The 57,671-nt window shown below is 40.9% G+C and carries 46 protein-coding genes, 1 pseudogene and 1 other annotated feature (1 of these 48 running past the window's edge); of the genes and pseudogenes, 30 read left to right on the forward strand and 17 right to left on the reverse strand.

All coding sequences use genetic code 11. The features are described 5' to 3' along the window. On the forward strand, nucleotides 1-382 hold a 382-nt coding region (locus tag KSO91_RS05060), incomplete at its 5' end, for a class I SAM-dependent methyltransferase (protein ID WP_238741863.1). 420 nt (nucleotides 383-802) lie between these two features. Here KSO91_RS05060 and KSO91_RS05065 read toward each other — a convergent pair. After that, entirely contained in the window at nucleotides 803-1,792 is a 990-nt protein-coding gene (locus tag KSO91_RS05065; RefSeq protein WP_238741864.1) for a LysR family transcriptional regulator, read from the reverse strand. Nucleotides 1,793-1,955: 163 nt separating this feature from the next. On the opposite strand from KSO91_RS05065, the gene purE reads away from it, so the two are divergent. The 3 genes from purE to KSO91_RS05080 all read left to right on the forward strand — a co-directional run bounded on the left by purE (nucleotide 1,956) and on the right by KSO91_RS05080 (nucleotide 5,313). After that, nucleotides 1,956-2,435, forward strand: coding sequence for a 5-(carboxyamino)imidazole ribonucleotide mutase (gene purE / locus KSO91_RS05070; RefSeq protein ID WP_238741865.1), 480 nt, complete (start codon nucleotides 1,956-1,958; stop codon nucleotides 2,433-2,435). Further along, nucleotides 2,435-3,571 (forward strand): 5-(carboxyamino)imidazole ribonucleotide synthase, encoded by a 1,137-nt coding sequence (locus KSO91_RS05075; protein ID WP_238741866.1) that lies wholly within the window; start codon nucleotides 2,435-2,437, stop codon nucleotides 3,569-3,571. Before purE ends, KSO91_RS05075 begins: the two co-directional genes overlap by 1 nt. A gap of 113 nt (nucleotides 3,572-3,684) precedes the next feature. Beyond that, the gene (locus tag KSO91_RS05080) at nucleotides 3,685-5,313 is read left to right on the forward strand and encodes a SulP family inorganic anion transporter (protein ID WP_238741915.1); all 1,629 of its coding nucleotides are present in this window, start codon (nucleotides 3,685-3,687) and stop codon (nucleotides 5,311-5,313) included. Nucleotides 5,314-5,504: 191 nt separating this feature from the next. On the opposite strand, the gene malE is transcribed toward KSO91_RS05080, so the two are convergent. The 3 genes from malE to KSO91_RS05095 all read right to left on the reverse strand — a co-directional run bounded on the left by malE (nucleotide 5,505) and on the right by KSO91_RS05095 (nucleotide 9,119). After that, a complete protein-coding gene (gene malE, locus KSO91_RS05085; protein ID WP_238741867.1) occupies nucleotides 5,505-6,677 on the reverse strand; it encodes a maltose/maltodextrin ABC transporter substrate-binding protein MalE in 1,173 nt (390 codons plus the stop codon). 37 nt (nucleotides 6,678-6,714) lie between these two features. Beyond that, nucleotides 6,715-7,980: an alpha-amylase family glycosyl hydrolase gene (locus tag KSO91_RS05090; RefSeq protein WP_238741868.1), complete on the reverse strand. Its 1,266-nt coding sequence runs from the start codon at nucleotides 7,978-7,980 to the stop codon at nucleotides 6,715-6,717. A 92-nt stretch (nucleotides 7,981-8,072) separates the two neighbouring features. Next, nucleotides 8,073-9,119 (reverse strand): substrate-binding domain-containing protein, encoded by a 1,047-nt coding sequence (locus tag KSO91_RS05095; RefSeq protein WP_238741869.1) that lies wholly within the window; start codon nucleotides 9,117-9,119, stop codon nucleotides 8,073-8,075. Nucleotides 9,120-9,445: 326 nt separating this feature from the next. On the opposite strand from KSO91_RS05095, the pseudogene KSO91_RS05100 reads away from it, so the two are divergent. Then, a pseudogene (locus KSO91_RS05100) lies at nucleotides 9,446-9,616 on the forward strand (ion transporter); the annotation flags it as partial. 149 nt (nucleotides 9,617-9,765) lie between these two features. On the opposite strand, the gene KSO91_RS05105 reads toward KSO91_RS05100, so the two are convergent. Next, nucleotides 9,766-10,305 carry a TetR/AcrR family transcriptional regulator gene (locus KSO91_RS05105; RefSeq protein ID WP_238741870.1) on the reverse strand — a complete coding sequence of 180 codons (540 nt, stop codon included), beginning with the start codon at nucleotides 10,303-10,305 and terminating at the stop codon, nucleotides 9,766-9,768. A 457-nt stretch (nucleotides 10,306-10,762) separates the two neighbouring features. Between KSO91_RS05105 and KSO91_RS05110 the strand changes: the two genes are divergently transcribed. The 3 genes from KSO91_RS05110 (at nucleotide 10,763) to KSO91_RS05120 (ending at nucleotide 13,581) form a co-directional block, all read left to right on the forward strand. Beyond that, nucleotides 10,763-11,530 (forward strand): SDR family NAD(P)-dependent oxidoreductase, encoded by a 768-nt coding sequence (locus KSO91_RS05110; protein ID WP_238741871.1) that lies wholly within the window; start codon nucleotides 10,763-10,765, stop codon nucleotides 11,528-11,530. Nucleotides 11,531-11,702: 172 nt separating this feature from the next. Beyond that, a complete protein-coding gene (locus KSO91_RS05115) occupies nucleotides 11,703-12,437 on the forward strand; it encodes a cupin domain-containing protein (protein WP_238741872.1) in 735 nt (244 codons plus the stop codon). Between the two features lie 49 nt (nucleotides 12,438-12,486). Beyond that, entirely contained in the window at nucleotides 12,487-13,581 is a 1,095-nt protein-coding gene (locus tag KSO91_RS05120; RefSeq protein ID WP_238741873.1) for a flavin monoamine oxidase family protein, read from the forward strand. 49 nt (nucleotides 13,582-13,630) lie between these two features. On the opposite strand, the gene KSO91_RS05125 is transcribed toward KSO91_RS05120, so the two are convergent. Both KSO91_RS05125 and KSO91_RS05130 read right to left on the reverse strand, forming a co-directional pair. After that, nucleotides 13,631-13,978 (reverse strand): hypothetical protein, encoded by a 348-nt coding sequence (locus KSO91_RS05125; protein WP_238741874.1) that lies wholly within the window; start codon nucleotides 13,976-13,978, stop codon nucleotides 13,631-13,633. A gap of 5 nt (nucleotides 13,979-13,983) precedes the next feature. Continuing rightward, a complete protein-coding gene (locus KSO91_RS05130) occupies nucleotides 13,984-14,184 on the reverse strand; it encodes a hypothetical protein (protein ID WP_238741875.1) in 201 nt (66 codons plus the stop codon). 315 nt (nucleotides 14,185-14,499) lie between these two features. Here KSO91_RS05130 and KSO91_RS05135 point away from each other — a divergent pair, with 315 nt between their 5' ends. Together KSO91_RS05135 and KSO91_RS05140 are read left to right on the forward strand one after the other, a co-directional pair. Further along, nucleotides 14,500-15,936 (forward strand): DUF2867 domain-containing protein, encoded by a 1,437-nt coding sequence (locus KSO91_RS05135; protein ID WP_238741876.1) that lies wholly within the window; start codon nucleotides 14,500-14,502, stop codon nucleotides 15,934-15,936. Nucleotides 15,937-16,863: 927 nt separating this feature from the next. Then, the gene (locus KSO91_RS05140) at nucleotides 16,864-17,976 is read left to right on the forward strand and encodes an ABC transporter substrate-binding protein (protein WP_238741877.1); all 1,113 of its coding nucleotides are present in this window, start codon (nucleotides 16,864-16,866) and stop codon (nucleotides 17,974-17,976) included. 200 nt (nucleotides 17,977-18,176) lie between these two features. On the opposite strand, the gene gnd is transcribed toward KSO91_RS05140, so the two are convergent. Both gnd and zwf read right to left on the reverse strand, forming a co-directional pair. After that, a complete protein-coding gene (gene gnd, locus KSO91_RS05145) occupies nucleotides 18,177-19,625 on the reverse strand; it encodes a decarboxylating NADP(+)-dependent phosphogluconate dehydrogenase (RefSeq protein ID WP_238741878.1) in 1,449 nt (482 codons plus the stop codon). A gap of 137 nt (nucleotides 19,626-19,762) precedes the next feature. Beyond that, nucleotides 19,763-21,280, reverse strand: coding sequence for a glucose-6-phosphate dehydrogenase (gene zwf, locus KSO91_RS05150; protein WP_238741879.1), 1,518 nt, complete (start codon nucleotides 21,278-21,280; stop codon nucleotides 19,763-19,765). A 446-nt stretch (nucleotides 21,281-21,726) separates the two neighbouring features. Here zwf and KSO91_RS05155 point away from each other — a divergent pair, with 446 nt between their 5' ends. Genes KSO91_RS05155 through KSO91_RS05165 form a run of 3 tightly spaced genes read left to right on the forward strand, consistent with a single transcriptional unit; the run spans nucleotide 21,727 to nucleotide 24,577 of the window. Then, nucleotides 21,727-23,061, forward strand: a complete 1,335-nt coding sequence (locus KSO91_RS05155) for an aldehyde dehydrogenase family protein (protein WP_238741880.1) — start codon at nucleotides 21,727-21,729, stop codon at nucleotides 23,059-23,061. A gap of 25 nt (nucleotides 23,062-23,086) precedes the next feature. After that, nucleotides 23,087-23,866, forward strand: coding sequence for a prolyl hydroxylase family protein (locus tag KSO91_RS05160; protein WP_238741881.1), 780 nt, complete (start codon nucleotides 23,087-23,089; stop codon nucleotides 23,864-23,866). A 54-nt stretch (nucleotides 23,867-23,920) separates the two neighbouring features. Beyond that, the gene (locus KSO91_RS05165) at nucleotides 23,921-24,577 is read left to right on the forward strand and encodes an NAD(P)H-dependent oxidoreductase (protein WP_238741882.1); all 657 of its coding nucleotides are present in this window, start codon (nucleotides 23,921-23,923) and stop codon (nucleotides 24,575-24,577) included. A gap of 163 nt (nucleotides 24,578-24,740) precedes the next feature. On the opposite strand, the gene KSO91_RS05170 is transcribed toward KSO91_RS05165, so the two are convergent. Then, entirely contained in the window at nucleotides 24,741-26,111 is a 1,371-nt protein-coding gene (locus KSO91_RS05170) for an MFS transporter (RefSeq protein ID WP_238741883.1), read from the reverse strand. A 400-nt stretch (nucleotides 26,112-26,511) separates the two neighbouring features. After that, nucleotides 26,512-27,393, reverse strand: coding sequence for a dienelactone hydrolase family protein (locus tag KSO91_RS05175; protein ID WP_238741916.1), 882 nt, complete (start codon nucleotides 27,391-27,393; stop codon nucleotides 26,512-26,514). A gap of 403 nt (nucleotides 27,394-27,796) precedes the next feature. On the opposite strand from KSO91_RS05175, the gene KSO91_RS05180 reads away from it, so the two are divergent. Beyond that, nucleotides 27,797-28,435 carry a LysE family translocator gene (locus tag KSO91_RS05180; protein WP_238741884.1) on the forward strand — a complete coding sequence of 213 codons (639 nt, stop codon included), beginning with the start codon at nucleotides 27,797-27,799 and terminating at the stop codon, nucleotides 28,433-28,435. A gap of 218 nt (nucleotides 28,436-28,653) precedes the next feature. Further along, nucleotides 28,654-30,120, forward strand: coding sequence for an MATE family efflux transporter (locus KSO91_RS05185; RefSeq protein ID WP_238741885.1), 1,467 nt, complete (start codon nucleotides 28,654-28,656; stop codon nucleotides 30,118-30,120). 233 nt (nucleotides 30,121-30,353) lie between these two features. On the opposite strand, the gene KSO91_RS05190 is transcribed toward KSO91_RS05185, so the two are convergent. Next, entirely contained in the window at nucleotides 30,354-30,812 is a 459-nt protein-coding gene (locus tag KSO91_RS05190) for an AAA family ATPase (protein WP_238741886.1), read from the reverse strand. Nucleotides 30,813-30,926: 114 nt separating this feature from the next. Continuing rightward, the gene (locus tag KSO91_RS05195) at nucleotides 30,927-31,436 is read right to left on the reverse strand and encodes a GNAT family N-acetyltransferase (RefSeq protein ID WP_338049737.1); all 510 of its coding nucleotides are present in this window, start codon (nucleotides 31,434-31,436) and stop codon (nucleotides 30,927-30,929) included. 235 nt (nucleotides 31,437-31,671) lie between these two features. On the opposite strand from KSO91_RS05195, the gene KSO91_RS05200 reads away from it, so the two are divergent. After that, on the forward strand, nucleotides 31,672-34,185 hold the full coding sequence (locus tag KSO91_RS05200) for a TIM-barrel domain-containing protein (RefSeq protein WP_238741887.1): 2,514 nt from the start codon (nucleotides 31,672-31,674) through the stop codon (nucleotides 34,183-34,185). A gap of 429 nt (nucleotides 34,186-34,614) precedes the next feature. Further along, entirely contained in the window at nucleotides 34,615-35,595 is a 981-nt protein-coding gene (gene acuI, locus KSO91_RS05205) for an acrylyl-CoA reductase (NADPH) (RefSeq protein WP_238741888.1), read from the forward strand. A 111-nt stretch (nucleotides 35,596-35,706) separates the two neighbouring features. Here acuI and KSO91_RS05210 read toward each other — a convergent pair whose 3' ends face one another. Both KSO91_RS05210 and KSO91_RS05215 read right to left on the reverse strand, forming a co-directional pair. Continuing rightward, nucleotides 35,707-37,278 carry a methyl-accepting chemotaxis protein gene (locus tag KSO91_RS05210; protein WP_238741889.1) on the reverse strand — a complete coding sequence of 524 codons (1,572 nt, stop codon included), beginning with the start codon at nucleotides 37,276-37,278 and terminating at the stop codon, nucleotides 35,707-35,709. Nucleotides 37,279-37,528: 250 nt separating this feature from the next. After that, nucleotides 37,529-37,990 carry a VF530 family DNA-binding protein gene (locus tag KSO91_RS05215; RefSeq protein WP_238741890.1) on the reverse strand — a complete coding sequence of 154 codons (462 nt, stop codon included), beginning with the start codon at nucleotides 37,988-37,990 and terminating at the stop codon, nucleotides 37,529-37,531. Nucleotides 37,991-38,493: 503 nt separating this feature from the next. Between KSO91_RS05215 and KSO91_RS05220 the strand changes: the two genes are divergently transcribed. The 9 genes from KSO91_RS05220 (at nucleotide 38,494) to KSO91_RS05255 (ending at nucleotide 51,325) form a co-directional block, all read left to right on the forward strand. Continuing rightward, the gene (locus tag KSO91_RS05220; RefSeq protein ID WP_238741891.1) at nucleotides 38,494-39,849 is read left to right on the forward strand and encodes an NCS2 family permease; all 1,356 of its coding nucleotides are present in this window, start codon (nucleotides 38,494-38,496) and stop codon (nucleotides 39,847-39,849) included. A gap of 354 nt (nucleotides 39,850-40,203) precedes the next feature. Next, nucleotides 40,204-41,796, forward strand: coding sequence for an ABC-F family ATPase (locus tag KSO91_RS05225; RefSeq protein WP_238741892.1), 1,593 nt, complete (start codon nucleotides 40,204-40,206; stop codon nucleotides 41,794-41,796). Between the two features lie 243 nt (nucleotides 41,797-42,039). Further along, entirely contained in the window at nucleotides 42,040-42,714 is a 675-nt protein-coding gene (locus KSO91_RS05230) for a TetR/AcrR family transcriptional regulator (protein ID WP_238741893.1), read from the forward strand. Then, nucleotides 42,701-44,032 (forward strand): efflux RND transporter periplasmic adaptor subunit, encoded by a 1,332-nt coding sequence (locus tag KSO91_RS05235; protein ID WP_238741894.1) that lies wholly within the window; start codon nucleotides 42,701-42,703, stop codon nucleotides 44,030-44,032. Before KSO91_RS05230 ends, KSO91_RS05235 begins: the two co-directional genes overlap by 14 nt. Beyond that, the gene (locus KSO91_RS05240) at nucleotides 44,029-47,133 is read left to right on the forward strand and encodes an efflux RND transporter permease subunit (protein ID WP_238741895.1); all 3,105 of its coding nucleotides are present in this window, start codon (nucleotides 44,029-44,031) and stop codon (nucleotides 47,131-47,133) included. The genes KSO91_RS05235 and KSO91_RS05240 overlap by 4 nt, the downstream gene beginning before the upstream one ends. 253 nt (nucleotides 47,134-47,386) lie before the next feature. Next, nucleotides 47,387-49,267: a methyl-accepting chemotaxis protein gene (locus KSO91_RS05245; protein WP_238741896.1), complete on the forward strand. Its 1,881-nt coding sequence runs from the start codon at nucleotides 47,387-47,389 to the stop codon at nucleotides 49,265-49,267. Between the two features lie 251 nt (nucleotides 49,268-49,518). Continuing rightward, on the forward strand, nucleotides 49,519-49,806 hold the full coding sequence (locus KSO91_RS05250) for a DUF2960 domain-containing protein (protein ID WP_238741897.1): 288 nt from the start codon (nucleotides 49,519-49,521) through the stop codon (nucleotides 49,804-49,806). Between the two features lie 175 nt (nucleotides 49,807-49,981). Continuing rightward, on the forward strand, nucleotides 49,982-50,125 hold the full coding sequence (locus tag KSO91_RS17750) for a hypothetical protein (RefSeq protein WP_338049739.1): 144 nt from the start codon (nucleotides 49,982-49,984) through the stop codon (nucleotides 50,123-50,125). 12 nt (nucleotides 50,126-50,137) lie between these two features. Then, nucleotides 50,138-51,325 carry an MATE family efflux transporter gene (locus KSO91_RS05255; RefSeq protein WP_338049741.1) on the forward strand — a complete coding sequence of 396 codons (1,188 nt, stop codon included), beginning with the start codon at nucleotides 50,138-50,140 and terminating at the stop codon, nucleotides 51,323-51,325. A 25-nt stretch (nucleotides 51,326-51,350) separates the two neighbouring features. Here the strand turns inward: KSO91_RS05255 and radD are convergent, their stop codons facing one another. Together radD and KSO91_RS05265 are read right to left on the reverse strand one after the other, a co-directional pair. Further along, a complete protein-coding gene (gene radD, locus KSO91_RS05260; protein WP_238741898.1) occupies nucleotides 51,351-53,102 on the reverse strand; it encodes a DNA repair helicase RadD in 1,752 nt (583 codons plus the stop codon). 99 nt (nucleotides 53,103-53,201) lie between these two features. Further along, entirely contained in the window at nucleotides 53,202-53,801 is a 600-nt protein-coding gene (locus KSO91_RS05265) for a thioredoxin domain-containing protein (protein ID WP_238741899.1), read from the reverse strand. A gap of 463 nt (nucleotides 53,802-54,264) precedes the next feature. Here KSO91_RS05265 and KSO91_RS05270 point away from each other — a divergent pair, with 463 nt between their 5' ends. The 4 genes from KSO91_RS05270 to hisC all read left to right on the forward strand — a co-directional run. Further along, the gene (locus KSO91_RS05270; RefSeq protein WP_238741900.1) at nucleotides 54,265-54,435 is read left to right on the forward strand and encodes a DUF2986 domain-containing protein; all 171 of its coding nucleotides are present in this window, start codon (nucleotides 54,265-54,267) and stop codon (nucleotides 54,433-54,435) included. Nucleotides 54,436-54,574: 139 nt separating this feature from the next. Beyond that, nucleotides 54,575-54,697: a sequence feature (His leader region), on the forward strand. 21 nt (nucleotides 54,698-54,718) lie between these two features. Further along, entirely contained in the window at nucleotides 54,719-55,615 is an 897-nt protein-coding gene (hisG, locus tag KSO91_RS05275; protein ID WP_238741901.1) for an ATP phosphoribosyltransferase, read from the forward strand. 2 nt (nucleotides 55,616-55,617) lie between these two features. After that, the gene (gene hisD, locus KSO91_RS05280; RefSeq protein WP_238741902.1) at nucleotides 55,618-56,907 is read left to right on the forward strand and encodes a histidinol dehydrogenase; all 1,290 of its coding nucleotides are present in this window, start codon (nucleotides 55,618-55,620) and stop codon (nucleotides 56,905-56,907) included. Between the two features lie 79 nt (nucleotides 56,908-56,986). Continuing rightward, nucleotides 56,987-57,671, forward strand: the 5' portion of a protein-coding gene (gene hisC / locus KSO91_RS05285; RefSeq protein WP_238741903.1) for a histidinol-phosphate transaminase. Its footprint extends 386 nt past the window's final position; the window shows 685 of its 1,071 coding nt (coding positions 1-685); it begins with the start codon at nucleotides 56,987-56,989; the stop codon falls past the right edge of the window.

Raw genomic sequence — 57,671 nt, forward strand, 5'->3', positions numbered from 1 at the left:
GAATATATCTAATGGGAAAGTTTATTCTATTGATTGTGAATCTAATATGGTGACATATCTGAAGAATCGATTTAGTCACGATAGCTTTCACAATGTCAATATTATTCAATCGAGAATGGAAGATCCCTGTATTCCAGCGGATGTAGATATGGTTTTTGTTGCAAATACATACAGATTTATCAACAATCGCGCTGTATTTCTACGTAATCTATATCAACAAGTTAAACAACATACGCAATTGATTTTTGTTGATTTTAAAGGCTGTCATGCTCGCGTATCGCCAGACATGGCAATAAATGAAGTCCAACAAGCAGGGTTTAAGGTTGGTAATTTGGATATTAGCGGATGCCCTGATCATTACATTCTTACATTTAAAAAATAGACGAGTAAATATTTTTGATTGCTTAACTTTATAAAATAGAGCATCCCCCCCATCTTTGAGGGGGATGATACCCATATATGTGTTCTTCGACCTCGCGGGCGAAAATGCGCACAGAGTAATACTTTGGTGTTTTCATTACATGCTAATAGATTTACAAGAAAGACTCTAAGTTACAGTGTATGCCTAGACGCCACCAACTATTGCAAGCATCCCTTTTAAAGCTGGCATTCCTAAGCATGAAATGATTCCTTGTGTTATTTGTTGATTAAAAAAAATTAACATAAAAGCTATGTTTCAATCTTAGATAACCTCACTTGTAAATAAACGGTCGCGATGTTATTGCTTTATTGATGCAAAGGTCTGAGTTTTGAGCGTAAATAAAAAAACTGCATCCTCCAGATAGAGAGCCGTGGCTTTTGTCTATGTCTCGGCCTGTCCACCTTGGTGTGACGGATTAACTTGGCTATGCGCTATACCATTTCTACTCATCTCTTTTTGCAATAGTGCTCGGCCATTGCTTTCAATATGATTAAGAAATTTTGCAGCGATCAAGGTTTGACGTTTTGATTTAGACCAAACAAAAAACCAATGTGAATTGATTGGTAATTCTTTTATCGGTAAACGAACCAGTCCGCTTTGCCCACCATAAGTTAATGTATGCGCTGATAAAATTGAGATGCCAAGTTTGGACATCACAGAGTGTTTAATCGCCTCATTACTCTCAATGGTCATTTTTACATTAATTTTCGCCTTATGCTGTTTTAAAAATTCTTCAATGGCATGGCGTGTACCGGAGCCTTTTTCGCGCATCAGAAAAGGTTCATTACATATATCCTTTAAGGTTAAGTCTTTCTTCCGAGCGATTGGATGATCTTCATGTGCTATTGCCACTAGAGGATTTGTTAAAAACTCGATACTCTCAGTTTCAATATCAGAAGGTGGATGGCTAAACACATAAAAATCGTCAACGCCTTGTTTAAGACGCTCAATGGTTTGCTCTCTATTGCCTATTTTTAATTGAATGTCTATATCGGGGTATTGTTCTAAAAAAGGCCCTAACAAATGCGGGATAAAATATTTTGAAGTCGTCACCACTGCCAAGCGCAAGGTCCCTGATTTAAAATCTTTTATATTCCCCAATGACATATCAAGCCGGGCAAAACTATCGAGCACCTCCACTGCCGTTTTCACTAACGCCAAACCAATATCGGTAAACAATAATTGCCTATTGGCATAGTTAAATAAACTTGATCCCATCGCCTGAGCAAGCTTTTTCATTTGTATTGATACGGTCGGCTGTGTCAAAAAGAGTGTTTTAGCCGCTTCTTTAATACTGCCTTTGTCATGAACTGCTAACAATATTTCGAGTTGTCTGATTGTCCCCACATGGGCATGAAGCCTGGATTTCATATCTCCCCCAAAGCAAATTAGACATTTATCTATATAGGGTATAGGTAATATCTATTTATATCTATTCATTATTTTTGCCATAATAGTTAAGCAATAGACTAGGGTATTGAAGGGCATGCCATTTTACGCAGCAATTACTCAGCGGATAACAGGATAATAATCAATGAAAAATATGAAAGTTGCCATTATTATGGGTTCACAGTCGGATTGGCCGGTGATGAAAAATGCCACCACTGTGCTTGAGGCCTTAGACCTTGAATACGATGCGATGGTCGTTTCAGCACATAGGACACCAGAGAGGCTATATAAATTTGCAGAAAATGCACCGCAACAGTACAGCGTTATTATTGCAGGTGCTGGTGGTGCAGCACATTTACCCGGCATGACGGCCGCATTAACATGGTTACCTGTTATTGGTGTACCGGTGATGAGTAAAGCGTTAAAGGGAATGGACAGTTTATTATCCATTGTGCAAATGCCCAAAGGCGTTGCGGTTGCCACACAAGGTATTGGTGAAGCTGGCGCTTTTAATGCTGGCTTGTTGGCTGCACAAATCCTGGCGATCAACGACCGCGAACTTCAAGGTAAATTAAAGGCATGGCGAGCAAAACAAAGTGACAGCGTTTCTTGGGAGGTAGAGTGATGCGCATAGCAATTGTAGGCTGCGGACAACTATCTCGCATGTTGGCGCTAGCGGGCCTCCCTTTAGGTATAAAATTTAGCTTTATTAAAGAGACTGAACAGCAACTAAGTGATTGTGTGGATGGTTTAGGCACGGTTGTTTCTCTTCCTCGAAATTGGCATCAAATTGCGGATATTAATGCACTGTATATTGCTTTGGGGAAACCGGATTGTATCACCGTTGAAAAAGAGCAAGTGGATGTAAAACTGCTGCAAGCGTTTCAACCCTATTGTCATGTTTTTCCAAATCCTGAAGCGATTATTGCTTGCCAAAATAGACATTATGAAAAACAATTGCTAGAAAAGTTAGCCATTCCCACCTCCCCTTTTGTTTATTCACTCTCCGCCAACAAAACGCTGAGAACGTTGCCATTACCTTTGGTCGTTAAATCCTGCCGTGATGGCTACGATGGTAAACATCAGTGGGTTTTAAAAACAGCTGAAGATGTGCAACATTTTGACAGCTTAAACATTCAAGATTATATTATTGAAAAATGGATAAAGTTTGAGCGAGAAATATCACTTGTCTCTGTACGCGCTAAAAATGGCGATGTTGCACATTATCCTTTGACAGATAATACCCATGAAAAAGGCATATTAAAACAATCAACGGCCCCCGCGCTTGAACTCAATCATACCCTAACGTTGCAAGCGCATGCTTATATGGAAAGCTTGTTAACAGAGTTGGATTATGTCGGCGTCATGGCGATGGAATGTTTTGTTATTAATGATCAGTTAATGATCAATGAATTAGCTCCGCGCGTTCATAATAGCGGCCATTGGACACAAGTAGGCAGTGTTACTTGCCAATTTGAAAATCATATCAGAGCCCTGACTGGTTTAGTCTTAGGTAGTACAAAACTGCTTGGCCATGTTGGCATGATTAATCTTATCGGTACTGAAAAACCGCCATTTGAATCACTTTCCGCTTCATCTAAATTATATTGGTACAACAAGTCAGTCCAAGCGCAACGAAAATTAGGCCATGTCAATTTTCTAGCGAGCGACAAGGAAGAACTGAGCCGACAAATGAATGATTTTAAACGCTCGATTTGCTTTGAGGATGGTAAATATTTTCCGCAAGTGGAGAGTAATTAAATAATAATCTATGCAAATAAACTGTTTTTTATAAAGGTTTATTTTCCCTCTCTGTCAGTTGATTTGCTTTTTTAGTAGGAGTTTGGACTTTGCCTGATAATCGTTTTAAAGAGATGAATATCAAAGGAGATCTGTTTGGCGGTGTAACCACTGCCATCATCTCTTTACCATTAGCGCTGGCATTTGGTGTTGCATCTGGGGCGGGGGCTGAAGCAGGACTTTGGGGAGCGATTTTGGTGGGCTTGTTTGCCGCTTTGTTCGGTGGTTCATCTAGTCTTATTTCTGAGCCCACTGGCCCTATGACTGTCATTATGACGGCCATATTAACCAGTATGATGGCTAAGTATCCAGAAACAGGTATAGCGATGTCATTTACAGTGGTAATGATGGCGGGCGCTTTTCAAATTCTCATTGGCACACTTAAGCTCGGGAAATACATCACTTTAATGCCCTATAGCGTGATTTCTGGTTTTATGTCAGGCATTGGTGTTATTTTGATTATATTACAGCTGTCTCCTCTGCTAGGACACGCTTCCCCCTCTGGTGGAGTAATGGGAACTTTGTCAGCACTGCCTGAGACCTTCTTGAATATGAAGTTCAGTGAGTTGTTTTTAGGCTTACTCACATTGGCTATTTTGTTTTTATTCCCTAACGCGTATCGAAAATATATTCCCGCTCAACTGGTTGCTTTGATTGCAGTTACCTTGCTGTCTGTGATTTTTCTTAGTAACGAAGATATTCGTAGAATTGGTGAAATACCAGCAGGTTTACCTTCCTTTGTTATTCCTCAATTTGATACTGAAATATTTACCACCATGCTACTCGATGCTTTAGTACTTGGCACACTCGGCTGTATCGACACCTTATTAACAGCGGTTATTGGTGATTCATTAACCCGTAAAGAACATGACTCCGACAAAGAACTGCGCGGTCAAGGTATTGCCAATATGATATCCGGTTTGTTTGGTGCGCTGCCCGGCGCGGGCGCGACAATGGGGACGGTAACCAATATTCAAGTTGGTGCTCGTTCACCCGCATCGGGAATAATTCGCGCTTTAGTGCTTGCCCTAGTGGTACTCGTCGCTGGCGGGCTAACCGAACCGATTCCAATGGCAGTGTTGGCAGCTATCGCAGTCTATGTCGGTTTTAACATTCTCGATTGGAGTTTTATTCAACGCGCACACAAAGTCAGCGTGCAAGGCATGGTTATCATGTATGGCGTTATGCTGTTAACTGTTTTTGTCGATTTAATTGTCGCCGTTGGACTTGGAGTATTTATTTCTAACATTATTATTATAGAGCGACTCAGTAGAGAGCAAGTGCGTCAAGTCAAAGCGATAAGTGATGCCGATGATGACGATGTGCCACTGACCGACAGCGAACGAGCTTTGCTGGAGAGAGCAAATGGCAAAGTGCTGTTTTTCTACCTATCTGGGCCGATGATCTTTAGTGTATCGAAAGCAATCTCTCGTCAACACAGTCGAATTGCTGACTATGACGCCATGATTATTGATTTAACTGATGTCCCCATGATTGATGTAACGGTCGGACTAGCCCTTGAAAATGCGATCAAAGATGCACAAGATAGCAACTGTGAAGTTTTCTTATTATGTCCAAATGAACACACTCGTCAGCAATTGCAGAAATTTAACGTCTTAAGTCTGGTCATGAATAACAACACTTATTTGCTTCGTTACGATGCATTACAGGCGGCATTAACGTATGTAGAAAATGAACGATAAATTGAAAGCTTTATTTATCAGACGTTACTTTTTACTAAAGCATCATTAACTCAATTGATTTTATTTTTATAGATATCGACCAATATTGCACTTGTAATAAATCGAGCGAAGAGATTACATTGTTCTCTGCTCGATTTGATTTTTATTAATAACAGAATTTATTTAGAACAGTTTTTGCTATTTTGTATTGATTATTGCAACATTCGTTTTTCAACTGTCGCCAGTGCTTCTTCGATAGATTGACGGCCAGTAATGACATTACCAATGGCTGCTTTTTGTCCAAACCAAAATGGCATCATTTGCGGTATGTTTGGCATAACGTCTCCTATTTTCGCATTTTGAATAGTGACCATCACGCGAGGATCCTTGCTTAACTCCTTCTGAAAACTTTTTAGAGCGGGTGCACCAATAGGGGCGTATTGATTCATATATCTCAGCCCATCATCCGTAAGGAGGTAATTCTCAATAAACTCTTTAGCTAAATCACTATTAGGGGATGCTGTACTAATTCCAGCAGTTAAAATACCAACGAAAGGACGAGAAGGTTTACCGTTTAATTTAGGGAGAACAGCTAAACCATAATTAATGCCAGATTTATCTAAATTTTTCCATGACCATGGGCCATTAACTGTCATTGCAACCTCACCTTTATTAAAGGCAGATTCAGCATTTGCATAATCAGCGTCTGAAGAAATAATTTTTTGGTCAACTAATTTTTTAACAAATGCCATTGACTGGTTCGCACCTTTATTGTTCACCCCTACGTCCTTAGCATCAAATCCGTTGGCTGTTATTTTAAAGGCATATCCACCATTCGCAGAAAGAATAGGCCAAGTGAAGAAAGGTGATTGTATATCCCATATTATGGCTTTCTTATCACCTGACATGGACTTATCTATGGCAAAAACATCTTCCCAATTTTCCATTGGTTTGGACATTAAATCTTTGTTGTATATAAGCGATAATGTTTCAGCTGAGATGGGGTAACCGAAATACTTTCCTTTATATTTTAAGGCGCTCCATGTGTAGCTATCGAATTTAGATTTAAAATCATTACTTGGAGAAACTTCCCGGACTAATCCGGCTTCCGCATAACCACCAAAACGATCATGTGCAAAAATCATGATGTCAGGACCACTACCTGTCGAGGCGACTTGCGGGAATTTATTTTCTAATTCGGATGGGTGCTCTACGTTAACCTTTACCCCCGTATCTTGTTCAAATTTTTTGCCTATTTCCATAATGCCATTATAGCCTTTATCAGCAGGAGCCCACACTGTAATCACATTATCACTAAATGCATTGACGGGGAGGGAACCAATAGCCAAAAGACCAGAGATAGCAACTATCGATAGTTTTCTCATTGTAAATTTCCTTTTAAATTGTAAATAGAATGTAACATTAAATGTCACTTTGGTTGGAAGTGGTGATTTTATATTCGAACGGCTTAAGCTTTATCTCTTGTAAAAGCTTCTTTGAGTAAAACTGTTGATTTCTGTCAGAAAGGTTAATCATGACGACAATACTATTTTTATCTTTTTCACGACTAAAACAAAAAACAGTATCACTAGTTTCTTCTAATACCTGTGTTTTTGCTCCGTATTGCCCATTCCATAATGCCGGGTTATTTTTCTTTAGCATGAGTAATTGCTTGTAGAAATCATCGTATTGAAATGCTTTCCAATTAATATCCTCTTTTGCAAAAAAAGATAGCTGTTTATCAAGGCCTGATTCTTGCCCACTATAAATTAGTGGCATCCCTAACAAAGTCATAGCCAACACTGAATATGCTTTGAATGCATGCCCATACAATTTCGTATCGCACTCATCCCAACTATTTTTATCGTGATTGGTGGTAAAAGCCATTCGGTAGGCATCTTCAGGATATTCCATGGCAGATAATTCGACATGTTCTCGAATCGCTAATGCTGTACTTTTCCCCTTAACAATGTTACTCATTACATCATACAATCCCCAGTCGTAGGTCATATCGAAGGCCTTGTTATGTAGCTCTGGAGATGACCATTCAGCAAGCATAAAAATAGGTTTAATACTGTCTAACTCTGCTCTTGCCTTTTCCCAAAATTTAACTGGTACTAATCCAGCCACATCACAACGGTAACCATCTATGCCAACAAACTTCACCCAATAACTTAGCGCATTTATCATGGCATCCCACAATTTTGGGTGTTTGTAATCGAGGCCGACTACATCATCCCAGTACTCAAGTTCTTTGCCGTTATCATAAATGTAAGAATGAATTTCACCTTTTTCATTTTTTTTATACCACTCTGGATGCTCCGTTACCCAGCAATTATCCCAGGCCGTGTGATTAGCAACCCAATCAATCAAAACATACATCCCCATGGAATGTATCTCTTGCACAAGGGCTTTGAAATCGTCAAGTGAACCAAATTCAGGATTTACTTGGTAGTAATCTTTAACAGAGTAACCGCTGCCTAAAGTACCTTTGCGATTTTTTATTCCCACGGGATGAATAGGCATAAACCACAAAATATCAACACCCATTTTTTTCAATCTTGGCAAATGACTTCTAAATGCGTTAAACGTTCCCTCTGGCGTAAATTGACGAATATTCACTTCATAAATATTGGCGGCTTTAGACCATTCCACATGCTCAAATTGATATTCTTTGGTTCTACTCATTTCTTATTTCCTAGTATTAATAATATGTCTAAGCAACTCTTAAAGGATTGTTATGTTCTTTTATTGATGGTGCTAACTAACTGATCGTGTGTCTAAATATCTTCTTGATGGGCGACGCCAATGGATTTCCTAACCACTAATTCAACAGGTGCTATTGTTTGTAAGTTTTTCGGTTCAACACCGGAAAGAATGGCGACAATAGTATCCGCGAGTGGTTTGCACGAATCAGTAAATGGGGAACGAGTGACGGCAAGAGGAGGAGTAAAATTCTCTGTTTTCAAATGTGCGATAACATCATCATGCGCGATAACGGATAGATCTTTACCTATGATAATACCGAGCTCTTTTGCGGCAAGATAAAGCCCATATGCTTGGCTAACACTCGAACAAACTACCGCTGTTGGAATTAAATCTGAGCAGCTGTTTTTATCTTTAAACCATTCGATAGCCGCTTTATACCCCTCCTCTTCTGCCATTGGTCGATTAACAATGAATGAATCTGCAATATCTATTCCTCGTTCTTTCATTGTGTTTTTAAAGCCTTCCTCTCTTTGAGCAGAGAAAGCGAAATGAGAAGGTGCATTAAGCATGGCAATTCGTTTATGGCCGAGATCGGCGAGTAAGTTAACAGACTGAGAAGCTGCACCTTCGTTATCAATATCAAAATAGGCATAATCAACTTCTTTATCAGTGCGACCATGCACTACAAAAGGAAAGTCTTGTTCTAACAAATATTTTATTCGTTCATCATTCACATCAGGTGCTTTAATGATCACACCATCGATAGCTCGGCTGGATACAAATCGTTTAAATGACTCAAGGGCCTTGCCTTTACGTGCGGAGTTGATCAGTAAATCATAATCAGAATCGCCTAAGTGATGACTGATATTCGCAAGCTCCTCTACATACGTAGGAGCATTAATTAATTCGTCTGGTGAATGCAACACAATGCCAATCATACGAGAGCGTCCCGTAGCTAACTTGCGAGCATTTGCATTTGCCTGATACCCCAATTCACTGGCAGCATTTAATACGCGCAGCCTCGTTTTATCACCCACTTCAGGGAAACCGTTAAGGGCCCTGCTAACAGTTGCCTGAGATAGATTGAGATATTGAGCAAGAGATTTTAGTGTTGTCATGATGATTCCTTTTATTTTTAAAGCGCTTTAAATTTAACAAAGAAAATATTTAATTCAATAAGCGAAGTCTTAGTATGTGACCTTGATCTTAAAGGGATTGATTGATTTGAAATTATTTGAAGCGCTTTAAATAAATTCCTGATTATTAAACTGTACTATAAATTCGATGCGGGACGTATAAACAAAGCTTCTTCGCAATTGCGTTTTCTTTCAAATTTTTAATATAAGAATTCCGCTTTTAATAGCGAATAGAGGATAAAATACAAAAACGCAGCGTCATAATTCGATGAAGTCATATCCTTTGAATAGCTAAAGCATATATCCGAGGAAAGATTACCATCAGGCTGTTAACGTTATTTAGGGTGATGTCTTTCGAAGATTATACGGATTTGATGTAAGAGACCATGGTCGTATATCCATTATCATGGTGTTGTTATCTGACATCTATTTTTTACTGCGTTTGTATTTCTTAGTATGGTAGCGGTATTGTTGTTAATTTTTAGATGAAGAGCGCTAAATTGAATAAATTTTCATCAACAAAGAGGCTAAGCAAGCAACGACATATGGGTTAAAACAACAGTTAGATCAGATAAAGCATGATTAAAAACGCACAGTAACAACAAATTGATGCCGACTCCACGTTATGCTAATCAGTCAACCCAATCACAGCCTGCTCAAATATTTGATTATCCCCAAGCGTTTTGCTGACCAGCATGGCCCCTTCCAGCAATGAAATAGTTTTGATTGCATTAGCTTTGGCGCTGTTTTTATTGTCAACGGCAACAACCTGATAGGCCATTTCCAACCAGGCTATATTACGTTCAAAAAAACGCTTCGTTTCATATTGAACTTTATCGGGTAAGCCGTCGGATTCAGCCCCAAGCAAACCACACAGACACATTTTTTTATCCATAATCAATGCATTCCTAAACTGGTTGACGTAAATATCAATAGGATTTTTACCGTCACTAACTAGCTCAAGGGGATCGCCTAAATTAGACAAAAAACGATCGGTATATTGGCGGGCCAGTTCAGCTCCCAAGTCGCTTTTTGTTGGGAAGTGATAATGCACACTAGCGCTCTTAATACCCACTTCAGTCGCTAACTCGCGAAAACTGAAATTACTATAACCTCCGGATCTCACTTTTGATTGTGCCGCTGCTAGTAATTCTTCTCTTTTCGACATCGATGTCACTCCCGGGCTCAAATAATCAGCCAGATTAGCACTGCTGAAGATAATATTGTCCATTTTAGACAAAGTGCCTATCAATAGGTAGATATTTTTTTATGTCGCAATAAGAAGTGTTTTTACAACCGCCCTAGCAAGCTCAATATTTAACCTCAGTTCTGGATAATGGAAGCGAAATCAGATTAAATATCAACAAGCTAAAAAACATATTATACAGTGCTGTTAGTTTTGCGTAGTTCAAGGCGAATCATCGCAGCAATAACTGGTTATTGGCAGATGATTTAACGCAGAAATACGCGTAAATAACGGTACTGTATCGTTTAGCTTATCCAGAATTGAGGTTATTTATATATGCATGGATATATAAATATTGACGAGGCTCCTAAGACAAGCGTAAGATAATTACCTATCTACTGATAGGTAATTAAATTAAACTTCTTTTGGAGAAATACATATGTTAAATAATTCTATCGCGTTAATCGTTGGTGGTTCCAACGGAATAGGCAAAGAAACGGCGAGACGACTACTTGCTCAAGGAAAAACAGTGATCATTATGTCTAGTAATGAAACCAACTTGGCGGCAGCTAAAGCTGACTTAGAACACTCCACGGCTGGAGTAGTTGAAACAGTTAAAGTAGATTTATATGACGCCAACCAAGTAGATGAATTTATCAAACAGATTCAAGCTGAATCTCGTCATATCGAGTACTTGGTTAACGCTGCCGGTTTTTTTAAACCCGTTGCTTTTGTTGACCATAGCAAACAGGATTACGATGCCCAAATGGACATCAACAAAGCCTTTTTCTTTATTACCCAAGCAGTGGTTAAGAATATGCAATCCCATCAGGGAGGGTCTATTGTAAATATTGGCTCAATGTGGGCACACCAAGCAGTTAAAGCGCCCCCCTCTTCTGCTTATTCAATGCAAAAAGCAGCCTTACATGCGTTGACAAAAAATCTGGCAATGGAACTTGGAGATTCTTCTATCCGAGTTAATGCCGTTGCTCCTGCAGTGGTATTGTCAACTATCTACAAATCGTTTATCGAAGCAGATAAAATCGAAGAATCGTTACAAGGTTTTAACGATTTCCATCCCATTGGCCGTATAGGGAGTGTTGAAGATGTGGCAGATTCAATCGAATTTTTGCTCTCTGAAAAGGCTCGCTGGATCACTGGCGCAGTGCTCGATGTAGATGGAGGCGTAATGGCAGGCCGTAATTAGCATTGCCAACATTTTTGACTCTCGAATAGACAATTTCTGTGCAGGCATTATTATTTGCTAGGTAGGCATATCCTATTTACCGAAGCTTTTTAGCGCTTTTTGTGGGCTCATTTTAAAGCGCTAATTTACCTTATTTATTCTGAGCAGCAACCCAACAAATCGGCGGTGTACGATGAAAGAGATGAACAGTTTTTGGCAACAACTCTATGCACAAAGCCAGCAGGTTGACCTCGACAATATGCCGGTAGAGCATATGCAGCTAAACCATGACTTGGCTGTAGATGCCGCAATTAGCTTACGCCAATCGCCATGGTTACCCTCGCCCGCAAAAGGCATCAAACGTCTTCTTTTAGAAAGAGAAGGTGGAGAAAAAACCCTGCGTGCAACGAGTATTGTTGCGTATCAACCTAATAGTCAATTTGCATCTCATACACACCCCATGGGTGAGGAGTTTTTCGTATTAGCGGGGACGTTCTCTGATCAATATGGCGATTATCCCACAGGCAGTTATGTGAGGAATCCGCCCGGCTCTTCTCATAAACCGTTCAGTCGTGACGGTTGTTTGATTTGGGTTAAATTACAACAGTTTGCTCCTAATGATAGTCAGCATGTGGTGCTTAGTAGTGGGCAACAAGCCGCGAATATCGATGATCGCCTCTGTAATAGAAGGATATTGTTTAATGACTATGAAAAAGTCGAGTTGCTGAAAGCAAATCAAGACTTTGTTATTGATCCTGCATGGAGCAAACAAGGTATTGAAATACTAGTCTTGCAAGGACAGATAAGCAGCCATAAGTCGCAATTTAACGATGGCCACTGGCTGCGTTTAGCAGCCTCAAATAGTCGAGTCTTAACTGTTAAAAAAAGCAGTCAGTTACTGATTAAATACCAACATTTGGAGTTGTAAAAATGAAGCACAAAAAATCTCTCTGGCAAGCATCAGTGAGAAACGCTCAATGAGCACTGTTAATACGATTATTGTTGGAGGCGGCATAGCAGGCTTGTACTGCGCATGGCGTCTTAGGCAACTTAATATTGCATTTATCTTACTCGAGGCAAAACCGACCTTAGGAGGCCGAATTCAGAGTAAAGTTGTGGCCAATAATGCAACGCTATCCGTTGACCTAGGTCCAACATGGTTTTGGCCGCATCAGAAGAAAATGCAAAAACTGCTAAAAGAATTAGATGTTGACTGGTTTGAGCAATACACCCGTGGCGACGTGTTATATCAGCTAAGGGAGAATCAAGCCGTGACCCGGACGTCTGGCTCAGACGTCATGCTATCTTACCGAATCACGGGTGGCACGCAAAAATTAATCACCGCCTTGAGCAAAAAAGCTGGATCAGAAAATATAAAAACGACTCACCCAGTTACTGACATCGAACATGATCAAGGCCAATGGACGTTATCAATTGATAGCAGTGGATCGTCACCAGTTTTTAAGTCTCAACGTTTGATCATGGCCGTGCCGCCAAGAATCGCTTCTCATTTGTTAACAAGTAAAAACATTGTTTGCACACAACTCACTACCCTTCTGGATAAGCAGCAAACTTGGATGTCTGGCCAAGCTAAATTTGTGGCTGTGTACGAACAACCCTTTTGGCGACAGCAAGGACTGGCTGGACAAGCTTTCAGTCAGATAGGCCCGATGGTAGAGATACATGATGCGTCTGCTACAAGGGATCAAGGGTTTGCATTATTTGGCTTTATTGGATTGCCCTACTCAGTGCGCCTGCAACTAACAAAGCAACAACTTGAATTGGCATGTGTTGAGCAACTAGCGGCACTATTTGGAGAGCAAGCCGCAAAACCGACACGTGTTTACCTTACTGATTGGGCCAAGGATAAATGGGTGGCAACAGCGCAGGATATTGCCGAGCCGCCAAAACATGCAGAGCTGAATCTGAGTCGTTATCAACAACAACTAAAACAACTCAAACTGTATTTTGTCGCGTCAGAATATGCGCAAGTTGAAGCTGGTTATCTTGAAGGCGCTTTAACAGCTGTTGAGGCTGCGCTTAATGACATCAGTAGGGATACGATGCCTTGAAAGTAAAATATGGGATTGATTTTTGAACCCACTCTATTTAATGTTGGGCTTATCTTTTCAACAGAGATTGTAGGATCGCAATTATTTTCAGCTCCACCGGGCCAAACCCCGCCATGCGTGAAAACACGCCCGAAGTGGTGTGTGGACCAATCCGTGCAATAATACGATGAGCGATTTGAAACTCGAAAATCAAATCCGCGTGATTCAAACCGCGATGGAAGTTGGCAATTATCCAAGCTCGCTGCTGGCAATTACTGAGTTGCTTTAACAGCGTTCGCGCAACCTTCAGACTAGGTAACATGACTGATATAATTTCGTTGTCCGCATTCACCAATATCTGATTACCACTTTCGTCGGTTAACGATAACCGAGTGAACACATCCAGTGCAGCGTTCATTGCAGCTAACTCGCCTTTGAAGTATCTCGGCTACTAATTTTCAACGTGCCGTTGACTTTCCATTTTGCATGAGTGGCGTCATCACCAGTGCCACTGGGGATCCATATCTCCATGTTTTCTAAGGTGTAGGAGATTTCGGCGCCACGCCCAGTCAACTTATCGTATATATCAATCGCCATATCAGGCCATGATTTTGTATCTGCCATGAGAGTCCCCTTAAAGGTTTTGAATTGCAATGGTTGCGTAATCGACCCAATCCATTTACTGAATTAAAATATAGTCAAATTAACTATAGACCGAATACAGCAAGTGTCAATCGTCATTTTTTTAAAGTACTCATTATATTACAATAGGTTATGTCGTTTTTTTTGTACATTAGGAGTTAACCGACTAATAATATCAAGTGATGGGGATCAGTTTTTCATCTATTCGTTAGACGTTTTTATATTGCTAAGTCAGCAGTGCAATATATGCTTAATAAGCAGCCTTATGACAAGCTGTATAAAAAAAGGTGATAATTGATGGTAAAAAACATTTTGGTCGTCGGGGCATCCGGTTATGTGGGCAGTCAATTAGTGCCTGTACTTGCACAAAAAGGTTATTACGTAACAGCGACAGGACGGGATCTAAACTCACTTCAGAAACGTCACTGGAGCAGCCTAGAAAATGTCAATATTGTCCAGTTAGACTTAGCCATAAGCAGTGATTTATCGCTTCTTTTAAAAAACATTGATATCGTATTTTTTCTTGTACATGGCATGAGTCATGGTGATGATTTTGTTGATGTTGAACTCTTCAGTGCCAAAAATTTTAGTGAGCAATTAAAAGCCAGCCAAGTTAAACAGGTTATTTATTTAGGCTCTCTACAACCTATTTCGGCTCTTTCAAAACATTTCATTGCACGTAAAAAAACCGGTGAAATTTTAAGAGAAAGCAGTGTTGTAGTCACTGAGTTAAGGGCGGGCATAATTGTCGGTCCGGGTTCGGCGGCTTTTGAGGTGATGCGTGATTTCGTTTATCATCTCCCCATTATCATCACGCCTAAATGGATGGCTTCTCACAATTCGCCCATTGCCTTAGAAAATCTACTTTATTATCTTGTTGAATTACTCAAATTCACTCCCACTACACATAAAATTTTTGATATTGCCGGTCCCGAATTACTGACATATAAAAAACAGATGCAGATAATAGGTAAATTAGCAGGTGAAAAGGTGCATATTATCCCCTTAGCATTTCTTACCCCGAAGATGGCCGCTTACTGGCTGAAGATCATGACCTCTGTGCCGACTAACATTGCCAAGGCATTAGTCGGCGGTTTGCGTTATGACTTAACTGCCAACGGTGAAGAGATCCAAGCACTCATTCCACAACCATTACTTTCATTTGAACAGGCCGTTGCGAGTACCTTTGCCCATGAAAGAGATATTATAGACAGTGTGATTTGGGGATTTGATGCAGATGCGCTGTCTCGTTGGCAACCCGGTTATAGTTATTATCCGAAGCAAGCAGGCTACCGATTAAAGACCACTGTAAGTGCCGAATCTCTATGGCAACAGATTCAATTAATTGGTACCCAAGAAGGATACTTTTTCGCCAACATTTTATGGCGAACCAGAGAATGGATGGATTACCTTGCTGGCGGTAATTCATTAAAACGTTATCGCCGAGATCCGAGGAAATTAGCATTAGGTGATAGAATTGATTCATGGAAAGTGATATCTATTAAAAAAAATGCCTTTTTGTCTTTATTATTTGGCATGAAAGCCCCGGGACTGGGCCGATTAGAATTTAACATTGTCGATAAAGGCACTTATAGAGAATTAGATATACGTGCTTGGTGGCATCCAGCCGGATTTTGGGGACTGTTATATTGGTTTGTAATGATGCCCGCACATCTTTTTATTTTTAAGGGCATGACAAAAGCAATAGTCAAAAAATGCAAATCTATAAGTTAAACTTATTGGGTATCTACTGAGCAGCAGTTGAAACGGGTGCTTTATTATAAAAACAGCCAATTTGTGCTACGAGATAAGCTATTTTTGCTTAGTTCAATGCTTTAAATGCGCCTTTTTCAACGATTAAAAGTAGTTACAAAAACAACAGCTCAAATTGCAGATTTTATGCAGCCCATAATTTGGTAGGCAACTATCCATTACCCCCCCCAAAAAAATCTTCGCTTCATTTATGCTTGTTAAAATGAAGGCTAAGTAAATACAAATAACATTTCCCTCTTTCCTTAATTTTATGATTAAGACAGATAGTTACTATCATCGATAGCATGCAGTTATTGTTGCACTGAGTTACCTTTACACCAGTCTACAATAATGACTTTGTGCGATTGCCGTCGAATATATTGATTACATTTAAAGTAATATAGCCGTTGTCATTGAAGATGCAAAAACTAACAACTCCTGTAGTGAAAGGTCTCTAGCGTGAAGGTAAAGATCTAACAGGTTAAATCAAGACAGCACCACCCAAAAAAAAATTTCAGCATCGGTCGCTCGCTTAAAAACCAATCGGATCTTGTAACATTCGCTAGGGGCTCGTCTTAAAAGGATTAAAATCTTTATTTGAATGCTTTTAAGACGAGGAATTGCGAAGTTAATCTCTCCAAAGGTCCTCATATTGCGCCTTGTTTTGCTGCCCGAGCTAAAGACTGATAAATGCATTTTGATTCAGATATATTGCCTGATTGATTTAAATGCGATAGATTCGGCTGCTTTCGGACACACTAAAACTTAGCATTGCTATGTAAAAAGCAACGCAGTGTATTTTTTAAAGCCTTGTTGAGGTTTTTCTATGTAATGAGTGATTCGACAAGACTTCCATTTACGGCGTATTTTTTAGATTAAATATATAAAATTCAAATAATAAGGACGATAATGAGGCATTTTTTTGTAAAGCTATGCTTACTCTTAAATTTATTTATTTCCATCGCAGTTAGCGCACAACCGTTACACTTCGCACTCTTTTCACCTCGATACTCTGAAGACGCTTTCTGGGAACCTGTTGAAGGCTTTGCTAAGCAGGCTGCCCAGCAGCTAAATATAAAGCTTTCAATTTGGCACACAAACAACTCTAAAAGAGAGATGTTTAAGATGCTAAAAAAAGCGAAACAGCTAAATGTTGATGCGGTTATCTTTCCCAACGTTGGCTTGGTCGCACTACAAATGATGAAAGAAGCCGAGCAATTGCGACTTCCATTCTTATTATTCAATTCCGACTTAATAGGCGACGACATACAACTAGCTGGTAAACCGCAACAAAAATATAAATATTGGCTCGCGACCCTGATGCCTGACGATATTCAAGCCGGATACCTGTTAGGAAAACACTTAATAGGGCAAGCTCGGCAGAAAAATTTAACCGACAAAAATGGCGTTGTACAGATTATTGCGATTAACGGTTCAATTGCAGATACCCCAGCACAACAACGTTTAGCAGGCTTGCAGAGGGCAATCGAAGAAGATGGTAATAGCAATTTGTTACGCAACGTTTATGCTTACTGGTTACAACAAAAGGCATACTATAAAGCGCTTCATTTATCACTACGCTATCCCGATACAAATGTTTACTGGGCAGCGAGCGATCTAATGGCCATAGGTGTAGAGCAAGCCTTAACTGAGCATGCTTTAATACAGGGGAAGGACTATCTGACCGGCGGTGTTGATTGGTCTAAAGAGGGGCTCGAAGCCGTTAAAAAAGGCCAGATTAGCGCCTCTGTCGGTGGCCATTTTATGGATGCGGCATGGGCGGTGATCATGTTATATGATCACTTTAACGGATTTCCTCTCAACGCAGAAACTTTTTATCAATTTAGGTCCTCAATGTCATTAATTTCTGCTGCCGACATTGATCTCTTGCTTCCCCATCTAAAATTAAATGACTGGAAAAGCACCAATTTCCGCTTGCGCTCAAAGGTCTATCATAGAGATTTAAAAAAGTATGATTTTTTCCCAGCGTCGGTGCTAAAAGAGCTTCGAAAAACACAATAACCACAACGCTAGCTTAGCAAAAAGCAGATGAGCTCTAGTTGTCACCAATCCAATAAGGCTCTGCATTTTCAGCTTGATTATTTGACCTATCTGGGCGATCCATATTAGCCGCATTTTTTTCCTTACGGCCTATTTACTGATGGTTTGGGTACAGATCTAAAAAGAGAGCCACTTAGCTCTCTTGGAACCACATCGAATTATTAAGCATCATAAGTCGTTGACGCCGTATCACCGCCTGTTCCAGTCCAGTTGGTATGGAAGAAATCGCCTTGAGGTTGGTCAATACGCTGATAAGTGTGGGCGCCGAAATAATCACGCTGAGCCTGAATCATATTCGCAGGCAATCTAGCAGTTGTATAACCATCAAGGAATGTTAACGCCGAAGTCATGGTTGGCATTGGCAGACCTATTTCGATAGCCTTGGCAACGATTTTACGCCACGCAGGCATGCTCTCTACGAGGATATCTTTGAAGTAGGGATCTGAACCCAAGAACTTAATCTCTGGATTATTTGCGTAGGCATCGCGAATATTGCTAAGAAAAGCACTGCGGATAATACAACCACCACGCCACATCAAGGCTACGCTGCCATAGTTTAGTGCCCAGTCATTGTCTTCGGAGGCTTCTCGGATAAGCATAAAGCCTTGTGCATAAGAGATTATCTTTGATGCAAGTAACGCGTATTTCAACGCTTCAAGCCACTCTTTTTTTTCTCCCTGTACAGGCGCAATGGTTTTCTCAAACAATTTTTCAGCTGCGACTCGCTGCTCTTTCAAAGATGAGAGGCACCGCGCAAATACAGACTCAGTAATAAGCGTCAAAGGAATACCGAGATCCAGTGCGTTAATACCAGTCCACTTACCCGTGCCTTTTTGTCCTGCTGTGTCGAGAATTTTCTCCACCAAAGGCTCGCCATCGTCATCCTTATAACCGAGGATATCAGTTGTAATATCAATCAAATAGCTATCTAGTTGGGTAGATTTCCACTCTTCAAAGGTGGCCTGCATTTCGTCGTGTGATAATCCAAGCCCTTCTTTCATGAAATGATAAGCCTCACTTATTAGTTGCATATCACCGTATTCGATACCATTATGAACCATTTTAACAAAGTGCCCGGAACCGTCTTTGCCTACCCAATCACAGCATGCCTCGCCTGACTCAGTTTTGGCAGAAATAGCTTGGAATATAGGCTTAACATGAGGCCAAGCTTGTGGTGCACCACCGGGCATGATAGAGGGACCAAAACGAGCGCCCTCTTCACCGCCAGAAACACCTGTACCCACATAATAAATCCCTTTCTCTTGTAGAGAGGCGACACGACGGTTTGTATCAGGATAATTCGAGTTACCACCATCAATGATGATATCGCCCTTGTCCAACAACGGGAGCAATTGTTCGATAAATGCGTCAACAACATCACCTGCACGTACCATCAACATAACTTTACGAGGCATTTTTAGTTTAGATACCAAATCAGCAAGGGAGCTAGCGCCAATAATATTGGTTCCCTTCGCAACCCCTTCTAGGAAATCGTCCACTTTTGACACGGTACGATTAAAAGCAACCACATTGAATCCGTGATCGTTCATATTCAAGATTAGATTTTGCCCCATAACTGCTAAGCCAATAACGCCGATATCACCTTTCATTCTATTCTCCTTTGGTTATATATTTCGCTGCCGGTAGATCAAGGTAGCACTCGATTTGAGCGGCAATCGACTTCACTCAAATCCTTCATTGTCATTACTAAAATTTTGCGCTCTTGCCAATACAAAGTGATTGATCATTAAAGTTCGCAATAATCCGTGTCGGTAAGGTTCTTACAAGGGAATCGCCATTTGCGTCCATCGTTGACCAAAATACTATCAGCTTCTTTTGGCCCCCATGTGCCTGCGGCATAGCCAAACAGATGCTCGGGATTTTCCTTATAGTCCAACATGGGTTGCACAAACTTCCAGCAGGCCTCGACTGCATCGGTTCTGGCAAACAGGGTTGCATCACTTTTCATACTGTCGTGAATTAATCGCTCGTAGGCGGTTAGCATATTGCTTTCTTCAAGGTCTTGGTAATGGAAATCCATCGAAACCTCTTTTGCCTCGAAACCTGAACCTGGTTTTTTAAGACCAAAACTGAGCAGAATGCCCTCGTCAGGCTGAATGCGAATAATCAATTTGTTTTCCGGTGCATTAATCCCAAAAACTGGATGAGGCGTAGTCTTAAAGTGGATAACCACCTCCGTGACACGGGTAGGTAAACGTTTTCCGGTACGTACGTAGAAAGGCACACCAGCCCATCGCCAATTATCGATGAACATCTTCAGCCCGACATAAGTTTCGGTACGCGAATCATCCGCCACCCCCGCTTCTTCTCTATACCCAGGTAGGGATTGGCCGCGGACCATTGATGCCGTGTACTGTCCCAGCACCAGATTATTTTTCAGGCAGTCCTCACTAAGCGGTCTGAAGCACTGCATAACCTTGACAACTTCGTCGCGCATTGAGTCGGCGTTGATAACCGAGGGTGGCTCCATACCCACCATTGCCAATACCTGTAATAAATGGTTCTGGAACATATCTCTTACAGCACCCGCGTCATCATAGTAACCGCCTCGCTCTTCTACACCGAGAAACTCTGCAGAGGTTATTTCAACATGGTCGATATAGTTGTGATTCCATAAAGGTTCGAACATAGCGTTAGAGAAGCGTAAAACCAATAAGTTTTGAACTGTTTCTTTGCCAAGGTAGTGGTCGATTCGATAGATTTGATGTTCTTGAAAAGAGGCGTGTATTTGTTTGTCTAACGACTTCGCCGAATCAAGATCATATCCAAATGGCTTTTCAATGATAAGATTTTTCCAGCCATCACTCTCATCATTAAGTCCATGAGCTGCAAGACATTCAGGAATAACGCCATACAAACTAGGTGGTGTAGACAAGTAATAAACCGTGTTTCCACCCGTTTGGTGTTTTTTGTTCAACTCAGATAAACGCGCTTTAAGGCTAGCATATACGCTTACGTCAGAGGTATTAAGCGACTCGAAATAGAGATGCTCAGAAAAGCTTTTTAACGCATCACACTGGTGTTTTTCATTTTTTACTAAGGACGCTTGCATTTTTTCTCGAAAGGTCTGATCACTAAACTCGGTGCGGCTGACACCTAAAATGGCAAAATCCTTAGGTAACATGCCATTTTCATAAAGGTGGTAAAGCGCAGGGATAAGTTTTCGGTGGGTTAGATCTCCAGAAGCACCAAAGATGACGATGGTGCTGTTTTCGAGTGTTACTACATTCTCTAGCTCTTCCATAAACGCCTCATACAATTTAGACAATAGACATGCGTAGCTATCACTAGCTATCACTAGCTATCACTAGCTACACACGAAGGTTACGCGTAACACTGATGAAATCCTACGCCCAGTAAAGTATTAATGCAACGAAGATAATAATACTACACCCGATAAAATGCTATTGCACCGCACCGATCATGGTGATTGATTGCCCCCCTTTTATCAGGTGGCTGAGAATAGAAGCTTTCCATCTCCCCCTCAAAAAATGGATGCCACATTCAACAGAGCCAGGTTAAGTGCAACGGTTATAATTTATTTTTGCACATTAGTTATTGTTTTTAATGATATATTTGCTTTCACATACAGGTTACTAAAAGTATACTAGTTGCTTTTATTTTCCAGTGTATCAGAATACTCCAGATAGACAGCACTTTAAATAAAAATTACCGCGAGGAAGCCCCCACATGTCGACGTTAACATCTTATGACCCAAGCACCCATGAAGAGATCGGTACGGTTACAATTACAACGACTGAGCAAATTCCGGCATTAGTTAGTTCCTCACAACATGCACATAAAAGTTGGGCAACGTTATCATTAGCCCAACGTCAAAAAATTGTAGCCAATGCCTATCAGCACTTAGCGCCGATACAAGATCAATTGGCTAAACTGATTAGCCAAGAAATGGGTAAAGACTACCAACGTGCAACTTATGAAGCGGGAGGCACTATCCAAAATGGCGCTTATTTTGCGCAGGAAATAGCGCAGGCATTGAGCAGTGAAAATATCGATAGAAGTACTCAATTACAATATAGGCCACTTGGTGTCGTCGCTGTTATTTCTCCTTGGAATTACCCTTTAGCAATGGCAAATAATTTAATCATGCCGGCATTAATTGCGGGCAATAGCGTTATTTTAAAGCCTTCTGAAGAAACACCGCTGGTTGCTGAACTTTTTGTAAATAGGTTAAACGAAATTTTACCAAAGAATGTATTACAACTTGCTCAAGGCGATAAAAAAACAGGGCAAGCTCTGGTTGTGAGTGATATTCATATGGTTGCATTTACAGGCTCGCTGGCAGCAGGTAAAGACATTATGGCAAATGCTGCGTCAGGTTTAAAACGACTAGTTATGGAACTGGGTGGCAATGATCCAATGATTGTCATGGCCAACGCCAATATTGATGCAGCAGTACAATTTGCAGTTGCCAGCTCGTTTGAAAATGCGGGGCAGATGTGTACCGCTACCGAACGCATTTATGTTGATGCGCGTATTGGCGATGAATTTGAACGAAAAGTCGTTGCCTTGGCGCGTCGCTATAAAGTTGGCCCATGGGATCAAACTGAAGTTAACATTGGTCCGATAGTTAACCAAAAACAGCATCAAAAAATATTGACGCAATTGCAAGATGCAACAGCAAAAGGTGCGCAACTATTACTAGGCCTCGATCATTATCCATTACCCTTTATACAACCAACGGTCATTACCGGTATTACCCCCGATATGCTTTTAGAACAACATGAAACCTTTGGTCCCGTTGTCGCTATCAGTCATTTCCAGTCAATTGACGAGGCAATCTCTAGAGCGAATGATAGCCCTTATGGACTAGGTGCTGTCGTCTTCGGTGGTCAGGGAGCTAATGCTGTCGCAGAACAACTTGAAGCAGGTATGGTCGCAGTCAATCAGGGAGTTGGTGGCGGCAATGCTCCTTGGGTAGGCGCGAAACAAAGTGGATTTGGTTTTCATGGCTCCGCAGCTGGGCACCGCCAATTTGCACAAGTGCGCGTAATCAGTAAATAACTCTCTTTAAATAAGGCCAAACACGATGAATAAATCATTCAATAACAAAGATTACTTTGTAGCAGCTTATGAGCCGGGGGCTGAACACCCAGCATTACCAACTTGGGCAAGCAATAAAGCCAACATAGCTAAACTATCCACAACGCCGGAGCGAGTCATTACTAAAAAAATACTCACGCAACTACCTGGCGCTTTTCAATTACTGAATGTCCTCTCCATTGAAGAATGTGAGCGACTGATCGAAGTTAGCGAGTCAATGGGGTATTTAGCTGATGCAGCGGTTTCTCTACCACGAGATATTCGCCACAATGATAGTCTTACTTGGGTTGTTGATGAGCAAACGGATGGTATTATATGGGATCGTATTAAACACTTAATGAGCGATGATCAGGATATCTTTAATGGAAAATTAGCTTTGGGTTTGAACGCACGTTTTCGTTTTTATCGTTACCGCAAAGGCGATTATTTCAAACCACATTCAGATGGTTCTTGGCCGGGTAGTCGTGTTATTAATAATGAGTTAGTTGCAGATGCCTTTGGCGATCGTTTTAGTCAAATGACTTTTTTAATACTTCTTACCGAAGACTTTACAGGAGGGGCAACACGATTCTTAGTGAATGCGACTAATTCAGACCAACCAGCTCGTCGTGGTGATGACGTTAAAGAGATAGACATTCGCACTACAGCTGGCAGTATTCTTTGTTTTCCTCATGGTTTGCACCCCTTGCATTGTATCCATAGCTCCGAGCCTATTTACAAAGGAGTAAAATATATTATTCGCACAGATGTCTTATTCGAGTTGTAGTAATATACATACACAGCTTCTATCCCAACTTACGTTAACAAAGGTAACATTATAATGAAAAACCCGATTATTGAAGATTTAGAGCAACGCTACACTGCCAAGAAATACGACGCCAGTAAAAAAGTATCTCAACAAGATCTTGCGATTTTACTTGAAGCTCTACGTTTATCACCGTCCTCGATTAACTCTCAGCCATGGAAATTTGTGGTTATTGAATCAGATCAAGCAAAACAGCGTATGCATGATTCCTTCGCAAACAAGCATCAATTTAACCAGCATCATATTAAGTCCTGTTCTCATGTCATTTTATTTGCACATAAAATTGAATATGCTCGCAGTGATTTTGGCGCTGTTATTGATCAAGGCATAGAAGACAAACGTATGACTATCGATCAGAAAGAAGCTGCCTTTGTAGCCTACGGTTTTGTACAAGCAAACACAGATGACAAGGGACAGCATAGAGCGTGGACTAAATCACAAACGTATCTTGCACTTGGCAATGCGCTGCATACCCTGGCTCGTTTAAAAATAGACTCAACAACGATGGAAGGCGTTGATCCTGAGTTGTTAAATGAAATTTTTGCTGATGAATTAGCGGGTTATGACTGTCATGTTGCATTAGCTATTGGCTATCATCATCCAAGCGAAGATTACAATGCTCTACTTCCGAAATCTCGCAGAGCGTTAGATGAAGTGATCACAGTACTTTAAATAAATAGCTTATTGAAGGCAGATACTTCAATTATCGACAACAGAGGCGCTTATTAGCTGATAAGTATTATTTGGCGATAGATAATACCCTGCTGAGAAAGCCAAATTGCACTCATTTACGTCGTCATAAAGTCCCAATGTAGAACCGCCATGCTCATCGTCATTAATATTTTCGAGCATGGCTTTCTTTGGTTTTATGCGCATGGAGGCCTTTTAGTCGGTATAAGCAGTAAATAATAGTCACAGTAAGGATCACGATGGTGTACCAAGGGAACCAGCCGATGGCATTTTGGAAGGTAAGATCTTCTATTGCCGAGAGAGATAGATCACCGTGTTCCGCTATCACGATGCCTCGCTGAGAAGCAAGCAATAAAGCAAAGGAAAAACCAATTAAGCCATAGGCAAGATTAAAAGCCATGCCTTTAAAACTAAGTACCGTCGCCCGTTGGTAAGACGCAGTAATTCGATTAAGATAGTGACTTGTGAAAAATGAGACAAACATCATAGCGATAAAAACCAGCCCCATAGGCAGTAGTCCCCAGTAGGGGAAAAAACCGCTAATACCGAACAGCGCCACAAGTGTTATCGCAGACAACCACAACATATTCGTTGTTGGGGAATTTCTAAAAGCCATACGTTCAGCAATTTTAGGCACAAACAGTCCAAGCAGCGCAAAAGCTGAGCCGATAAGACCAAAGCTGGCTTCCGGGAGATCTATCAGGCGAAAGTACTGGCTAGTCATCGTAACAATCATTCTCAGTATATGATCGTAACACATGCCAAAGAGTATAATGGCAAGGGCAAAGGGTGTCTGGGTAATCCACTTTCCCGCATTCCATGTCATCTTCAGGGCGGCCAGCGTATTGACAACATGAATGGCCTGATTTTCTGTTTTCTGTTCGCTCATTCTAAGTGCACTCATGATTGCCAAAACGGCTAAAATAAGCGTTAAATAAATTGGAAAGCGCATGGTTATTTGTTGGTCTACTGTTTGTGAAAATCCGAGCCATCCGAGTAAATGGTTAAGTAAACTCGGATCGTAAATAAGCGCACCGACAGTCATACAGAAGATTGAGGCAACAGACTGTAAGCGCATCAACAAACTGAGAACTTTTGGCCAGTCTGCAGGATCCCCTTGCGCAACCAGTGAGTCGTAGGCAAGCGCTTCATCAGCTCCGCTAGCCATTGCTTCCGCAAGGCCACTAAGGATGCGATTGAAAAGAAATGCCCAGAAAATAATTTGTCCGTTACCTAAAGGAACAAAAGCTAAAAGAGAAATCTCCGCCATCATAAGCAAGGAGGTAGAGACAATCAGGTGTTTTCTCCCAAACAGATCGGCCAAAGCACCGGAAGGCACTTCTGCGCAAACAATAGTGAATGCCCAGACGCTATTTAAAAGCGCAAACTGCTCTATAGTGAGGCCGTAATCGAGAAAAAGAATGGTGAAAACAGGGTAATAAAAGCGTGCATTGAAAAAAATACGAAACGCGATAAACAGGCGTATGTTGTTGATAGCAAAAGGTGAAGAAGGCATTTTATTTCCTTGCTGTGATTGTTTGAAACATGCGTTCAAAGCTTTTAACCCCTTTCTTCTCTCTCGCTTATGGCGGTGTAAAATAAGCTTTAAAACAAAAAACTTGCTAACAAGGAGTTAAACAGGCGCTAAGCATCCCTTCACGAAGGTGATAACAACCGCTGGTTCTATCGGTAATGAAAACCGAGCATTATACAAAAGTCTTAAACTGGCATACTTCAAAATAAAAAATTGAAGTATGCCAATAGGTGTGAATTACCTATTTGTAAGCAGTGGCTACTCGGCAGATCCACCAGCCAATTAGTTGATGTCAGTATTGGACATATTTTAAGGTGTCCAGTACTGCTTAAGTAATTCATCAATAATATTTTGCTACCGGGATTTTTTTAGCAACACAATATTAACTGAGTTTTTCCTTAAAAAAATCGATACTTCGTTGCCAAGCTAGATCTGCATTTGTTGCATCATAACGTCCCGTGGAATCATTATGGAAACCATGATTTACCTTAGGATAAATATACGCGCTATAATCAATTTTTTGTGCAACCAATAACGCTTCATAGTCGGGCCAAGTCGCATTTACGCGCTCATCGAATTCAGCAAAATGCAGTAATAATGGGCCTTTAATATTTTTTCGTAACGCTGGCGCGGCAGGTGTTCCGTAGAATGGCACGCCCGCTTGTAAAGCATCAGGAATAGTCGCTGCTAGCATATTAACGATATACCCACCGAAACAAAACCCCACGGCCCCAAGTTTTCCCGTGCTTAACGGATGCGCTTTTAAGAACACAGAAGCAGCAATAAAGTCTTGTTCTATTTTCGCTTTATCAAGTGACTTTTGCATCGTCCGCCCCTCATCATCATTACCGGGGTAACCACCTAAAGGATAAAGTGCATCGGGTGCGAAAGCGATAAACCCAACTTTGGCCAGTCTGCGTGCTACATCTTCTATATAGGGATTTAAGCCTCTATTTTCATGAATAACTAATACAACTGGTGCTTTACCTTTTAGTTTACGCGGTTTTACTAAATATCCCCGCCCTTCACCATGGCCTTTAGGGGCGGGAAAAACAGTATATTCTGCAACGATTTCGTCATCATTAAAGGAAACTTGCTCAGCTAATGCATAATTAGGGAACAAGGATGCCGATAACATATTCATACTAAAACCCAAAGCCACTAGTCCGGACAACTTTGCTAAAAAAGTACGGCGATCCATTAATCCATGGGCATACTCATCATACCAATCAAAGGCTTCTTGTGGCACTTCCTGTGTATTCATAGGTGTATTGTATTGATCAATCGCTTTATTCGATTCAGATTCAGACATAATTAATTCACTCTTTGGTTGAGGCAGATATATCAATCCGCAATAGCAGCAGCGCAACTAATGTCGCTCTTCCACAAATAGAGCATGGTTTTAAACTAACGATATTAGATCTAGCCATGCCGCTATTATGCTTTTTCTTCATCACAGTATTAGCCAACTTTGACAAGCACTCCACTTTTTACTTCAGTAATATGCAATCGAGTGAAAATCTGCATCTTGAGGTGACTTGGTTGTAAGGTAGTGGCCATATTAAATTAAGGACTTGCACCTTAATAGCCCATATGATTTGCCTTGCTGATTTTACATCTTGAAGTATCATCGGTATAAAGGTATTTATTTATAAAGAGTTAACGTGATGCACATATTAAATTTCGAAACTTTTTTGATTGCGATTACCATTTTAACATTAACACCGGGTCTTGATACCGCTTTGGTTATCCGCAATAGTAGCCGTTCAGGATACATTGATGGATGCGTGACCAGTTTAGGCATCTGCTCAGGCTTGTTTGTGCACGCCATGTTTTCGGCACTAGGTATTTCTGCTATTTTGTTGCAATCAGCAGATCTTTTCCAAGTGGTAAAGTGGATTGGCGCAGCCTATTTAATGTGGTTGGGTTTCACAAGTCTTCGTTCCATCCACAAAGGGGCCCATAAAATAGTCGTAAACGAGGATAATAAAAAAAGCTTCAGCGCTCGCCGTTCACTACGCGAAGGTTTTCTATCCAACGTACTCAACCCCAAAACAGCGATTTTTTATTTAGCTTTTCTGCCACAATTCATCGACCTTAATTATTCCCCCGTTTTACAGTCATTTACCATGGCAAGTGTGCATTTTCTAATCGCCATGATGTGGCAATGTAGCTTAGCTTTTGCCATTAATTCAGCCAAAAATTTATTTAAAAGCAGTGCGCTGACAAATTGGATGGAAGGTATAACGGGGATGGTGCTTATATTATTAGGTGCAAAATTATTACTGTCAGATAACAAACTTTAGGAACATTAGTCATAGACTAAATCAGCAGGATCGTCCTACTGTCTACTTTGTGTATCGATGAGATGAAATATTCCTGATCAGCTGGTTGATTGAACTTACTCAGTGCAAACAACTTAATTTACGCTGCCATTATCGGCAGATATTGATGACTCGCAGTGATCCAACTGTTACATTGACGTTTTTCTGTTTTTCTGTTTTTCTCAATAACGGATTTTTATATGCCCCAAGGCAAGTTTATTAGCGGTAATATTTTCCGTCATATCGTGATCATGTCATCGACTAATGCAATTGGTTTAACCGCGCTATTTATTGTCGATCTAGCCGATCTATTTTTTATTAGCCTATTAGGTGAAACAGAATTAGCAGCAGCCGTTGGTTATGCCGGTACTATCGCTTTTTTTACCACTTCTATCTCGATTGGTTTATCTATTTCGATGACCGCTTTAGTGTCTAAAGCCATTGGTGAACAAAATCGTGAAAAAGCACGCAGATTAGTTATTAATGTATTGGTGACTGGGGCGATGATTAGCGCGGTGGTGGCCGCCATCGCTTGGTATTTTAGTCCCGAACTGGTTAGCTTGATTGGAGCGAAAGGTATAACGCATGATCTCGCCGTAGAATACCTGCGCATCCTACTTCCTTCGCTACCTATTTTAGGCATTGCTATGAGCGCAGGAGCAGCTTTACGCTCAGTGGGTGATGCTAAACGTTCAATGCTATCAACCTTGGCGGGTGGTGGTGTGAATGCAATTTTAGATCCTCTGTTTATTTTCACTTTCGGTTTAGGTTTACACGGTGCCGCAGCTGCCTCTGTCTTGGCACGTTGCGCAGTTGCTTGGGTGGCACTTCATGGCGTAGTCACTAAACACCAATTAATGGGCCACTTTCATTATAAGCAGTGGCTAGCTGATCAAAGTGAAATTTTTAAAGTCGCTATTCCGGCTATGACGACTAATGTGGCAACCCCCATAGGTAATGCTTATGTAACAATGATGATTGCATCATTTGGTGATGGTTACGTGGCTGGATGGGCGGTTGTCGGACGATTACTACCGGTTGCCTTTGGAATGATTTTTGCCATGTCCGGTGCTGTCGGCCCAATTATAGGGCAAAACTTTGGTGCTAAATTATATGACAGGGTAATATTGAGTGTTAAGCGAGCAACACAATTTACGGCCTGTTATGTCGCGTTACTAGCATTATTGATTTTTCTACTGCAAGAACAGGTGGTGCATATTTTTAGTGCGCAGGGTGATACCGCTGAGTTGATCCGTTTTTATTGTACTTGGTTATGCATTAGCTTTATTTTTAATGGCGTTTTATTTATCGCCAACGCGACATTTAATAATTTAGGTTATCCATCCACGTCAACAGTAATGAACATTGGCAAAGCGACTATTGGCACTATGCCCTTGGTTTACTTTGGCGGGCAGTGGTATGGCGCAATAGGTGTGGTTGCTGGGCAGGCATTGGGGGCCGTTATATTTGGACTACTCGCTTGGTTTTGGGCACAACGTATTTTACATCGTTTAGGTCAATATGAACAAATGCCGGCACAGGAAGAGGGTGAATCATCACTAAGTTCTGCTTTACCTTTGACCCCCTTTTGCTCGAGTCGTGCATATATGTGTGCAGATAGTGAAGAATCCATGGCTAACCCTGCCTTTTCAGCAAAAGAAAAGTAAGATAACCTCAGTTGGGGATAAGCCATTCGATACAGCGCAGCAATTTGCGTGTAATGCTGCGTTAACTCAAATGGCCTGAACGACATAAAATTATTAATACTGTATGATGTTACTTTCTAACCTAATGATTATGAAGACAAATTCATATCACTGTAGCAAATTGAAGCTAATATAGACAAAACCAGCATTTTCTTGATGAAAAAACTGGTTTGATTATTCTCAAAAAGCGTGACTTATACAGTTGGAAAACGAATTAAAACATCGACTTTAGTGGACATTGATGCACTGAGTGTGTGCATTTTTTCGGGGGCTAAAATAACGATGCCATTATGCTTGGCAATATTTTTAAACAAGTTATTTAAATCAAAACCAGTGTTGCGCTCATGGGCACGCTTCAATGCGGTTTTTTTCTCAAATAACAGATCCGCTTTGTCGAACAATAAAATATCTCTACTGCTGCGTGCCGCACTGAATAAAGCGGTTATATCAAATTCTGAGAGTTGTTCCGTTATCGCCGTAGATAACTGCACGTTATTCTCTGTAACACGAGCTATATCTTTGCTTGCAGTAGAAAGTTCGCTCTCAGTTGCACCATTTAATGTGACAACAAAGCGTGATTTTCGGCTAGCAAACTGCGGCAGATCGTGTAAAAAGTGCTGATAACTTTTACTAAGGTATTCTATAATTAGCATTGTTTTTCCATATCGGTAGATTTTATTCTTGCTGTAGATAAACTTTGTTTATGACCGCAGTGTAGCAGTTTCTTCGCTGAAAAGTTCATTAAAGCTGTGCCATGTTTTACATCTTTACAACATTTCCATACGGCGAACTTCTGTATCGACACGTTTTTCCATCTGGAAACAGATTAATGTTTGCTCCCCCAATTCAACAGACTCTTCTTTCTTCACTTTAAAACCAAAGTGTTCAAAAAAAGGTTTTGCAGTAATACTCACTAGTGCAAAAAAATATTTAATGTTTTTCGCCCTGCTCGTCTGAAAAATATGCATCATCAAGGCTTTTCCGACGCCTTGACGTTGATAAAATTGATCGCAAAAAAAGTGATCAATTAAGCCATCTGCCTGTAAATCGGCATAGCCCACTATTTTGCCCTCAATTTCTGCAATAAAAGGTTCAATATCGCTCATTCGTTTATTCCAGATGAACAGATCCATCGATTCTGGAGCCCAGGCTTTTAATTGGGCGGAATTATAATCTTGTTTGTTTATATTTCGAATTGTATTGAAAAACAGTAACCAGGTTGGCTTAGCGTCTTGTTCTGTATATTTTCTGATAGTGATCATAATTATAATTTCCAATAAGGGATCGCCTAGATAACATAAGCTGTATCTTATCAAAATAAGCAAGACACTGCGCCATTATGATGGGTCGAACAGTAAAGCTATAAATACACACAAAATAACAAATTTTAAATTGTATTATCAGGCAGCAATTCATTTACAAACTGCCCGTTAACCTGTAAATCCACTTGCACCTTTGCAGTAAAAACATTATCTTTGCGCATATCAATTAAAATCCAACAAGGACTGTTTTATGCGTTTTTTAGTATTATTTTTTACCTTAGCATTCACTAGCCAGCTTTCCGCTGCGATTCAGTGGATAGGCGATGAACAAGGCTATAAGCTAAATCCGGCGACACTATTTCGAATGCGCAAAGAATTGACCAAAGAGGAACAAGGCCAATTAAAACCGCTACGTAATGTCATGTTTGCTGATCGTGCAACCTTCACAGATGCTTTAGAGAAAAGCATCGGTAAGCACCATGCGCTGGCCAAGCAGTTAACTGAAAAAGCGAAGTTACCTGCAGTCAGCTACGGGGTGGAAGCAAGAAATCCGCTGTTAAGCTTAATCATCAGTGATGGCGAACATCAGCAAGATCAAAATTCATTTACCCAGAGGAGCTGGTTAAAATTACCCACACTCAATAAAACTACACAACTCAAAAGTACATTTAACAACCGATGTCTGCAAGTATCTGCGCAAGATAAACTGCTATTTGAATTATGCTCAGGCACACAAAACGGCACTGAAAAAAGTGCGTACCTAAAGACAGCCGCAGATTCAATCCTTGGTCTAGGGCAAGAGTTTATTCATCCCGGTGATACCAAAGCAAATCGCCTCGGTGACACCCGCCATGGTAAAAATGTCATGACCGGATTCAACGGTGGATTCAATGGTAACACCCTCTTTCCTATTGCTTATTTTGATTTTCCCGCAAGTGCAGGCAGGCAGCCTTTTGCACTCATTCTGGATAATAGATACCCACAAACTTGGGATTTCAGTGAATCTCCTTATAGACTTAGTGTTGAAGGAGGCGATTTTAAATTACACGTGCTGACCGGCAAAACACTTGCCGAAATTCGTCATAATTATATGTTAATGGCAGGTACCCCGCTACTGCCACCAAAATCAGCTTTTGGTTTATGGGTTTCAGAATATGGTTTTGATAACTGGGCTGAGCTTGATAATAAAATAGCGACACTCAAGAAAAACAACTTTCCACTCAGCGGCGTGGTCATGGATCTACAATGGTTCGGCGGCATCAGTGAAGATGAAAATAGCAAGATGGGTAGCCTGACTTGGGATCTGGAAAACTTTCCTAAACCTGCTGATAAAATTGCCGGCTACAAAAAACAAAATATCGACATGATAGTTATCGAAGAACCTTATATCAGCAAAGGCCTAGCAGAATATAAAGAGCTCGATAAACGCGGTTTTCTTGCTCACGATAACGCAGGTAAAAGTCTCGATGCAACTCAGTACAGTGCTTGGTGGGGCCATGGTGGTATGTTCGATTGGAGCAATAAAGCGGGCCGTGATTTCTGGCATGACTATCGCCGTCAAGCGCTTATTGATGCTGGAGTTGTTGGCCATTGGACTGATCTTGGTGAACCTGAGATGCACAACACCGAGTTTAAATACAGCGATGGACTTGATCATGTAATGGTGCACAACTCATTTAATACTGAGTGGTTGCAAGGCATCTATGACGGCTATCAGCGTAATAACCCAGAGAAACGCCCATTTATGATGTCACGTTCAGGCGGCATGGGAATGCAGGCATTAGGTGCGATTATCTGGTCGGGAGATACGGGCAGTGATTTCGCATCTCTTGCATCACAAATGCCACAACAGACACATATGATGTGGTCTGGTTTGGACTATTATAGTTCAGATGTGGGTGGTTTCCATCGTGCAGCACTGCAGAATTCAGACCCGCAACAAAGCAAAGAACAAGCTCAGGATGAACTGTATACGCAATGGTTTGCATATGCCAGCTTATATGAAGTGCCTGTTCGTGCGCATACCGAAAACCTTTGTAACTGCAAAGAAACAGCGCCGGACCGCATCGGTGATATGGATAGTAATCGTGCCAATATTAACCTTCGCTACCAGTTATTACCTTATTACTACTCTTTGGCGTATCGCGCCACTCTCGATGCACAGCCTGTATTCCCCTCTTTAGAGTACTATTATCCTCATGATGATCAGGCTAAAAACTTGGGTCAGATGAAAATGGTCGGTCCTTTCTTATTAGGTTCTTCAGTTGCGAAACAAGGTCAAAAAAGCAGTGAGACCTATTTACCTAGAGGTACTTGGTATGACTTCCGCACGGGCAAAAGTGTTGTTTCAAAAGGGCAATGGGTAAAACAGGAGCTCTATATCAACAAACTTTTCACTCTGCCTTTATTTGCAAAACAAGGTGCATTAATTCCGTACGCATCTGATAAAGAAAACAGTTTAAAAATATTTGGCTTTGGTGAACAGCAGTTTAATTGGTATGACGACGATGGCTCTAGCACGGCCTACTTACAAGGAAATTTCCAACAAATCAACCTGCAAAGTAAGCAGAAGCAGCTTAAATTGTTGCGCATTAAGGGTGATAAATTAGCCATTAACAAGTTACAGTGGATATTGCCTACACAGCAAAAAGTGAAAACAGTTATCTCAAACTTAGGAAATCTTACATTTATTCAGCAAGGTTCAACACTCAGTGTAGAACTGCCTGAATTTGCAAAAGAGCTTAATATAGAATTAAAGTTCTAAATAATTAGCACTCAAGCCCCCTATTCAATTGGGGTCTTGAGTGCATCTATGAATAGACAATCAGTCTGTTTTTTAGACGCTGCAGAGTAAATTAGCCATCTTCGCAACCACAACTATTTGGGCCGCTAATAATAAAGTGTCAGTGTTAATTATTTTATATCCCCCCTCATAAGTCAGAGCAAGAGAATACGGTGTGTATAACGACCGTTTTTTCTACACCTCAAAGCTTCAACATTAACAATCAGCGCCTTAAACAAGCCAAGGTTAGATCTGATCTTCAAATTCAATGGCTTGATGGTTATACTGCCAACGTAGATATGTAACGTTCGATATTACGGATTTTATACTTCACTATTTCTTTTATAATAGATAATACAGCGTTAAGCTTACCGTCTATTGAATAAATTTTCATACCCCACGGAGACACTTATGTTTAAAGCACTGATCCTTGATCAGCAAGAAAAAAAAACTATTGCTGAAATTCGTCAAATCGATGAGTCACAGCTTCCTGAAGGCGAGGTTTTGATTGCTGTTGAATATTCCTCATTAAACTATAAAGATGGTTTAGCTATTACCGGTAAAGGACGCATTGTTAGTCAATTCCCAATGGTTCCGGGGATCGACTTAGCAGGTCAAGTTATTGAATCTAAAGATGTACGTTATCAGGCAGGAGATAATGTCATCTTAACGGGTTGGGGCGTAGGCGAAAACCACTGGGGCGGGATGGCTGAAAAAGCCAGCTTAAAAGCTGACTGGTTAGTACCGAAACCCCAAGCGCTTAGCAGCAAACAAGCAATGATGATTGGCACTGCAGGCTTAACCGCTATGCTATGTGTGCAGGCCTTAATTGACGCAGGTATTAAACCAGAAAGTGGGGAGGTGTTAGTCACAGGGGCAAGTGGTGGTGTCGGCTCAGTAGCGGTTACTTTGTTAGCGCAATTGGGTTATAAGGTTGCAGCAGTAACCGGCCGTGTTGAAGAAAATGGTCAACTACTCACACAATTGGGTGCTTCGCGGATTATTGCGCGCAGTGAGTTACAAGTGCCAGCGCGCGCTTTAGAAAAACAGTTGTGGGCCGGCGCGATAGATACCGTTGGCAGCAATGTGCTTGCTAAAGTGTTAGCACAGATGGATTATAACGGCGCAGTAGCCGCCTGCGGTTTAGCCGGTGGTTTTGACTTACCGACAACCGTGATGCCTTTCATTTTACGTGGCGTTAAGTTATTAGGCGTGGACTCGGTTTCATGTGCTTATGAAAAACGCATTAACGCTTGGCAGCGCTTAGTTGAACTGCTACCAGAGAGTTTTTATCAGCAGGCATGCCGCGAAGTAGAACTAGAACAAGCAATCGAGTCTGCTGAGGCAATAATCAACGGTCAAGTGACAGGTCGTATCGTTATTAAACTATAATCCTGTCACCCCATTGCATATTTGAAGATCTGCTTTGCTGAACGATAATCATATCCAGAGGGATATAAACTGGTGTTTATATCCCTCTATTTTTATGCGCTTTAAAATCCTTTAACTTTTCTTAAACTGCTCCATCAAACGTTGTAGATCACCTAATTTAGTCACTAAGTTACCCGTTCTGTCAACCGCACTTTTACTAAGATCGAGGTTAGAGAAAGCAAGTTGTTGGATAGCAGATACATTGGAATTGATCTCTTCAGTCACAGAGGCTTGCTGATCAACAGCAACTGCAATATGATGACTAGCGCTATTTACATTTTCAAGCATGCCATTGACCTGCTGTAAAACGTCTCCAGTTGCAACTACATTATCTCGGCAAACATCGGATAATTGACTACCTTCGTCCATTGCCGTCACGGCCTCTTTCGCCGTGAGTTGCAGATGTGAAATCATACGATGAATTTCTTCTGTAGAGGATTGGGTTTTCGAAGCCAAGGTTCTTACCTCATCTGCTACCACAGCAAAACCACGACCCGCTTCTCCCGCTCGAGCCGCTTCAATCGCGGCATTGAGTGCTAACAAGTTTGTTTGCGCAGCAATACCACCGATCACATCAAGAATTTTTTCTATGTCTAAACTACTCACCGACAGTTTATCAATAATATCTTTTGCTTTCGCTAGCTGTCCTTGTAAATCTGCTACTGAATCAATGGTTGTAGTGACATTATTGGAGCCCTGATTGGCTAACTCGCTAACTTGCTCAACTTGATGTGAGGTAGCAGCGGCATTATTAGCAACATCGCGAATAGATTCGGTCATTTCGGTGATAGCCGTGGCAACAGAATTAGTTTCCATCTCTTGCTGGCTAATGTTTTTTTTCATCTGTTCAATGCTCAATAATTCAAGCTCAGCGCTACCATGAATCGCAGTGACTGTTTCCGTTGCTCGGCCAACAATAGCGCGAATCTCAGCCGTGCGTTTATGCAATGCCAGCTCAATTAAAGAGTAATCATCATAACAGCCGGTATACACGAGTTCCATTAGGGTATTATCATAAGCTTCGCGAGCAGCACTACTCACCTCTTTTAAGCGTTTCTGATGAAAAGCACCATTAATGGCCATGGCTAGCATCGCCGCTAAAGAGAGCGAGCCAAACAAAAGAGGAGAATAGCCACTCATAACAGCCAACGAGCTAACCAATGTGGCAGACACCGCGACGTAACGTACCCAACTAAAACTAAATCGGGGCAACTTAAGCTTGCTTGGCATTTTACCTTGGGATAATAACGCATACAGTTTTTCAGCACGATTAATCCACTCTCGCTTAGGTTTGCTGCGTACCGATTGGTACTCAATGACTTTCCCCTGACTATCGGTAATTGGGGTAATAAAGGCTGAAACCCAATAAAACCCTCCCCCTTTACGCGCATTTTTAACGACCCCCATCCAACTGTGGCCCGATTGTATTTTTTGCCACATCTGTTTAAATGCAGCTTTCGGCATATCAGAAGAACGCACAATATTATGTGCTTTACCTAATAACTCTGTCGCTTGATAATCTGCCACGTCACAAAAAACCGGATTAGCGTAAGTGATAATACTGTTACTATCTGTTGTCGATATTAAATTAACATCAGCTGCAAATTCTTTTTCATTGCCGTTCACTTTAGTGGTTCTATTCATAATAAATTAATCGTCCTTGTGGGGGGATCTTGAACAAAATATGATCTTAACTTAAGCGTCTGGATAAAGGTAAAGCACCATCACGCAACAAATCAGCCCATTATAAAAAATAATAATACTGTCTAACATCCTATATTCAAAGCACTTGATAAATAAAAAATTTAAGAACAAGTGCTAATAGAATATTCCCTATCAATACTGTGCACGCTTATATACAGCCCATTAGGTTTCTCACATTTTTGTAAAAGCGTTACAGCCCCTTATTTTTTTCTTTTACTCTCCAAGGATCGCTGGGATCATATACCGGCTCTTCAGTACGAGCCGACTCTTTGTTTTTTTTGCCCACACTTGTGTAGCTTCTTAATTTTGACGCTTTATCCATCTGCGCTATTGATTGAGCCGTTATATCGGCAGGTCCCCCTTCTACATTGTCGCAACAGAGGTGGCGATCACGGGGAGGAATAGATAATTGTTTGTCACAAGGAAATGGTAGATTTTTATACTGATAGAGATAAAAGTTTTCCACTTTCTCTCTTGCCCACTGATTATTACGCAGAAATTTTGCGGTAGATTTCATGCCAGTATGGTATTGAAAACGATCAATAGTTAATGCTTCACTTAATAATTCCCAACCATAATGCAAGGATATCTCTGTCAGTAACACCTCCAGCTTTAGCCCATATAAGGGGTTACTGTTTTTTTTATCTGCCATTAATGTTCCTTAATATGAGCAAATGGGTTCTCTGGGCCATCACATAACGCATTTAACCAAAATAATGATCAATAGACGTCCCAATAACGCAATTTATTGTGCATTGAAAAATACACTACATTCTCTCTTCTTTTGCAGCAAAAAGCTGTAAATAGTTGCATTAGAAGATTCAAACTAGTAGAAAACATAATAAAATTATCGCTTTACGCACACGAACAGGTCACTATTTATAAAATAAATAACGAAAATGTATTCTTTATACAAATATATTTCAATCCCAACTGAATTAACCGATAATCCCCCCATTCACTGAACGTGAATAAATAGCAGGTACTAATTACCTAATTTTAACCTAGGTTATTTAATAATTGTCAGCTCAGAACTTTCCACTTTTCTGCTGAGCGACCACCCTTTATTAAACAATCAATCGCCCTTTTGGGTCTCGTTAATCACCATCAGGTGGGAAACTTAACCTCAAGGGAATAAAAAAGTGAGTTGTCCCCATGAATACGCCGAGTAAGTCCCTCCCTAAAACGGAATCAAGCAACACCTCCGCTTTTGCCTCTTTTTTGGAAAAGCAGTTCAAATTTAAAGCCCATAAAACCAATTTAAAAACCGAAGTCACAGCAGGTATTACCACCTTCGTTACCATGGCTTATATTCTTTTTGTTAACCCCGATATCATGTCTATTGCCGGCATGGACTACCAAGCAGTATTTGTTGCAACAGCCCTCAGTGCCGCAATCGGCTGTATCTTTATGGGGCTTTATGCGAATTGGCCAGTCGGCTTAGCGCCAGGCATGGGGCTAAATGCATTTTTCACCTTTGCGGTTGTCAAAGGCATGGAATATTCATGGCAAGTTGCATTAGGCGCTGTCTTTATCTCGAGTGTTATTTTTGTGCTGATGAGCGTCACTAGACTGCGCAGCTGGATTATTGACAGCATCCCACCGAGCTTACGTTATGCGATGACCGCAGGGGTTGGTCTATTTCTTGGCATTATCGGCTTAAAATCTGCCGGTATTATTACAGCGAGCCAAGCGACACTGGTTACAATGGGCGACTTTCATGATCCTAAAGTGGTACTAGGTGCATTCAGTTTTATTATCATTGCAGTATTAGCCTCTCGTAAAGTATTCGCTTCAGTGTTGATTGGGATCGTCACAATTACAGTGATCAGTACGCTAATGGGCTTAGTCAGTTTGCCCGATCATGCTGTATCTTTACCCACCGGATTATCAAAAACCTTCATGCAGATGGACGTGATAGGTGCATTTGATGTCTCTATGATCAGCGTTATTTTAGCCTTTTTATTTGTTAATATGTTTGATACAGCAGGTACCATTATCGGCGTCGCTGAGAGCGCACATTTTTGCAACAAAGAAGGTAAAATTGAAAATCTTAATAAAGCGCTCACAGCAGATAGTGTTGCTAGTGTGTTTGGTGCTGTAATTGGCTGTCCGCCAGTTACCTCATATGTTGAAAGTAATGCCGGTATCGCAGAAGGTGGGCGCACCGGATTAACGGCCGTTGTTGTTGGTCTATTGTTCCTCGTTGCCATGTTCTTCGCTCCGATAGCTCAAATAGTCCCTAGTTATGCCACTGCAGGTGCCTTAATTTATGTGGCGTTTCTGATGGTCGGTAGTTTAAGTAAGATTAACTGGGATGAGTTTACGGATTACGTGCCCGCGGCGATAACCGCTATTATGATGCCGCTTACTTATTCAATAGCTGATGGTATTATTTTAGGCTTCTTGTCGTTCACGCTAATTAAGCATGCAACAGGTCGCTCAAAAGATGTCTCCGTCGGTATGAATGTACTGGCAGTTGTATTCATTGCCAAACTGATCTTCATCTAACATTTAAATAAGCTGCGAGTCCACTTTAGGATGCTAACTCAGCGCACTATCAGATAATGCCAACTTAGTTACTTGCTCCACGGAGAGGTTCTTCGCTAAGTTGGCTTTTTCATCTCTAAATTAAACCTAAAACCCCATTATTTATAAAGAATGTCGGTTAACTCAACTTAATCCATCAAACATAACGCCAATAATAGAGGTTGCTGGTGTTATTTCCCACCCAATCATGGTAAAGCTCGACATCTCCATCGCTAATTCTGTATACTATGCGACCTAATTATTTACACTTTCATCGCACTTATTTAGATTTTTTATAGTCAAATAATCTGCCCATAAACACCTAGGAATACTTCTTTGATATCTACCGCGAACATCACTATGCAGTTTGGCGCCGAGCCGCTTTTTGAAAACATTTCAGCTAAATTTGGCAACGGTAACCGTTATGGTTTAATCGGTGCTAATGGCTGCGGCAAATCGACATTTATGAAAATCCTTAGTGGTGAGCAAGCGCCAAGCTCAGGTAATGTATCACTTGATCCCGGCGTCAAGATGGGCACATTAAGCCAAGACCAGTTTGCATTTGAAGAATATAACGTGGTCGATGTTGTGATCATGGGTGATACAAAATTATGGAAGGTGAAACAACAGCGAGATCTTATTTACGCCAAAGCAGAAATGACTGAAGCAGACGGTATGGCGGTTGCTGAACTGGAAAGTGAATTTGCAGAAATGGATGGCTATACAGCTGAAAGCCGAGCAGGTGAGATTCTTCTAGCGGCAGGTATAGAAGAAACGTTTCACTTTGGTCTGATGCGTCAAGTTGCACCGGGCTGGAAACTGCGAGTGTTACTTGCACAGGCACTGTTCTCTAATCCGGATCTTTTATTACTTGATGAGCCAACCAATAACTTAGATATCAATACCATTAACTGGTTGTCTGAAGAACTTAATAAACGTAAATGCACCATGATTATTATTTCTCATGATAGACATTTCTTAAACTCGGTCTGTACCCACATGGCGGATATAGATTACGGTGAACTGCGTATTTATCCTGGTAATTATGAATATTTTCTTGCCGCAGCTGGCTTGATCCGTGAGCAATTATTATCTGAAAATGCCAAGAAAAGTGCAGAAATTAATGAGCTACAAGACTTTGTCAATCGTTTTGGCGCGAATGCATCTAAAGCGAAACAAGCGAGCTCGCGCGCTAAAAAAATGGATAAAATAAAGCTTGATGATGTTAAATCATCAAGTCGTATGAGTCCTTCGCTTAGTTTCTCTGAAGGTAAAAAAATGCACCGGCAGGCATTAGTGCTGGAAAATATCGGCCATGGTTTTGATGACGAACTATTATTTGAAAAAGGCGAATTGATTCTAGAAGCAGGCGCAAAATTAGCGGTCATAGGCGAAAATGGTGTCGGTAAAACCACCCTATTACGTTGTTTAGTTAATGAACTACAAAATAATGAGGGTGTGGTTAAATGGTCTGAGAACGCAGTTGTTGGTTACTGCCCACAAGACAGCACTGCAGACTTTGATAATGACTTAAACATATTTGATTGGATTTCACAGTGGCGTACCACTAAGCATGATGATCTCATGGTGCGAGGTATATTGGGGCGCTTATTGTTTACTGCCGACGATGCCAATAAAAAAGCACGAAATTGTTCAGGTGGAGAAAAAAATCGTCTTCTATTTGGTAAGTTAATGATGCAAGATATTAACGTATTAGTGATGGACGAACCCACCAACCACATGGATATTGAAGCCATTGATGCATTAAATGATGCGCTAAAGGTTTATCAAGGCACCTTGATTTTTGTTAGTCATGACCGTGCATTTGTATCCTCATTAGCCACTCGTATCATTGATATTAAAGATAAAAAGTTAGTTAACTTTCAAGGTACTTATAATGAGTATCTTTCCAACCAATTTCGCATGTAACCGTTAGCCCCTTATCATCAATCAATATAAAGGTAACAGTCATCGATATGATGGCTGTCTAGCCTCCCATACTGTCCTAAATATTGAACTATTGGCACTGAAATAAACGCTGCTTCACAAACAAGTACATTATAAATTCTACAAATGTATACTCTTTGAGGAATTTTTTATTTAGTTGTACCTAGCCTATCTGTTTTATTATATTCTACAGTTGTAGAATATAAGCTAAATAGGCGCTATTTAATGACCATTGATAAGATAAAAAGAGAGGCTGGGAGGCCAAAAATAAAAGTGGATAACCGCGCTAAATTAATTACAGCGGCACTGCTATTATTTGTATCTGATGATTACGATAAAGTATCTGTACGCGCGATAGCTTCTCAAGCAGATCTAGATCCCGGATTAATTCGTTATTACTTCCAATCAAAGTTAGGTTTGTTTACTGCCATGATCAATGAGACAGTTGAACCCGTTACAAAACAGTTAAGCGCTATCGATCAAAAGTTAAATGCTTCCACCGCGGAACAATTAATGCAAATCTACTATCAGGTAATGAGTCAAAATCCGCATCTCCCCAAACTTATCTTTCGCATTTTAAGCATGAAAGAATCGGATGTTAATCAACAGCTAAAAGTTGTGCTTGAAAATATTTTTAAAGCACAAAACTTAACCCTGTTTTCAAGGTTAAAGGAGACCGGATTTTTACAAGCCGGCGTGGACCCTGTTTGCGCCCAATTAAGCTTTTTTAGCATGATGATATTCCCCTTTTTGATGCCCGAATTACTTAAATCAGCGCTAGGGATTTCAATAACCCCTGCCTTTATGCTGCAGATGGGCAAACAAAATAGTCAGCTTTTATGCCACGGCATGATAGCCACTCAAACAAACAGCAAGGACGACAACAATGACCATCAATAAAAAACTTTTTGTGATCCCGGGTATCGTCTTAGGGTTAGTGATTCTAATCGCTGCGATAGCACTAAAACCCTCGCCAGATCTGCAGTCAAACTATGATAACGCTCGTTTAGTTGAGGTCATTCCTTTAGTTAAAGAATCCGTGGCGCCAATTATAAAAGGCTTTGGACGTGTTGAGCCGATGCATACTTGGCGAGCGATTGCAGAAGTAAATGGTAAAATAAGTTACCGCCATCCTTTGCTTGAAAGCGGACGCATGCTAAAAAAAGGCACATTAGTCTTGGAAGTTGATCCGTTGCAATATCAATTAAAATCGACGCAGGCGCAAGCTAACTTAAATTCAGCTAAAGCTGGACTCGCCAAACTTATTCTGGAGCAAAAAAATCTTAATATTAATCTGGATATTGAGCAGCAGAAACTGGCATTGGTCAACCAAGAGTATCAACGAAATTTTGTCCTTCAACAGAAAAAATTAATTTCCAACTCCGCGTTGGAAAATCAAAAAAAAGCCCTCCTTGCACAAAAGATTCTCGTACAGACGCTGACAAACGCTCTGAATTTAATGCCTGATGATAAAAAAATACTTGAATCACAAATTAGTGTCAATCGGACTCTGTTTGAGGACAGCCTGCGTCAGTTAGAAAATACCCGTCTTAGCCTGCCGTTTGACGCTTATATTAGCGCCGTTAATATTGAGCAAGCACAAGCCGTCAGTAACGGAGAGCACTTATTTACAGCCGACCAAATTGGCACCGTGGAAATAAAAACAGCATTATCTGTACAGGATACCTTTATTTTAAGGGAAAGCCTTACACACCGAACGCCCGCGGCTGAATCAGGCTCAATTGAACAACTCAACCTCAAGGCCCAAGTATTACTGGAAACAGGTAATAAAAGCTATTACTGGCCAGCTAAGTTAACGCGCATTGACAATAGCCTTGATCCCGAGCAAGCCACCATAGATTTTTATTTACAGGTCACTCAAAATATCAACGAGCCAGATTTAAGTCTTCCCCTGCTTAGTAAAGGGATGTTTGTTAGCGGTATTATTGAAGGAGTGACCTCAGCACAATTCATGGTGCCCGAAAAAGCACTGCATGGTACTCAAATTTATATTATGGACGCGCAGCAAAAACTGCAAATCAAAACGGTACAGGTGCTCTTTCGCAATAACCAAGGCGTTGCTATTTCCGGTGAGTTAGATGAAGGTGAGCGGTTAATATTAAATGACTTAATTCCTGCAATACCCGGCATGAGCCTGAAGATAAATACGCCTGAAACCGCCATTAACGAGCAAGTGAAAGAGGAGATTGCACTTTGATCAAGCTATTTATACGCCATCCTACGCTGGCAAACCTGGTGATGTTGACATTTTTTGTCTTAGGGTTGAGTAGTCTAAGCAGCTTAAAACGAGAAACATTTCCTGAATTTACTCCTCCCTACATTATAGCTAGCGTTATCTATCCGGGCGCATCACCGGCAGAAGTTGAAGAAAGTATTTGTCTACGTATGGAAGATGCCATTGATGGCTTAAGTAATATTGAGGAAACTAAATGTGACGCACAAGAAGGCCGTGCTTCATTAACAGTGAAGCTTAATGAAGATGCAGATATTGGCCGCAGTTTAGTGGATATTCAAACTGAAATTAACGCCATTCAAGACTTCCCGAGTCAAATTGAAGCGCCGACAGTAAAAGAGTTGGATTGGGCAGAGCCTGTTGTCGATATTGCCATTTCAGCCGACATTAGCTGGCCGCATTTAAAAACCTATACGGAAGATTTAAAGCGTCGATTAAAGACAGAAGCTGGGGTAAGCCTTGTAAAAGTAGCCGGTTTTTCAGATCATCAACTACGCGTTGAGGTAAATGACGCGGATATTCGCCGCTTAGGACTTTCTGTTGCCGATATCGCCGCTAAAATAGGTCGGCAAAATATTAAAATGCCCGCGGGTAATATCGAACTTGCCGAGAAAAACTTACTGATCCGTTTCGATCAGCGTAAAACAACGGTGGCAGAAATAGGTCAGATTATTATTTCAGCTGATCCGCTAGGTGCCATTGTGCGTTTGGCTGATATTGCCACTATTGAAGATCTGTTTGAATTAGAAGAGGAGCATATTTTATTTAACGGTAAACCTGCTGCCATACTAAAAATACAAAAGAATAAAGCTGATGATGCACTGCGTATTAAAGAAAAAGTGCTGCAGTTTGTAGAACAAGAGCAGCGAGTGGCCCCTGTAGGAGTCACACTCACTCTGACCAATGATATGTCTTCGTTGCTACAGGACAGGCTGACTATGCTGCTAAGAAATGGTTGGCAGGGGATCATCTTAGTTTTTTTATCTATGTGGCTGTTTTTCTCACTACGTTATTCATTTTGGGTTTCTGCCGGCCTGCCCGTCGCATTTCTAGGTGGCCTTTTCCTAATGAGCCTGTTTTCCATATCGATTAATATTATGACCTTAGTTGGGCTCTTGATGGCTATCGGTATTATGATGGATGATGCGATTGTGATTGCCGAATCAGTCGCGGCGCATGTTGAAAAAGGGTTGCCAATAGATGAAGCGGTCAGCAAAGGCGTAGCAAAAGTCGCTCCTGGCGTTATTTCATCTTTTTTAACTACTATCTTTATTTTTGGCAGCCTGCTTTGGCTTGATGGTCAAATGGGACGAGTCTTATCGGCTGTACCGATGGTGCTGATTATGATACTCAGTATCAGCCTATTTGAAGCTTTTTTAATCTTACCCCATCATTTAAGTCATTCTCTCAACAGCAATAAAAAAGACACACACCCCGTCAAATTTAAACGCATTTTCTTAGCAAAATTTGAACATTTCAGAACCCATTCCTTAGTTAAAATGGTTACTTTTGTGGTTAAGTGGCGTTATGCCAGCCTAGGGCTAACCTTTGCCGCTTTGCTTATCTCATTTGCGCTACTTGCGGGCGGCGCGGTGAAATTTCTGCCCTTTCCTGAACTTGATGGCGATATTGCGGTGGCGCGCATTATTTTGCCCCCCGGTTCCACTCTGCAGCAAACGCAAGCAGTGGTCACCAAAGTCATTAGTAGTGCCAAGCGTATTGGCGACCAATATACAAAAAGCAATAATGAAACGTCACCATTAATTAAAGATATTACCGCACAATATAATTTTAATGCCGATGCGGGAGAAACAGGACCACATTTGGCCACCGTACGCTTAGATCTTCTCTCAGCGGAAACTCGCAACTCACTGATTGAAGCATTTTTAAATGATTGGAGAATCACTACAGGTGAGCTCGCTGCGCCTATTTCATTAGTTTTCAAACAACCAGCTATGGGCCCTGCTGGACGTGATGTTGAAGTGCGCCTGCAGCATAATGATTTACAACTCTTAAAAGAAGCGTCAATTGAACTGCAAACCTATTTAAGCCAATTCGCAGGGGTTAATGGCATTCTCGATGATATGCGGCCCGGTAAGGAAGAGGTATTAATCAAGCTTAAAGCGGGCGCTGAAAACTACGGTGTAGATGGTCAAGCAATCGCCTCACAACTTCGCAGCGCCTACTTTGGTCAAACTGCAGATGAAATTCAATCTGGTCCTGAAAGTATTGCTATTGTGGTTCGCTTAAATAAAGGTCAAGCAAGCGATCTGCACGCATTAGCTAATTTCCCAATTATGCTTAGCAATGGCAAACAGCTTCCGCTGAGTGCCGTTGCATCTCTTGATTCCCAGCGTTCATTTGTCCGTATACAACGCATTGAAGGGCAGCGCACTGTGACGGTGATGGCAGATATTGATAACCGCAAAGCCAATGGCGCTGAAATCATTAGTAAAATGCGCAAAGATTTCATCCCTGAATTACAGCGTAAATTCCCGAGATTGGGGATTGATTTCGAAGGTGCATCTAAAGAGTCAGCTAAAACTGGCGCATCATTAATGAAAGGTTTTATTATCGGTTTGTTCGGATTGTTTGCTATTTTAAGCTTTCAATTTAGAAGCTATCTTGAGCCTTTGGTCGTTATGTTGGCTATTCCACTGGCATTAATTGGCGTTTTTTGGGGACACTGGTTAACAGGTTATAATCTCTCCATGCCCTCTATTTTAGGGTTTATCTCGCTCGCGGGGATTGTTGTTAATGACTCTATCTTATTGGTGCAATATATCCGCCATCACCTTGATATCGGAGATGACATTTTGGATGCGGTGGTAAGAGCCAGCCGCGACCGATTCCGCGCAGTATTTTTAACTTCACTGACCACGGCTGCTGGTTTATTACCCTTACTGTTAGAAACGAGCCTGCAGGCACAAGTTGTTAAACCTATCGTAATCTCCATTGTGTTTGGTATTTTTACTTCGACCCTGCTAGTGCTATTTATTATTCCAAGTGCCTATGCCGTACTTGCCGATTTTGGTTTAGTACGAAAACATGAGACTTTAGATTAAAATTTGTTTTTTTAAAGTGCCGCTTTTGTGTATTTAAGGTAACCTCGCCACCAAGAAGCAGCTATTGCTTATTGGTAGCGAGTTGCTTTGAACTGCGAATAACGATCAACACGTTATGACCTTATTTAACAAGACTACGTATACAAAACAACGACTAATAAATGATTTGTAAATACAATTAGCATTTAGCGGTTTTGAGCTATAAGATCTCGATAGAATTTAGTTAGGTTAACTATAATTAAGGAATATACGTATGAAAGTTTCAGTAAAGGTTGTTTTAGCATCATCGTTAGTACTGCTGTTGGCCATTAGCAGCCTTTCTTGGTTACAATATCGTGAAGTAAAAGAGACGCTACAACACCAGTCAAGTAGCATGATTGAAGAATCGAGCAATGCCTTAGCTCAGCAAATAACCCATTGGTTATCCGGCAAATTGGAAGTGGTCGATCTTGCTGCACAAGTAATAGATAGCAACTTTAATAGTAAACAAGTACAACAAACTTTTAACGCTAAGATACTTAAAGATAATTTTTTACTTGTATTTGGCGGCTTAGATACAGATGGTAAAGCGATTAGCAATGATCCCGAATGGCATCCAGAAAATTGGGATGCGCGAGCGCGTCCTTGGTATGCCGTAGCAAAAGACGCTAACCAAGCAATGATTACCGAGCCTTATATAGACTCTACATCGAAAGACATCATCATCTCAGTAGTCGCCAATCTTTCAGATAAAGGCGAGTTTAAAGGTGCTTTTGGTGGCGATCTTAGTTTGCAAACCGTCTCAGATGCTCTTAATACGCTTACCTTTAATAATGCAGGTTATGCTTTCCTTCTTACTAAAAGCGGCAATATTATTAGCCACCCGAATGCAGATTATAATGGCAAAAACTATGACCAATTATTTGCAGGAAAGAGCATAGCTTTAGATAAAAAAGTTCAAGAAATAGAGGTAAATGGTCAAACTCAGTGGGTTAGTTTTACCCCTCTTGAGGGCCTAAGAGGAATGAATTGGTATATTGGTGTCGTTATTGATGCTGATGTCATAATGGCAGACACTTATGCGATGGGTTGGCATTCATTTATAGGTGCACTGATCAGTTTGGTTATTGGTGTTATTGTCCTAGGCAGTTTGATGCAGACTATTTTAAAACCAATCGGTCTTTTGTCGCAATCCCTATTAGCTATCAATAGCGGTAACGGCGATTTAACTAAACGCTTACCTATTATTTCACAAGATGAATTTGGCGATCTAGCAACGCAATTTAATATTTTTGTTGAAAACCTGCAGTCCATCATCATCAATGTTAAAGATCTCGCTGCCAATGTTGGCGAAAGTACAGATAAAGTCAGCAATGAATCAGAAAAAGCTTCGTTGGAACTACAGCAACAGTTGACCGAACTCGATCAACTTGCCACAGCAATGAATGAAATGGCCTCAAGTGCCGTAGAAGTTGCTAAAAATGCACAGGTTGCAGCTCAAGCAGCTGGCACTGCCGATAAAGAAACCGCAAATGGAGTGGCGGTCGTCTCCCATGCAACACGCTCGATTAATGAATTAGCAGAACATATGGAAGTTGCCGTTGAGTCTGTTGTTGAACTTGCTAGATTTAGTAATAATATTGAATCTATCTTGTCTGTGATCACCAGTATCGCGGACCAAACCAACCTGCTCGCACTCAACGCGGCGATTGAAGCGGCAAGAGCGGGCGAATCAGGACGCGGATTCGCTGTTGTTGCAGATGAAGTTCGCTCTCTAGCTTCTAGAACACAACAGTCAACACGTGAAATTCGCTCGATGATAGAACAATTACAATCAGGTGTTCAATTGGCTGAAGATAAAATAAAGCACAGCCGCGAGGCTGCGATAACAACCGCTGAAGAAGCAAGCCGAGCAAACGATACTTTGGAGATGATTCGCGTCGCTATTTTAGAGATTAGTGATATGAATATACAAATAGCATCCGCGGCAGAAGAGCAGTCCGCTACATCAGAAGAGATTAATCGTAATACAACGAATATACGCGATATCAGTCAAGAAGTTGCAAGCGGCGCTCATGAGCAGGTCAAATATGCACAATTGATGAAAGAACAGATGAAAAAACAAGATCAACAACTCAATAAATTTAAAGTTTAAAGTTTAAAGTTTAAAGTTTAAACAGCAAGGTAAATCGCATCTCAAATAAGCGTTTAATACACGCTTTATTGAGATGCGATTATAAATCAACAAAACCGTTAATAGATAGTGCAGTTAAACGTACCCGTCAAATCCTAGGCTCCTCCATAAAAATCATTCATATCAAGCTTTATTGCTAATATTTGGGTATTATGCTGAGCAAACTAAGCTGCTTTAAAAAAAGTAGAAATCACAACGTATAAGGTTTATTTATGGCAAGGCAAGTAACTTACCTCTTTAAAGGTAAGCGTAAGACAATTCAATTTTCATATAATGTATTTCATGATCTGTATGAAGCCGTCGCAGATGCAGAAGATGTCGATTTAAAAAGTTTTCTCGCAATGGAGAAGCAGTTAGCCTTAAGCTGTCGTGGTCAGGGAATTGTAAAAAACTTTCGTCAAACAGAATTTACCCGTATGGGTTTTTCTGACATAAAATTTGTTCGCGATGAAGAAACATTACCTGTTGAAATAAAAAAACACAACACTAAGCGTGGCTAAATAGACGCATATTATTTAATGCGTATTTCACTCTTATTGGTATAACTTAAGATTGAATAAACGCATGTTATTGCCTCATTCTAAGCGCATTTCGGATCACAATATTGCTCGATTATACTCTCTATAAAACGCTTCTGCGTAGAATAGGACATTTGCTCCCAAATAAGATAGCCTTATGTTAAACAGTACTAACGTCATGGACAATAGGATGAATATTGTCACCCTTACATGGCCTATTTTTATTGAAATATTACTGCGTACAGCACTCAATACCAGCGATGTATTTATGCTCAGCGGCTACTCTGATAAAGCAGTTTGAGCTGTCGGTGTTATTTCTCAAATCACCTTTTTTCTTATGATCATATCGATGATGGTTAGCACCGGCACCAGCGTTCTTATTGGGCAATATAATGGTGCAGCCCGCCATAACGATTCTGCCAATATCGCCGTCGCGAGTATTTATCTTGGTATCTGTATGGGCATTATACTAGGTGGCATTGCTTTTTTTGCTTGTGGCACAATTATTGGTCTATATGGTCTTGAATATCAAGTTGCACAATTTGGTTATGACTACCTGCTGATTAGTGGATCTTTTACCATTACAGTCACACTAGGAATTATATTCTCGACTATTTTGCGCTGTCATGGTTATTCAAAATCCCCCATGTTTATTAATCTGTTCGCAGGTCTTATCAATATTATAGGTAACTACTGCGCATTATATCAACCCTTCGGGCTACCTGTTTACGGTGTACAAGGCGTCGCAATTGCCACTGTGTTGAGCCAGCTGATCAGCGCTGTTTTATTATGGTATATGTTGCGCTACAAAAACATCACATTACCGATGGCGAGTTTCTTATCAATTCCTTTCCTTTTCTATAAAAAGATATTGCGCATTGGCGTCATGAATGCGGGTGAAATGCTTTCTTATAACCTCTCGCAAATGGTGGTTATCTACTTTGTAGTACAAATGGGCACTGCCTCGTTAACGGCATTTACCTACGCACAAAATATAGCCCGTCTATCTTTTGCTTTTGCCTTGGCGATTGGTCAGGCAAGTCAAATTCAGACCAGTTATTTTATCGGCAAAGGTTGGATTAATGAGATTTTAATACGTGTCCAAAAATACTTTGTTATCGCCCTGATCTCATCAATCAGTATCGCTTTGCTGATCTATTTATGTCGTTTTCAAATAATCGATATTTTCACTCAAGATCCTCAAGTAGTCATGCTCACGGCGGGTTTGATCTTCGGATCTATTTTCCTAGAAGCAGGCCGAGTCTTTAACTTAGTATTTATTTCTTGCCTCAAAGGTGCCGGTGATATTAATTTCCCAGTTAAAATAGGCATTTTAAGCATGTGGGGAATTAGCGCATTTCTAACCTACTTATTAGGGATCTATTTTGGCTTCGGTGTTATTGGTGCATGGGTAGCAATTGCCGCAGATGAATGGCTTAGAGGGGTTATTATGCTGCTACGTTGGCGATCCAAAAAATGGACGCAGTTTACGTTAAGTTAGGCTGATCAGTTTGCTCAATGAACACTTATTTTGTGTCTGTATTTTGGTAGAAGTCGAGATCAAACAACTTATCGCTAATACCCCAAAAACGCCCCTTTTTACGGGCAATAATAATATCAGGTGGACGCAGGCGATGCTGGTTGTTAACAATCTTGGTCGCTGCGGTATGGGTAAATGGACGGTGTCTGTCGACTAGATGCGTGCTAATAAATTTTCTTATAAATTCTGTTTTATGCTTTTTTGTAGATAGAGGCCATACCTCATTAATCTCTGCACCTTGATCACTGATGTAAGTGACTTTAAGCTGTGCTTTAGCAAACTTATTCTTACCCGCTTGCAAACGCAGATCAACACATTTCATAATCAGCGCATCTTTTAGCTTAAGTGCGTCGCGTAATTTTTTGTCCGGATCCACCAACTGATGATCACATTGATGGCAACGCCGAGCCGCAATATCATTATCAGCACCGCACATTTCACAAAATTTTGCCCGAAAACGGTAACCACAAATGTCACGTTCACCGTTTTCTTTTTCACAGTAACCTTGGCACTGCCTACCGTAATGTTCAATCACAAATCCAGCAGGATCTAATTTCCCCCAGAAGTTATTATTAAAACGACAAGCGGGACAAGGTATTGTCACCATTTCGCTGTCACTATTGGGCCGAGTCTCTCCCACTTCAGGCTGGTATAAGTCATAACAATTGCCCGCAAATTCCATCACTAGACAATCTTTTTTTCCGTCAAATAAACGTAAGCCACGACCCACAATCTGCTGATATAAGCCAATAGAGGCAGTCGGGCGCAAAATAGCAATTAAATCAACATGAGGCGCATCAAAGCCCGTGGTTAATACAGACACATTTACTAAGTATTTTATTTTCATCGTTTTGAAATCATCAATAATCGCTGCACGTTCATCAAGTGGCGTATCACCAATCACCAATGCCGCACTTTCACCAGCGAGATAGCCCATGATCTCTTGTGCATGACTGACGGTCGAGGCAAAAATCATCACACCACGTCGTTCAACAGACGTTTCGATCACCTGCTTAATAATTTTAGGCGTAACTCGAGCCGATTTTTTGACCACATTATCGAGTTGTGCTTCTTGATAATGGCCCGTTGATGAGGGTTTTAAGTGCGAAAAGTCGTACCCCATTACCGCCATATCGAGCACTTTTGGCTCAGTAAGAAATTTTTCTTCAAGTAGGAAGCGAATCGGCAGATCAAAAATGCAATCACGAAAGAAGCGTTTTTCCTGTGTGCGCACCTGTCCACGCGTATGGTATTGATAAATCCAGCCAAGTCCAAGGCGATAAGGTGTGGCGGTTAGTCCGAGAATCTTAAGCGCTGGGTTTATCGCTAGTAGGTGGCTAACAACCCGTTGATAAGCACTATTTTCGTCCTCTGGTACTCGATGACACTCATCTATCACCAATAAAGAAAAGGCTTGGTGAAATTGATCTAAGCCATTAATTATTGACTGTACAGAGGCGAAAACAACTTGCCGATCAGTTTCTTTTCGGCCCAATCCAGCGGAGAATATAGAAGCTTTTAAATCGTAGCTTTCATATTTACTGTGGTTTTGTTCGACAAGCTCTTTTACATGCGCAAGCACTAACACGCGACCTTTCGCTAAGCGTGCTAATTCTGCAATAATAAGACTTTTACCCGCCCCAGTGGAAAGCGCTAAAACAGCAGGTGAGCTATGTTGACGAAAGTAATGAATGGTCGCGTTGACGCTGTCTTGTTGATAGGGACGAAGCGTATACATAGGTAACTCAATTAATGCGTGATGAGAGGGAGTAAAAGCAAAATAGCAGAATCTATTAGATTAATATTTTGCTTAAGTTGATATCTATAAAATAGTTACTTATTTTAGCGCCTGCTTAAGCGCATTGATAATCGTGTCAGGTTTACCTAAATATAAAGCATGATTAAGTAACTGCGCATCATTACCCACTACTAACAACAAGGCTGGAAACGCTGCTGTGCCAATAACATCCCGTATTTCAGTAATATCTGATAAAGTATATTGTGCTGCATCGCTTAACTCCGTCTTAAACACCTTATTCGGCGGAGATAATTTAAACTCTTCGATAATATGATTAAAATCGTGTTTACACCCTAAAGGGTTGCCCTCAACAAAATGCGCTTTTTGTAGCGCATTTAAGACCATCAATGCTTTCTCTGGTTGCTTACTCTGTAACCAAGCCATTAAATTAGCCGTAATAATAGAACTTTTAGGGCTGTCAGCAAAACGAATATGCTCTTGACCAAATTTAACCTTGCTTTGCTTAGCAGCCGCCTCTACTTGCAGATGGCCAGCACAATCGCTACCATCATAGTGAGCACAATGCCAAAGATGAATCATCATCTCTGGGTACGCCTTTTCAAGAGAGTTGATCAGCGCAGTACTCGCATAACTCCACGGGCAATGAGAGTCGTAAATAAAATATAATTCAGTGGTCATACAATAGCGCCTTTGATATTAAGTAAATGCTTACAATAATAAATAAAATAGCCGCAATATACAATTAACAATTATGCTGCTGAACGCCATGAAAACCTTATGTACTTGTTATTTATTATTAATAATCAACATGATAGGATAAAAAGCATTTGCTAGTATGCTTTATTCAGGAAATAGAGAGTTCGACTGTCGTTTATTTATACTCAAACGGCCTCAAGAAACTCCGCAGAGTAAAGCAAAGCAATAATTTTAACCTTTAGGCATTCGCTGACTTTAATCATAAAGTCAGCTCGGCACAGCAAGATTGGCACCAGTACTTATCGCGTTATTGATTATTTGAGCTTACTAAAAAATAAACTTCCCGTACTTTGCCTTAAAATGCGTTTATGTATGCTGGCTTTAACTTGTGTTTATTGACGACTTCTTTACAATAGCTTTATTATTCAAACCCAAGAAAAAAACAATGAACAGAAAGAAAAAGTTAAACAGTATTCTCGATAAACGTATCAAAAAAATGAATGCGAAAAAGAGTACAACCCATAAAGTGAAATATATTTCAAAAGCGGAACGAGCCAAATTAGAAGCGCAGGAATACGAGTTGGTTTTAGAAAATGAAGTGACGACTGCAGAATAATCATTAAAATTGCATAAGTATTCTACATTTATCTTTCTTATGGTCAAAAAACAGTTCACTTTTCATTACTAGATTGATATTCTATAAACAATTAAATTAAAGAGATTTATGTAACCATGAAAAAAGTCATTCTGAAAGCACAGCACCACCATCATATTAGCTAATCTTTCAGGATTTTATTCTTGGAAGAGGTTTTATGTGCTTCCAGAGGTTACCACAAAAATTAACCCCCGGAAGGCAAACCTCCCGAGGGTTTTTTAGTTTTTAAGGCAAGGAAATGACTATGTCAGAGCAACGTTTAAGAATCGCAATACAGAAAAAAGGTCGTTTAAGCGACGATACCGTTAAATTATTAAAAGCATGTGGTATTAAAGTCAATTTAAACACCCAGCGTTTAATTGCCCACAGTGACAATATGCCGATTGATATCCTGCGTGTACGCGATGATGATATCCCCGGTTTGGTAATGGATGGTGTGGTTGATTTGGGTTTTATTGGCCAAAACGTACTTGAGGAAGAAAGTATGATGCGTGCAGTAGCTCACGAGCCTACGGCACACAAAGTGGTTAAAGAACTTGCATTTGGTGAGTGTCGTTTTTCCCTAGCTGTTGACAATGACTTTGATTATAAAGGTGTCGAGTCTTTGGCCAATCTCCGCATTGCAACTACTTATGTGCATATTCTTAAACGTTTTATGAAACAAGCAAAAGTGCCTTATACCGCTTGTATGTTGACCGGTTCAGTTGAAGTCGCGCCACGTGCAGGACTAGCTGATGCAATTTGTGATCTCGTTTCAACGGGCGCAACACTCGAAGCAAACGGCTTAAAAGAAGTTGAAGTTATCTATCGTTCAACTGCCGTTTTAATGCAACGCGATAAGCCATTAAGCACCGAAAAGCAGAATTTAGTTGACCGTATATTGACACGTATCGATGGCGTACAGACGGCTAAAGAAAGTAAGTATATTATGTTGCATGCACCAAAAGCTAACCTAAAAGCAATTAACAACTTACTGCCTGGCTCTGAACAACCGACAGTATTAGCCCTAGCAGGTCGTGATGATCACGTTGCTTTGCATGTGGTGAGCAAAGAGAATCTGTTCTGGGAAACAATGGAACAACTAAAAGCATTAGGCGCAAGCTCTATCTTGGTTTTACCTATTGAAAAAATGATGGAGTAAAAATGCAAACGGTTAACTGGTCAGATTTATCAAGTGAAGCACAGCAGCAGTTGCTTTCTCGTCCAGCAATGGCAGACTCTGCAGCGCTTTCAAATACAGTAGCAGAAATAATCACAGCAATTCGAAACACAGGTGATAGCGCCTTACTCGAATACACTAAACGCTTTGACAAACTTGAAGGCGATAACTTCAGCAAAACAAGTGAAGATATTGCGCAAGCCACTGCGCGTTTAGGCGATGATATTAAAAACGCGATCACAACGGCTTATCAACAAGTGGTTAAGTTCCATCAAGCGCAAGTGCAAGATGTTATCCGCGTTGAAACAATGCCTGGTGTAGTTTGTGAAATGCATACTCAAGCAATTGAGTCTGTTGGTTTGTATATTCCAGGAGGCAGTGCACCACTACCTTCCACGGTTATTATGACCGGCGCGCCCGCACAAATAGCAGGTTGTTCTCGCCTGGTTTTGTGTTCACCACCACCACTGGCTGATGAAATATTATATGCTGCATCACTTTGTGGCGTGCACGAAATATACACAGTAGGCGGTGCACAAGCGATTGCAGCATTAGCTTATGGCACACAAACTATTGCCCCCGTAGATAAAATATTTGGGCCAGGTAACGCATTTGTAACTGAAGCAAAACGTCAAGTGAGTAATGATTTTGCAGGTGCTGCTATTGATATGCCTGCTGGACCTTCGGAAGTGTTAGTGATTGCGGATAAAGATGCAGATCCTGCTTTTATCGCTGCTGACCTTTTGTCTCAGGCTGAACACGGACATGATTCACAAGCGATTTTAGTGACGCCATGTGCAAAGATTGCAGCCCAAACCGTCATTGAAATTAACAAACAGGTTGCGCTATTAACGCGCCGTGAAATCGCTGAAAAAGCACTTGCACACAGCGTCTGTATTGTTTGTGACGATCTTCAACAGGCAGTTGAAATATCCAACCGCTACGCACCTGAACACCTGATTGTACAGACTAATGAGCCGCGCGCGTTACAAACTAAATTGCGCAATGCAGGCTCCATTTTTTTAGGTGCTTGGACACCCGAATCTGTTGGTGATTATGCAAGTGGTACCAATCATGTCTTGCCGACCTATGGCTATACACGGACTTATTCAAGTTTAGGTCTGGCAGACTTTGTAAAACGTTATACTGTCCAAGAACTCAGCGCTGATGGGCTGCGTAATTTAGCGCCAACAGTGACTTGTCTTGCCGATGCAGAAGGATTAACCGCACATAAGCGTGCTGTGACCATCCGTATCGATAAATTGAATAAATAAACAATATAACTGGGGCGCAAGTAAGCAGACTCTGCGCCCCCCACATTCAATCATTGTTAGCTAGGGAAGATAGAAACAGATGAGTGATATAAAATACCTCGCCCGTGAAACAGTACAAGCATTAACACCTTACCTTTCTGCACGCCGTATTGGTGGTAAAGGCGATGTATGGTTAAACGCCAATGAAGCCCCTGACTGCAGCGAATACCAATTAGATTCCAGCAAACTTAACCGCTACCCTGAATTTCAGCCCCCGCAGTTAATCAGTGCTTACGCAAACTATGCCTTAGTTAAAAAAGATCAACTGTTATGCACGCGTGGGGCTGATGAGAGTATTGAGATCTTGATTCGCACTTTTTGTGAACCCGGGGCGGATAGCATTTTAATTTGTCCTCCCACATACGGCATGTACGCTATTAGCGCAGAAACGTGCGGTGTGGCAATTCAGGAAGTGGCACTTGATAGCAATTTTGATGTTGATTACTCCGCCGTTGAACGTGCAGTCAGTAAACCCACTAGTCAGGTTAAAATCGTCTTTTTATGCGCCCCGAATAACCCCACAGGTAATATGCTCGACAAACAAAAATTAGTTAACTTATTACAAGCAACAAAAGGTAAAGTCTTAATTGTTGCAGATGAAGCTTATATTGAATTTTGCCCGGAACTGAGCCAAGTTGATTTAATTGCACAACATGAAAACTTAGTGATCACCCGTACTTTGTCTAAGGCATTTGCGCTAGCGGCTATCCGCTGTGGTTTTACAC

The sequence above is a fragment of the Psychromonas antarctica genome (assembly GCF_022267535.1).
Lineage (GTDB): Bacteria > Pseudomonadota > Gammaproteobacteria > Enterobacterales > Psychromonadaceae > Psychromonas > Psychromonas antarctica.

Bases quoted from the DNA above. Each gene is read 5' to 3' on its own strand.
- KSO91_RS05215 (WP_238741890.1), bottom strand. From the start codon at position 37,990: ATGGCAGATAAAAAAAACAGTAACCCCTTATATGGGCTAAAGCTGGAG.
- KSO91_RS05250 (WP_238741897.1), top strand. From the start codon at position 49,519: ATGGCAAGGCAAGTAACTTACCTCTTTAAAGGTAAGCGTAAGACAATT.
- KSO91_RS05115 (WP_238741872.1), top strand. From the start codon at position 11,703: ATGAAAGAGATGAACAGTTTTTGGCAACAACTCTATGCACAAAGCCAG.
- KSO91_RS05095 (WP_238741869.1), bottom strand. From the start codon at position 9,119: ATGACAACACTAAAATCTCTTGCTCAATATCTCAATCTATCTCAGGCA.
- KSO91_RS05245 (WP_238741896.1), top strand. From the start codon at position 47,387: ATGAAAGTTTCAGTAAAGGTTGTTTTAGCATCATCGTTAGTACTGCTG.
- KSO91_RS05170 (WP_238741883.1), bottom strand. From the start codon at position 26,111: ATGCCTTCTTCACCTTTTGCTATCAACAACATACGCCTGTTTATCGCG.
- KSO91_RS05110 (WP_238741871.1), top strand. From the start codon at position 10,763: ATGTTAAATAATTCTATCGCGTTAATCGTTGGTGGTTCCAACGGAATA.
- KSO91_RS05175 (WP_238741916.1), bottom strand. From the start codon at position 27,393: ATGAATACACAGGAAGTGCCACAAGAAGCCTTTGATTGGTATGATGAG.
- KSO91_RS05130 (WP_238741875.1), bottom strand. From the start codon at position 14,184: ATGGCAGATACAAAATCATGGCCTGATATGGCGATTGATATATACGAT.
- KSO91_RS05160 (WP_238741881.1), top strand. From the start codon at position 23,087: ATGAATAAATCATTCAATAACAAAGATTACTTTGTAGCAGCTTATGAG.
- KSO91_RS05090 (WP_238741868.1), bottom strand. From the start codon at position 7,980: ATGAGTAGAACCAAAGAATATCAATTTGAGCATGTGGAATGGTCTAAA.
- radD (WP_238741898.1), bottom strand. From the start codon at position 53,102: ATGTATACGCTTCGTCCCTATCAACAAGACAGCGTCAACGCGACCATT.
- KSO91_RS05120 (WP_238741873.1), top strand. From the start codon at position 12,487: ATGAGCACTGTTAATACGATTATTGTTGGAGGCGGCATAGCAGGCTTG.
- KSO91_RS05080 (WP_238741915.1), top strand. From the start codon at position 3,685: ATGAATATCAAAGGAGATCTGTTTGGCGGTGTAACCACTGCCATCATC.
- KSO91_RS05135 (WP_238741876.1), top strand. From the start codon at position 14,500: ATGGTAAAAAACATTTTGGTCGTCGGGGCATCCGGTTATGTGGGCAGT.
- zwf (WP_238741879.1), bottom strand. From the start codon at position 21,280: ATGGAAGAGCTAGAGAATGTAGTAACACTCGAAAACAGCACCATCGTC.
- purE (WP_238741865.1), top strand. From the start codon at position 1,956: ATGAAAAATATGAAAGTTGCCATTATTATGGGTTCACAGTCGGATTGG.
- KSO91_RS05230 (WP_238741893.1), top strand. From the start codon at position 42,040: ATGACCATTGATAAGATAAAAAGAGAGGCTGGGAGGCCAAAAATAAAA.
- KSO91_RS05065 (WP_238741864.1), bottom strand. From the start codon at position 1,792: ATGAAATCCAGGCTTCATGCCCATGTGGGGACAATCAGACAACTCGAA.
- KSO91_RS05210 (WP_238741889.1), bottom strand. From the start codon at position 37,278: ATGAATAGAACCACTAAAGTGAACGGCAATGAAAAAGAATTTGCAGCT.
- KSO91_RS05165 (WP_238741882.1), top strand. From the start codon at position 23,921: ATGAAAAACCCGATTATTGAAGATTTAGAGCAACGCTACACTGCCAAG.
- malE (WP_238741867.1), bottom strand. From the start codon at position 6,677: ATGAGAAAACTATCGATAGTTGCTATCTCTGGTCTTTTGGCTATTGGT.
- KSO91_RS05235 (WP_238741894.1), top strand. From the start codon at position 42,701: ATGACCATCAATAAAAAACTTTTTGTGATCCCGGGTATCGTCTTAGGG.
- KSO91_RS05140 (WP_238741877.1), top strand. From the start codon at position 16,864: ATGAGGCATTTTTTTGTAAAGCTATGCTTACTCTTAAATTTATTTATT.
- KSO91_RS05125 (WP_238741874.1), bottom strand. From the start codon at position 13,978: ATGAACGCTGCACTGGATGTGTTCACTCGGTTATCGTTAACCGACGAA.
- acuI (WP_238741888.1), top strand. From the start codon at position 34,615: ATGTTTAAAGCACTGATCCTTGATCAGCAAGAAAAAAAAACTATTGCT.
- KSO91_RS05220 (WP_238741891.1), top strand. From the start codon at position 38,494: ATGAATACGCCGAGTAAGTCCCTCCCTAAAACGGAATCAAGCAACACC.
- KSO91_RS17750 (WP_338049739.1), top strand. From the start codon at position 49,982: ATGTTAAACAGTACTAACGTCATGGACAATAGGATGAATATTGTCACC.
- KSO91_RS05075 (WP_238741866.1), top strand. From the start codon at position 2,435: ATGCGCATAGCAATTGTAGGCTGCGGACAACTATCTCGCATGTTGGCG.
- gnd (WP_238741878.1), bottom strand. From the start codon at position 19,625: ATGAAAGGTGATATCGGCGTTATTGGCTTAGCAGTTATGGGGCAAAAT.
- KSO91_RS05200 (WP_238741887.1), top strand. From the start codon at position 31,672: ATGCGTTTTTTAGTATTATTTTTTACCTTAGCATTCACTAGCCAGCTT.
- KSO91_RS05265 (WP_238741899.1), bottom strand. From the start codon at position 53,801: ATGACCACTGAATTATATTTTATTTACGACTCTCATTGCCCGTGGAGT.
- KSO91_RS05185 (WP_238741885.1), top strand. From the start codon at position 28,654: ATGCCCCAAGGCAAGTTTATTAGCGGTAATATTTTCCGTCATATCGTG.
- KSO91_RS05270 (WP_238741900.1), top strand. From the start codon at position 54,265: ATGAACAGAAAGAAAAAGTTAAACAGTATTCTCGATAAACGTATCAAA.
- hisD (WP_238741902.1), top strand. From the start codon at position 55,618: ATGCAAACGGTTAACTGGTCAGATTTATCAAGTGAAGCACAGCAGCAG.
- KSO91_RS05180 (WP_238741884.1), top strand. From the start codon at position 27,797: ATGCACATATTAAATTTCGAAACTTTTTTGATTGCGATTACCATTTTA.
- KSO91_RS05155 (WP_238741880.1), top strand. From the start codon at position 21,727: ATGTCGACGTTAACATCTTATGACCCAAGCACCCATGAAGAGATCGGT.
- KSO91_RS05105 (WP_238741870.1), bottom strand. From the start codon at position 10,305: ATGTCGAAAAGAGAAGAATTACTAGCAGCGGCACAATCAAAAGTGAGA.
- hisG (WP_238741901.1), top strand. From the start codon at position 54,719: ATGTCAGAGCAACGTTTAAGAATCGCAATACAGAAAAAAGGTCGTTTA.
- KSO91_RS05190 (WP_238741886.1), bottom strand. From the start codon at position 30,812: ATGCTAATTATAGAATACCTTAGTAAAAGTTATCAGCACTTTTTACAC.